The sequence below is a fragment of the Synechococcus sp. Nb3U1 genome (assembly GCF_021533835.1).
Lineage (GTDB): Bacteria > Cyanobacteriota > Cyanobacteriia > Thermostichales > Thermostichaceae > Thermostichus.
The window spans coordinates 292630-348710 of sequence record NZ_JAKFYQ010000001.1 but is presented as its reverse complement, the minus strand read 5'-3'; the positions used below and the strand labels follow the sequence as shown (position 1 = coordinate 348710).

Here is a 56081-nt window from a genome sequence, read left to right as displayed (position 1 = left end):
TTGGTGGAAGAGAACGGCCTTATAGCGGGTCGTGCTCCCAGCCCGAAAGCTTTACCCAGCGGACACGTTGCTGCCCAAAGAACACTAAAGAACACTAAAGAACACTAGAGAGGAGCAGACATGGGCCTCTGGATGCAACCGCTGTGGACTTACCTGAGCCATTCCCTGGCATCTTTCAGCTTGAGAGTCCCGTTTGCCATTGGGTTGGGGGCTATCGGTGGATCCCTGAGCCGCTACTATCTATCCCTTTGGTTTGCCGAGCGTTTTGGCCCCAGCTTTCCCTATGGAACCTTGATCATCAACCTATCGGGCTGTGGGGCAATGGGTTGGTTTATGACCCTGGCTATGGAACGCGCCAGCCTCTCACCGGAGGTGCGCCTCTTGGTAGGAGTTGGATTTCTGGGGTCTTACACCACCTTTTCCACCTATGAGCTGGATAGCTTTAGCCTCTGGCAACAACATCGCTTTGGCATTGGGCTTTTCTATTGGCTCGGCTCCTCCCTATTTGGGGCTTTGGCTATGGAGTTCGGCATTCTCTTGGCACGATTCTGGAAATAGCTGGAGATACAACCCTTTCACGGGTTCCCTAGGATGATGCCTGTGCTTATGTCCTGTGATGAGCAACTGATTGGCAAGATTTGCTGTGCTGGCTGACTGGAGAAAAGGCTACATCTTATGTTCGACAACGAAGCGACCGTTTACCAGCTGGACATCTACATCGGCGAATCCAATCGTTGGCAGGGTAAGCCCCTCTACTTGGCTCTCTTGGAATTGGCCCGTCAGCAAGGCTTGGCCGGGGGCACTGTGATGAGAGCAATCGCGGGCTTTGGTCGCAACAGCCGGATTCGTAGTAGCAGCCTTCTGGAGCTTTCGACCGACCTGCCGATTTTGGTTACGTTCATTGACGAAGCAGCAAAAATAGAAGCCTTCCTACCCGAGGTCAAAACCATGATTTCCGATGGTTTGGTCACTGTTCATAGGGTAGAAATTTTGCACCATGTCCCCCAACCCAGACCTTGACCCAAAATCCACTTCAAGATTCCCCAGGAGCCGTTCATGCCCCCTTCACCCAGTGCCCTGCACTTTATTCTGCTGCTGGGGATCGTCAGCTTGTGCGCGGATGCCACCTATGAAGGGGCGCGCAGTATTTCTGGTGCTTTTTTGGGATCCCTGGGAGCAAGCGGAACCGTTGTCGGGTTGGTGGCAGGTGGCGGAGAGTTGTTGGCCTATGGGCTGCGCTTGGGGGTGGGCTTTTTGAGCGATCGCAGCGGGCGTTACTGGCAGCTCACCACCTTGGGCTACCTGATCAACACGGCTGTGATCCCTGCTTTGGCCTGGGTGGGCAGTTGGCCTGTGGCGGCCCTTCTCTTGCTGACAGAACGCACGGGCAAAGGGATCCGCACCCCCCCGCGGGATGTGTTGCTCTCTCATGCGGCGATGCAGGTGGGGCGGGGCTTTGGGTTCGGGCTGCACGAAGCAATGGATCAGATTGGGGCTGTGGGTGGGCCGCTGATGGTGGCAGCGATGATCTGGGCTGGGTACGGGTTTCGCGGCGGGTTTTGGGTGCTCGGGATCCCCGCTTTGATCGGGCTGGGGGTGCTGGGTCTTGGGCAATGGCTCTATCCTAACCCGAGGGAGTTTGAACCCCATTCTCCGGCACCAGAAACGAAAGGCTTGCCGAAGGTGTTTTGGCTGTATTTGCTGGCTGCCGCTGCTGTGGCGATGGGGTTTGCAGATTTTCCTTTGATCGCGTTGCATCTACAGCAGGTCAATGCGGAGGGGAGTGACGGCGTGAGGATCCCGTTGCTCTATGCCTTGGCCATGGGGGTGGATGCGGTGGCAGCGCTGCTATGTGGGAGGCTGTTTGATCGGGTCGGGCTGTGGAGCTTGGTGGGGGCGGTAGGGGTGGCCTGTGGCTTTGCGCCTCTGGCTTTTTCCGGTCGCTACGATCTGGCGTTGCTGGGCATGACCCTCTGGGGGGTTGGCATGGGGGCACAGGAGTCGATCATGAAGGCAGCCGTGGCCGGGATGGTGGCTCCTGAGCGGCGGGGCTTGGCGTTTGGGCTGTTCACCAGTGCCTATGGATTGGCTTGGTTTTTGGGCAGCGCCCTGATGGGGGTTCTTTACGATTGGTCTTTGCGGGGCTTGGTAATCTTCTCAGTGTCGGCACAAGGGTTGGGGGTGGTCATTCTGGTAGCTCTGCTGTAGTCTTCTAGAGGCTCCCAGCTCAGAGGATAAAGCTAGGAGTGCGCGTGGGCTGTGGTGCAAGGGATCCCGGTTGGGGTCAGACGAATGGGAACCGGAGCGGGTTTGCCCATCAAAAAACCCTGCACCAAATCCACTCCCCGCTCTTGCACCCACTGCAACTCACCAGGAGTTTCCACTCCTTCTGCAACAGTGGTGATCTCCAGGCTTTGGGCCAGTTCTAGGATCTTTCGGGCGATGGCAGCCTTGTAGGGATCCCGATCTACCCCCCGGATCAACTGCATATCCAGCTTGATCAAGTCAGGGTGTAATTGATGGATTAAGTTCAACGAGGCATAGCCAGAGCCGAGGTCATCGAGGGCAACGCGAAAGCCCGCCTCCCGATAAAACCGTAAAATCTCCTGTAAATGTCGAATATCCTGGCTGCGATCCGATTCACTCACCTCAAAAACAATCCGCTCGGGTGGGATCCCGGATCGAGTAATGGCCCAAACGGTGGAGCGCAGACAAAAGGCCGGATCGTAAATGGCGGTGGGGTTGAAATTGATGAACAGATCCCCTGCTAGGTTGTGTTGAATTGCCGCTTGAATGGCGGTGCGGCGGGCAGCCAAATCCAACTGGTACAGCAAATGAGCCGCACGAGCCATCTCAAACAACGAGCCAGGGCTAATCAAATCCCCATGGCTAGTGATCCCCCGCATCAGGGCTTCGTGGGCCACCACCTGGTTGGGATCCCGTGCACAGACGATGGGCTGAAAATGGCTGGTTAGTCGATTCTCCGCCAAAACCTGCAATAGAAGCTCCGCATGGGCGCGGTGTAACAATTGTGGCAACAGCTCCACCCGCCCACAATCCTGCCATCGTGGCTCCCTATCCCCCGGCAAAAACAAGGCGCGACTGGAGTGCATTTCTTCGATAGCCAGGATCCCGGCAATGTGTTCCAAAGTGGATTTAAGACTGCCCTCGGCAATGGAGATGGCCAATCCCAGATCCTCCAGCGCTTGGACATCTAGCTGTACAGGCGTTTGGGGGCCTGTAGGCTTTGCAGTTAGAGCGTTCAGCAATTTACTGTGGCTATGGGGAATCGGCACCCAAAGAAACAACCGTCCCCGTCCTTGCGGCAGGGTTGGCAGAGTTTCACAGGCGGAACAAGACATAGGGAGATTGCTGAGAGACTCACATTCACATCATGTATCCCATTTTACCAGAATATCTTGATATTCCAAGGGAAATTTCGGAGAGGTTAAGATTAAGAGCGGATTAAAGCTCATCGGCAAAGTTTGCGAGTAAAACGTGTAGTCCTACTACCTGTAGTCCTACTAAGAGATCCCTAACAGGATATTACCGGCCCGGACGAATGGCATTCCGAAGCAGTTGATGGGGGGATCCCGGCTGCGGACGCACATAGCCATCCCCAATGTGCCAGGGGATCACCTCCGTTGCCGCGCCTCGTTTCTTCAGTTCGGTGAGGGTGGCCTCAATCAATTCTTGATCATGGATCCCTGGGGTACCCAAATCCGACCAGCTATCGGCATAGGGCAAACAGGCTTTCGCTTGGGTAATGCTAGACAGCTCCGCCACTCCCGCTGGCCCTAAAGTGGCAATGTAGCCGCCCTCCTGCTCGTTGGTGACGGAAAAAATGCGCGGGTTACTGAGCAGGTTGGCAACAATATCGATCCCCCAACTGGAGAGGTCGGTGCCAATGGAATTGTAGGAGAGGGCTTGGAAATTGCTGATCAGGTGATCCAAGGGGGCAAAGTGATCCCGTACATATTCCGCCACCTCCACCATCGAAGCCGCCGGCTCAAACCCCGCATCGATCAAAAACCAGGAGGTAAACTCCTCACCCCGCAATAGGTAAGTATTGCCCCAATTGCGCAGATCCGGGTGTTGTGGGCTGTCGAAGCGAGGCACCAAAGGCTGCTCCCCATAGAACGGCAGCACATGCACCTCAATATCCCCAATGCAAATGGGATCGGCGTACCAATCCACCGCGATCACCCGCTCAAACCCTAGGCTGCGCAAGCGTCCTTCCATGTCCTCGCACATTAAGCTGGGCCGAGGCACCTTAGGCACAATCACCGGAATATCCGCAGGAAACATCATCAGGGTGGGGTAATGCCAGTGGTCGTAATGGCTGTGGGAAATAAGAATGGCATCCACTTGGCCTTCCACCATGGCGCGGGTGATATCCCCCTTTAGACCTTCCCGCCCGTAGTTGGAGTGAAACTGCGGATCCACCAAAATACCCGTGCTGCCAGAGCGGTAAAGGAGCGCTGCATGTTGCAGGCGATAAACCCCAGCGGATCCCAGGGTGGCAGCAATCGGTGCCTGTGGTTGCCCCACCAAGACTTGCGAGGCCATCAGCTTTTCCAGCAGGGGATGAACCGCTTCTGGCACCTGCTCGAGAATCTGTTGACGGGTTTGGGTACCCCGACCACACTGCGCCAGCAACTGATGAATAGCAGGCAAGATCGCCTCATCCTGAATCACCTCTCGCCCCTCCCGGCGCAAAAAGGACGGGATCCGCGTGTTGCTAAAGAAAAGGCCGAGGAGCGGGTTCGTCTCCGGGAACAGAAACTGCGGCTTGAGAGAGAATGGCTCTGGCGAGCTTATATCAATATCGAACAAAGCCTCCGCCACCTCCGGCTGCACCTGCAACCCCCGCTGAATGGAAAGCCCCAAGTCATGGGTATCTACAAAATCCTGCAACAGTGCCTGTATCAATGGCTGCACAGTATAGCAAATCTGGTCGTTGCCATTCACAGCCAAGAACTGGGATCCCCGAGCAAAAGTAAGGATGTCACTCATTTCAAAGAAATTCTAAACTCCATCAGAACAACATTTTGGATACATTGGAAACAAGTTACCCGCAGGCCGACTCATGAAAACCTAGTGGAATAGCGCTTGATATTATCTTGATGTTATCATGCCAGCATCTCAGGAAATAAATAGCTGCATAAAGCCTTAATGAAGCTTCCCTTGTCAAAATCTTCCTCTTCTTCAATTCTTCATCGAAATCGGTTTCTAAACTAAACGAACCAGTCAGAATACTGCGGATTTGTAGGTTCTAGAGGCTAATTTTACCGAATATGTCTTGAGGCCGACAACACAAAAGTTTCTTAACCTTTCCTTTGACTGAAATTGGGTTGCCAGTGTTATAGTTCACTCGTAGGCTAGTTTGAGGTATTTGCCATGAGTGCAGAAGCTGTTAACGACTTTCTCAAGAAGGTTGCAGAGGATGAGGCTTTGATGGGTGAGTTAGCACAGGCAATGGAAGCTGAGGACGATCGCGCGGCTGTGGCTCAGCTAGCTATTAGCAAAGGCTATGACGTAACCCCCGATGAATTGTGGGCGGAAGTCCAAAAGCGCCAATCAGAAGCAGGTACCGAATTGAGTGATGAAGAATTGGAGTCTGTGGCTGGTGGATTCCTCTTCCCGATCCCAGGATTTCCAGGATTCCCTGGCGGTGGTGGTGGACTTCCTTTCCCCTTGCCCAAAATTCCTAAGCCCAAGTGGTAGAAATTCTCTAATTAGAAATTCTCTAATTTAGAATGAGACCTGAGTGAGATAAGTTGATGGGGTGACTTGGAGAAATATCTTCTCTGAGTTACCCTATAGGCATTTTCAGTTTTGCGATTTACTGTTGTGGGTTGTCGGCAGAGAACTACAAGAGAACTGCATATCTATTTAGGGAGTGAATGAAAATTATAAGTTTAGAAGTAGTTGGTGGTTTCCTAAAAAAAGTGGCCCAGGATGAGGACTTGATGAATAAACTGGCACGAACGATGGAAGCTGAGGATGATCGTGCAGCTGTGACTCAGCTAGCCATTCGCAAAGGCTATGAAGTGATCCCGGATGAATTGCGGGCGGAGGTGCAAAGGCGCCAAGCTGAGAGTCAGATCAAAGTGAGTTGTCTGATGAAGAGCTAAAGTCTGTTGCTAGAGAGGTTGCAATTACCCCATCGCTGGCATCTCCTTTAGGGTTACTTGGGCCTTACCCCGGCCCAAGTGATAATTTTCTTCTTTGTGTAGGAATGGCTGATAGAGCGCACAGCCTCTCACAAGCTGTCCGTTTTCTCAGACTTCAAGCAAATCTTAACAATCGATTCCGACTGTTTGATGGTAGATTATCTTTGTTCGTTTATTGGATCTTCAATATGAGCACTCAAGCTGCTGCTGAGTTCCTGGATAAGGTTGGTGAAGATGCTTCTCTGCTAGAAGAGTTAGCCAAGGCTCTGGAAGCTGAGGATGATCGGGGTGCTGCCGCCCAGCTAGCCATTAGCAAGGGCTATGAAGTGACTCCTGATGAGCTTTGGGAAGAAGTGCAAAAGCGCCAAGCTGATTTCTCCCAGCGTCAAGATGCGGGTGAACTCTCTGATGAAGAGCTGGAAGCTGTAGCGGGTGGTGAAGCTGTAATTGCTACCGCAATTATCAGTGCCATTAGTACTATTGCCTCAGCGGCGATTCCCTTGACTCCTCAAATCAAAATTCCTAAGCCGAAGTGGTAGTCTGTTTTTCTTCAAGAGACTGACTTGCTCTATTTTCTATGGATACATACTTAAGAGGTAGGCTAGAGATTCTCTGGCCTGCCTGTTTCTTTATTGTGGTAGTCTACATCCACCTCGATTGACGTAGGAGTTTGCCCTCTCTATTATCTTATATCTTAGATCTCAGACAATTCTTAACAATCGATTCCGACTGTTTGATGGTAGATTATCTTTGTTCGTTTATTGGATCTTCAATATGAGCACTCAAGCTGCTGCTGAGTTCCTGGATAAGGTTGGTGAAGATGCTTCTCTGCTAGAAGAGTTAGCCAAGGCTCTGGAAGCTGAGGATGATCGGGGTGCTGCCGCCCAGCTAGCCATTAGCAAGGGCTATGAAGTGACTCCTGATGAGCTTTGGGAAGAAGTGCAAAAGCGCCAAGCTGATTTCTCCCAGCGTCAAGATGCGGGTGAACTCTCTGATGAAGAGCTGGAAGCTGTAGCGGGTGGTGAAGCTGTAATTGCTACTGCGGTAATTGCTACAATTAGTACAATCGCATCAGCGGTGATTCCCTTGACTCCTCAAATCAAAATTCCTAAGCCGAAGTGGTAGTTTCCTTTCACTGCTATTAGGGTCTTCAGGTTCACTTCTGGAGTTCGTCTTTGGGATCCATTTGTTCATTGCTACATTTATTCATTACTAAACTAGTAAAGGCAGGTCAGCGTAGAGTTAACCTGCCTTCTGCTGGTATAGCTTTGTGGCTTAGAGGTTGTTCTTGTCAGGGTTAGGTTTGACTTCCGTGACTCGCCAACTCAGTTTGAAATTCAGGTAAAAGTTCCAAAACACGACGATACCGATGGCGATCAGGTTGGCTAACAGGTAATGGATGCCGAGACGCTCACTCAGCAAAATCAACAACAAAGAGTTGAGCGACAGGCCAATCAGGCAGATGATATTGAACTTGACCAGTCGCTTCAGCCGATTCAATGCACCGGGTTGCAGCTTGGTTACACTGCGAAACGTCCATAGATCATTCCAAAGGAAGTTATTTAGGATAGCGACTTCTGAAGAGATCAGTTTGCTGGCCATGAGACCCCAGCCCAAATTGGTTGGGTCATGCAGCAAATAGAGCAAAGCCATATCCACAAAGGTACCGGAAAGCCCCACCGTGCTAAAGCGCAAAAAGGATCCTAATGGCCCTAACGAGAAGCGCAGGTAAATGAGATGGTGCAGGTACTGAATACAAGTTTGCAGTTGGATCTTGCTCTGGCCGTTTTGGCGCTCCTGAAAGATATAACCAACTTCTTCGATAGTTCCCACTTTGCCCCGAGCCAGCACCTCGATCAGCAGCTTGTAGCCTTTGGGGTTGAGCGGGATCCCGGCAATGGATTTGCGCCGAACCAGAAATAACCCACTCAAGGGATCCGAAACACGCCCTAGGATCCCTGGCAGGACGGCCAACCCAATCAGTTGTGCTCCACGAGAAATAATGCGTCGGCCCAAACTCCAGTAGCTTACCCCGCCTGACTCCGCGTAGCGGCTGCCCACTGCCAAGTCTGCTCCCCTTTGCATCTGCTGCCACAACTTGAGGATCATCTCCGGTGGATGCTGCAAGTCCCCGTCAATCACCCCCAACACTTCCCCTTGAGCGGCCTGCCACCCTCGCAGCACGGCTGTAGCTAAGCCCCGTTCCTGATGGCGACAAATCACTTTTAATTGCGGGAACTCCTGTTGCAGCTCCTGAGCCAGCTTGGCTGTGTAATCGGGGCTATCGTCGTCCACCACGATCAGCTCATAGGCCCCAAACAGGTTGGCATCCAGGTGGGCGCACAACTGGCTGACTAGGTCGCGAATGCTAGAGGCCTCGTTGTAGGTGGGAATGACCAGCGAAAGTTGGATGGGGCCGAGCTGGGGTAGGAACGGAATCCGGATGGGGACGAGAGGGGATTCGGGATGCGTGGATGAAGCGGGAGTGGCATGAGGCATTCAGCGAGCATCCGAGAAAGAGCAACAAGGTCAGTAAAAATTGCAACATGAGAGCGTGAACACAGGCCGAACTCAAGCCAGGCGGCTGACCCGATCCGCAATTGATCCCATATCCTACCGATGGATGACCTTCAGAGCTAGGCTTTTCTCCACCTACCAAGATTCATTGCAGTGCTCCAACCCTAAAATCTCGGTACTACGACTGCGGGATAGAGCGCGGGGCTAGGAACGCCCTCTGGTCTACCCGCCCAACAGCTAAGGATGGACTTATTTTCTCGGCAACAATCGAGGTTTTTTACTTCAAGATTTTAACTTCAAGAGTTATAAACCCATTTCCTCTCTGAGCATCTCTGCGATGGCCTCCGCCACACGTTCTTGTTGTTGGGTGGTCAGTTCAGGGAAGCAGGGCAAAGATAAGACCTGGGCCGCACAGGTTTCGGCGTGGGGCAGATCCCCAAGTTTATACCCCAGTTTTTGGTACACCGGTTGTCGATGTAAGGGGATGGGGTAGTAAATACGGCTGCTAATGCCCCGATCCTTCAGGTGCTGTTGTAAAGAATCCCGGCGATGGGGATCCGTCGGGTCAGCCCCGGCAACCCGCACCGTATATTGATGCCAAACGGAGTTCCCTCCCACCGCCACCCTGGGCAGGATCAAGCCAGGGATCCCTTGCAATAGGCGATGGTAAACCTCCGCAATCCCCTGCCGGCGCCAGTTCCATTCCCGCAAATGGGGCAACTTAACCGACAAAATCACCGCTTGCAGCGCATCGAGGCGGCTGTTGATACCGATTTGATCATGTTGGTATTGCCGAGCTTGGCCGTGTTCCTTGAGGATGCGTACTTGGCGGGCCAATTCCGGGTTGCGGGTGACCACTGCCCCCCCATCCCCAGCCGCCCCCAGATTTTTGGTGGGGAAGAAGCTGAAACAGCCCACATCCCCCCAGGCACCCACGGGTTTGCCCCCCCAGCAGGCCCCAACCGCTTGGGCACAATCTTCAATGACCGCCAATCCATACCGCTGTGCAATCGCCAGAATCTCGGTCATGTTGGCTGCTTGACCAAACAGATGCACCGGGATGATTGCCTTGGTGTGCGGAGAAATTTTGGCTTCCAGGAGAGCCGGATCGAGGTTAAAGGTATGGGGATCCACATCCACAAAAACGGGGCGTGCCCCCACCAGATCGATCGCTTCGGCAGAGGCAAAAAAACTGAAGGCCGTGGTGATCACCTCATCCCCCGGCTGGATCCCGAGGGCCCGTAAGGCCAGCACTAACGCATCCGTTCCAGAATTGCAGCCAATGGTCTCCAGATCCCCGCCCCCCAAAAACTGGGAAAACAGCTCCTCAAAATGCCGGACAGCAGCCCCACCAATGTATTGCCCAGAGGCCAGCAGCGCTTGCACCTGAGGCTGAAGCTCACTAGCCAGAGCACGATATTGCAGGGTCAAATCCAAAAGTGGGATAGGTTCATCCGTCATGGCTCTCCCTCTCGGGGAGGTTGCTGCCCCATCCAATCATCAAGGATGTGATTCTGCCTACGATGAGAAGCTCTTAACTTTTCAACTGCCTCGGGAATCACCTGGCCAAATTCCAGTAGAGCTTTGTGCCTATCCTCAACAGCAGGGATAACTCCTGCCACGCTCTCATCCAAGAGTGCTTGTTGGGTTCGCAAATCGGACATGAGCTTTTGTTCTTCAGCCCGATTCTGTTCCCGAATGTGGCAAATCCGCTGACTCTCTTGCTCTTGAGCTAAACGTATCCATTCACTCTCTTCGGCTTGGGTTTGACGAAGTTGCCGGATTGCTTCAGCCTCTTGCCCAAGCAGTTGCTCTATTCGATCAAGCCGACTTTCTGGACTGGCACTGGCCATGCGGGGTTTGACTTTAGATCGTTCTTTCGTAGCTTATCTTCTTGGTGTGTCGATTGGATCCCATCCCGATCCGAATCTGAGATAGAGTTAACGCGGTATGTCCCTGGTCAGGGATCCCATCGGCTGGATATGGCCATCTATCAGGATGCTCTATGCAGGTTGCTTCTCCACAAGTTCGCGGCAGTGCCCCCTTGGCACCCAGAATTCTTGCCCTTGTCCCTGGAGGGATCGGCGACCAAATTCTCTTTTTCCCCACTTTGGCAGGCCTGCGGCAACGGTTTCCGGAGGCTGAGATTGAGGTGATGGTGGAGCCTCGGGCGGTTTCCGCCTACGAGATCTGCCCTTCGGTGAACAAGGTGTTGACCTTCCCCTTCAAGGAACAAGTCTCCCTGGGAGATCTCAGCGATTTGCTAGGGCGGATTCGGGAGCGTCAGTACGATGCGGTGCTGAGCTTGGGAAAAGGCATGGGCGCAAAGCTACTGCTCTGGTTGACCGGGATCCCGAAGCGGGTGGGATATGCCCCCCCAGGAAAGCCCTGGCTCACCGATCCGGTGCCCTTGAAACCCGCCGAGTATGCAGCGGAAATGTACCACGATCTGTTGCAGGGGTTTGGCATTTTCTCCAAGGCTGGGATCCCGCAAATTCGCCTGAAAAAGAGCCACTTGGAATGGGCAGAACAAGAACGCAAGCGCCTCCTTGGGGATCCGGCCAAAGACTACGTGCTGCTGCACCCCGGAGCCAGCCAACTGTCGCTACAAAAAGGGATCCTGAAGGTTTACCCCCCCGCCAACTGGGTGAAGGTGATCAAGGGGTTCCGGGAAAAACGGCCCGAATTGCCCCTGGTGTTGGTGTTGGGGCCAGAGGATGAAAAGCTGGCGGATGGCTTCCTATCGCAGCTGCCGGATTTGTGGGTCAGTCGGCCTGCCCAATTGGGACAACTGGCGGCTCTGATTGCAGGAGCAACGCTGCTGCTGTGTACGGATAGTGCCCCGATGCACTTGGCAGTTGCCACTCAAACCCCTCTGGTGGCTCTGTTTGGTCCCACCGATCCGACGCGGTTATTGCCATCAGAAGGGCCTTTTCGGGCGGTCACTGCCGCTGATGGGGTAATCGATTCGATTCCGGCTGAACAGATTCTGCAGGTGATCTTCCCTGCCTAGGTCATGCTTAGCCTGGAGGATGTTTGTTTGGCTCAGAGCCGGATTGGCCAGCGAGTCCACCGTACCCCCATTCACACCAGCCGCTACCTAGATCGTCGGATGGGTGCTCAGGTGTTTTGCAAAGCGGAGTCCTTTCAGCGGGGCGGCTCGTTCAAGGTGCGCGGGGCACTCAACTTTCTCGCCAGCCTAGAAGAGGGATCCCTTCAGCAGGGAGTGGTGGCGTTTTCTTCTGGAAACCACGCTCAGGGGGTAGCAATTGCGGCAGCAGAATTCAAGCTCCCGGCCACGATTGTCATGCCGGAGGATGCCCCGCAGGCCAAGATACAAGCCACTCAAAGCTATGGAGCGCAAATTCGCTTCTACGACCGGCAAACGGAAGACCGAGAGGTTTTAGCCCAGCAAATCGCGACCGAACAGGGATCCCTTCTCATTCCACCCTATGATGAGCCTCGCATTATGGCCGGGCAGGGGACTTGTGCGCTGGAGTTTTTGCAGCAGGTGCCGGAATTGGATGCGTTGGTAGTGCCCCTCGGTGGCGGCGGGTTGCTCAGCGGCTGTGCGCTGGTGGCTAAGGCTCTCAACCCCACAATGCGCCTCTATGGGGTAGAACCGGAGACCGGCAACGATTATTTTCTGTCTTTGCAAAAAGGGGAACGAGTGCGGATCCCGGTGCCCAACACCATTGCGGATGGCATTCGTACCTCTTATCCGGGGCAACACACTTTCCCCGTCATTCAGCGCTATGTGGATGAGGTGGTGCTGGTAAGCGATGCCGACATTCTACGTGCGATGCAGCTGTTGCTGACGCGCCTGAAGCTGGTGATTGAACCGACGGGTGCAGTCGGAATTGCCGCTCTTCTGGCCCAAAAAATAGTTTTGCCCAGACGACGGATCGGGGTGATTCTCTCCGGAGGCAATGTGGATACTGAGATCCTGACCCTAGCCCTAAACAGGCCTAATCCCTATGCGGACGAAGGGACTTGAACCCTTACGCCTTGCGGCACTAGATCCTAAGTCTAGCGCGTCTGCCATTCCGCCACGTCCGCAAAAACCAGATCCAACCGGGATCCCACTCACTGATATTAACTCAGGCACTGCTAACCCGGTAACTGAGCCACGGCGATCTTCAGGTCATCTGTGGCATCCAACACCACCCAGTCTTGAGCGGTGGCCCGCTTCCACAGCTCAAAATGCAAATGCGGCCCGGTCACCTCCCCAGATGCACCCACATAGCCAATCACGGATCCCTGTTCCACCCGTTCTCCAGTAGCCACTGCCACCTCAGACATGTGGCCATAGCGAGTGCGCTGATGACCCGCGTGTTCCAGTACCACGGCAATCCCCAATCCCCCCAACGATCCAGAAGCCACCACCTTGCCGCTGAAGGAGGCCAGGATCGGTGTGCCCATGCTGGCCCCCAAATCTACACCAGCATGAAACTCCGGCTGTCCGCGAATCGGGTGCATGCGCATGCCGAACCCGGAAGTAATCGGCACAGGGCGCGGTAAGGGATACAACAACCGCTCATCCCCTGCTGCTAGCTCTGGTCGGGTCGGAGGTTCGGGGTCTGCCTCTTGGACTTGGCTGGGATCCTCAATGCGAATCTCTTGTCCGGGAGAAATGATGATGCGCCGACCGGAGGTTCGTTCCATCAGCACAATCGGCACCCCAGTTGGGTCGCCGGAATCCGGGGGAGCAGCCAAGTGGCGGGTTTCCTCCGGCTCGATGACAATTTCCCGACCCACCACCGTCTCGGTACGGGTTTCGGCTTCCAGGGTCAGGGGCTCATCGGCTGCTGCGGGGGATGTTGCAGCTTCTAGAGAAGTCTCTGGCATCGGAATGGCTCCGTCTAGAAGCAGGGCCGCCGCTCCAGGGGTATCTAAAGCCGGCTCAACCACAGGCGGTGGAGGTAGGCTCTCCGGCTGAGTTTGCGCCAAAAGGGCACTGGGATAAAACCAGAGCAGACATAGCCCCAGCCCCAGCCCAAAGCTTAGCCGTCGCAACTGTCGAGATCGCGCAAAAGAGAGCCGCAAGGCCGCGAATAGGGGATCCATCACCAGTTTCAACACAGGCCACACGAGAAAAACTACAGGCTGCCGCGAACGGGAATGTGATAGCTCAAACGCACTTGGTCGGGCGAAAGCGTCAGAATGGACTGCCGCTGTTGGGAATGTAGCTCCCCTTGTGGTTGTACCCGGATCCTCCCGTCCTCGGCAAGGCCCAAAACCGTGGCGACAGCCTCTGCTTCTGGCCAATCGACTTGCGTGGGGATCATCCAGCTCTCATACTCCCAGCGAATGGGCTGGAACCCCGACTGCTGCCAGGTGCGGAAGCCGCGCTCCATACCCCGCAAAACCAGGGATCCCACCCAAGTGCGATCCTGCCGGGATCCCAGCAGTTGTGACAACGAGATCGCCCCCTGTGGCACTCCGTTATTCAGGTTCAGCCCGCAGCCAGCCACCAAACCCAGCAGCTGTCCTGCCCCACCAAAGCGACTCTGGAGTAGTATCCCCCCCAGCTTTAGCAAGCGCTCAGAATGCTCCTCATCCACCACAACCAAATCATTCGGCCACTTCAACCCCAGCGGGATCCCCAGGGTTTGCCGCAATTGCCTGACAACTCCCCAAGCCAAAGCCAAAGTCAGCTCCAGCAACGAGGGATCCGATTCTGGGGATTCCCACTTGCCGGGTCCTGGCGGGCCCAGCCATACCGACAAATACAGCCCCCCCGGCTCAGACTGCCAAACCCGTCCATGTTGTCCCCGCCCAGCCCGTTGACGGGTACTGACCAAAACGGTGCCCAGTGGGAGCGGCTGGGGAAAATGACGGCCCCAGTCCAGAAGCAGCCGGTTGGTGGAATCGGTCGTGGCCACCTGCAACAGATGTTGTCCCCAGGCCCCTCGCCCCACCAGGGATCCCAGTCGTGACGGCGATAACATCTGCCCCAAATCAGCTCAGCACGATATCTTCCGCCGGACGTTGGGCCAACCGCTTCAGATTTTGGTAGCGCAACATATCCAGCAGCTCATTGCCTGAGCGCCCCTCCAAGCGCGCCTCCACGTGCAGAGCCTGTCCCAGGGCTTCCACCGCCTGTAGTCGAGGGATCCCCCGCAGCACCATGCGATCGACCGCATAGGCATCGGCAGCCAACAAGCGTCGGTCATTGGTTTGATCGCGGCGCAACTGCCAGAGGGCCAAGCCACTCAAGCCCCCCGAAACCGTCGCCCCCACGGGATCTTGTTGGACAGCCTCGAAGATCAAGCTCAACCCCCCTAGCGCCGCCACGGCCAGGTAAAAGTCGATCTGGCGCGACACTGCCCGACTGTAGTAGCCCACCTTGTGTAGGAACAACCCCGCCCGCTGTACTGGCGTAAATTGTCGCCACTCATAGGGCTTAATGAACAGCTGCATCTGCCGATCCCAAGGCATTTGCCGACGACCTTTGATCACCAAGGTTTGCCGCTCTGAGGCAGGCAAGATTTTCACGCTCTCCCGCATGCTAGCAGGGAGCAGATCCAACAGACGATCAATCTCAGCCTGCTCGAGAATGTGGTTTTCGTAGCCGTAGTAATCCGAGTTCATGTCGGGCCTACCCCAAAGCCTAATCCCATTGCTTGACGCATCTCTCGTACCGCCCGGTCCAACCCCACCAGTACCGCCCGACTGACAATGCTATGGCCGATATTCAACTCCTCCATGCCCGGGATCCGTGCCACGGGGCCGACATTCCAGTAGGTAAGCCCATGCCCCGCATTCACCCGTAGGCCCAGGTCGATAGCCTGATGACTGGCGTCTTCCAGGTGATTGAGCTCCACCTCCCGCTCGGTTGCTGAGGAGGCTTCAGCATAGCGCCCCGTATGCAGTTCAATCCACTGGGATCCCACCTGGGCGGCTGCCGCAATTTGGGTCGGATCCGGGTCGACAAACAGGCTAACGGGAATGCCGGATCCCTGTAACTGGCCCACCACATCGCTGAGGCGCGACACCTGCCCGGCCACATTCAGGCCCCCCTCGGTGGTCACTTCTTCCCGCCGCTCCGGCACCAACGTGACATAGTCGGGTTTGACCTCAAGGGCAATTGCCACCATCTCATCTGTAGCCGCCATTTCCAGGTTGAGGTGGGTACGCACGGTTTGCCGCAGCAGGCGTACATCCCGATCTTGAATGTGCCGGCGATCTTCGCGCAAATGCACCGTGATGCCATCCGCGCCTGCCAACTCCGCAATCACCGCTGCTGCCACCGGATCGGGCTCTACCGTGCGGCGCGCCTGTCGAACAGTGGCGATGTGATCAATGTTGACTCCAAGACTTAACAAGGCCTTCGCTTCTTTTGTAGTGAGAGGATTAAGAGTCGTCCTAATATTACACTTTAGTCAATTTGAGCCGGTTGGACGAGTCTTGAGGGCGATGGGGATCACACATCGCTCCATAGACTACAGTGATTAGGAACGATGTCTCGCCTACGCGGGATCCGGGCTTGCCATGACTGATCCAGATGCCTCTCTGGCGGTAGGACGACACACCAAAATCGACCGGACGCGGATACCGGCCTTGATTGCTCAGTATCTGCCCGTCGAGATCTGCATCTACTATCAGGTGGTGCCGGTTGCCCTGGATACCGACAGCTTGATTTTGGGCATGGTGGATCCCCAGGATTTGGCGGCGCTGGACTATGTGGGCAAAATGCTGGCCTACTCGCAAATTTCGGTCGAGCCGATCCCCCTCACCTTTGAACAGCAGCAAGATCTGATCGCCTACTACTTCAGCCATCCCCCTGATCCGGCAGAGGTGGCTCAATTGCGGTTGCAAGCTCAAGCCAACCGGGTTACCCGAGAGGTGCCCACTCCCAAAGGTGGGCCAGAAACTCAGATGGCTCCGGCTGTACCGTCTCCTGCTAGCCAAACCTCTCCCCCTGCCCCCCCAAGCGAATCGGAAGAAACAGTTCAGCAGTTGCTCAACTCGATGCTGCGACGGGCTCTAGACGAGAAGGCCGATCAAATTTTTGTGGAGCCCCAAGAGGGGGTGTTGTGTCGAGTGCGCTATCGTCAGCAGGGCATTTTGCGGGATCTGTTCAGAGAACTTTCCGAATCGGTGCGCTCCAAATTGTTGGCCTCCATGAAGCGGATGATGGCCTTGGATCCTGACTTGATTGGAGAACCCCAGCAGGCGGAAGTGGAGCGGATGTATAAAGGTGAACCTTTGGTGTTGCAGTTGCGGGTGATCCTACAGCGCTCTAAGGAAGGGGCAATCCTGAATATTTTGCGGGGGGAGGCCCTACAGAAATATCAGCAGAACCAGAACAATGGCCGTGTCACAGAAACTCTGGCGCTGGCACAACAAGCCCATCAAATGCTGCAACAACTGCAAATGACCCTGAGCAGCACGGTTGATAAGTTAAAGCAGTATCCCAGCCCCCCCAATACCGACTGGCCCCTGATGACGGAAACCCTGACAGCAATTCAAGTCCAAGCTCAGATGATCGCCGCCTATCAACAGGATTGGGAAAAACTGAATTCTAGCAAGTGAACTTTTCCACCCAAACTAGGCGCTCTTCTGTTGAAATCTTAAGGTCAAATTCTCAGGGGGGTTGGCCATTAGGACAATGTATCAGAAGATACTGATTCTGCACAACTCATTGCCACTTGGCCCTCCAGTGTAGGTTGAATGGGACGGGATCCCATCCTGCTGATCTAAGTTGGGTGCGATAATCTTGGGATCGTGAAGTCTTGTGCGTTGAGTATCCATGCCGCCAGAAGATCCTGCTTCTCTGCCCCAGCCCAAGCTGCCGGAATCGAAGCCTCCTACCCATTCGGGATCCCGCAGCTGGTGGCAGAGCCAACGGGAGAACCTGCTAACCATTTTGTTGGCGCTATTGCTGGCCTTTGGCATTCGTACCTTTGTGGCCGAAGCACGCTGGATCCCGTCGGATTCGATGTTGCCGACGCTGGAGGAAGGAGATCGGCTGGTGGTGGAAAAGGTGAGCTACCGCTTTGGTTCCCCCCAACGGGGCGATATCATTGTTTTCAACCCGCCCGCTAAGTTGAACTTCGATGGTGCCTACATCAAGCGGGTGATCGGTCTGCCAGGGGATCGCATTCGCATTGACGATGGCGAGGTCTTCATCAATGGGATCCCCCTCCAGGAAGACTATATCTATGCCCCGCCCAACTACTCTTGTCCCGGCGATCGCTGCCCAGGGGTGAGGGCTCAGGGATCCGACTTTGTAGTGCCGCCTGCTTCCTATTTTGTGATGGGGGATAACCGCAACGACAGCCAAGACTCCCATGTGTGGGGCTTTTTGCCAGAAGAAAACATTATCGGCAATACCATCTTCCGCTTTTGGCCCCCGAATCGCCTGCATTTCTTCGCCACACAAGAGTATCCGGAGTTGCCTTCAGAAGCCCAAGTGAGGAATCTTCCCCCTCAAGATGGGGGCAGCTGAGCGCTAACGCTCTGGCCTGAGATCATGGAATGGGATCCCGACAGGAACTCCTTAGCGTAGCCGCTCCAGCACGTAGTCCACCATCTGAAACAGGGCACGCCGGGCTAGGGAGTCGGGCAAACTGTGCAGAGCATCGGCAGCCCGATGAGCATAGTCGCGGGCCAACTGACGGGAGCGCGGGATCCCTTGGCTTTGATACACCCACTCTAGGGCTTGCTTCAGGGCTTGTGGATCGACTAGCTCAGTCAGAATCAGCTCCCGCATTTGGGGAAACTCCTGTAGAGCAAACAGGACAGGCGCGGTCAGGTTGCCCTGGCTGAGATCGGATCCCACCGGTTTGCCTAGTGCCTCCGTCGAGGCGGTGAAATCCAGCAAATCATCGACGATTTGAAAGGCAATCCCCAGGTCACGGCCAAAATCGAACAATCGCTCCGCCACCTCAGGATCTACGCCGCTCAGGATCCCTGAAGCTTTGGAACTGCCGGACATGAGCGAAGCGGTTTTGTAAAAGCTCTTGGCCAGGTAGTCTTCCATCGACAAATCTGGATCAAAGCGAGTCAGGCTCTGGCGCACCTCTCCCTCCGGCAGATCCATGATTACCTTGGAGAGCAGCTTCACCACCTCTAAATCGTCTAAATTGGCCAAGTACCAAGCGGCCTGCCCAAACAGATAATCTCCTGCCAGCACCGCCACCCGATTGTCAAAGAGGGTATTGACCGTATCGATGCCGCGCCGCACATCGGCTGTGTCGATCACATCGTCGTGCACCAAGCTGGCCGTATGGATCATCTCGGTAATTTCCGCCAAGCGCCAATGCCGTGGGGTAATTTCCCCATCCGGGGTGGTGGCACGGGCGATCAACAGGACGATCGCCGGTCGGATCCCTTTCCCCCCCGCCGAAAAGAGGTGCTCGGCAGCTGTGGCCAGAATTGGGTGTTTGGCACTTACCAACCGGGTTAGGTTCTGGCGTAAACGCTCCAGATCCGCTTCTACAGGGCCAAAAGGGGAAAGCACAGAGGTCATGGAGCCGCAGTATGAGAGGTTTTACAAAATTTCATATCTCTTCTTATTGTAGAGCACCCCATCGTTCTCAGGGGAAACCGAGCAGTATCATGCAAACAGCATCTCGCCTGTTCTATGCCGGATCCCATTCCCCCCTTCCACTCCCATTCTGCCCCCCCGATCCCTACGCAGCCGGAACCCGATTGGCAGGAAGATTGGGAACTGGCTTTGGAACAGCCACCTTTGTCTGGGCGGGCTCACCCCCACCAGCATGACCCGCAGTCACGCCGCAAATTGGTGAATCGCCTAGCGCGTATCGAAGGGCATGTACACGGGATCCGCTCCATGATCGAGCAGGATCAGCCCTGTCCGGATGTACTGCTACAAATTGCCGCCGTCAAGGGGGCACTGGATCGGGTGGCACGGCTGATTTTGGATGACCACATTAGCCATTGCATCCGCCATGCCATCGAAACCGGCAATATCGAAGTGGAACTCGAAGAACTGCAACGGGCCTTGGATCGCTTTATTGGATGAGCTGGTCAAGTCTACTTAGGCGTAACGTTCCAGCAAAGCCGTACTTTTCAGTTGCCACTGCAGCCCCATAAAGGCCCAATCGAGAAACTCGTTCACTTCCTCAACGCTGAACTGCATTGCTTTGCCGATCTCAAAGATTAGCGCCTCTTCTTTCTCCACCAATTCGCTATTCACCACCGCCATCGCCGCCAGATCCCGCAAAATGAGTGCCCCCACCGGGTTACGCATGGCCGGGATCCCGCTGATATCCAAAGCTGTCCCCGCTTCATCGGTCAAATAGGCTTGAGCCAGTTGGGCATCTAACCCTACTCCTTCCGCCACTTGGGTAAAAAAGCTGGTTTCCTCTTCGTCTAATTGGCCATCCACTCGGGCTACTGCGATCAGAGCCTTGAGGTAGAGCTGGCGCTGCGCGTCTGTGAGATCGGCGTAGTTGACCATGATGGCTACCGGCTGAATGTGTGTTTCCTCATTTACTCTGCCACGAAGCTTGCTCTCTGAAACTGGTATGGGTGTTTTTCAACCATGAAAAAATCGCTTAGAATAGAAAGCCTGTGTTTATTCGCCGAACCGCCAAGACCTGGGAGCTTTGGCAGACTTGGCGAGTCGAATACTTCTTCGTTTATTTTCCTCCCTTTCTTTGATTCTCTACAGCTTGCGGAGCACCCCTAAGGAGCAGATCACCCCATGGTAAAATTGCGGCTCAAGCGCTACGGAAAGAAGCAACAACCCAGCTATCGCATCATCGCCATCGAGAGTAAAACTCGCCGTGAAGCCCGTCCACTGGAGGAGCTGGGCTACTACAACCCCCGCACCAAGGAAACCGTTTTGGAAACGGGTAGCCTGCTGAAATGGTTGCGCTGCGGCGCTCAGCCCACCGATACCTTGCAAGGAATCCTCAAAAAAGCGGGCATTTACAACATGTTGGAAGCGGGCGAAGGTGGGGTCGTCGCATCGATTCGGATCCCGGCCATGGCTAAGCCCGAAGTTGGGATCCCTGAGGTAGCTGAAGAGCCTGCCGTTGCAACTGCTGAAGCTGAGGCTGCTGAGCTTGTTGCTGAAGTGGCTGCTGTCGCTGAGCCTGAAACAGCCCAACCAGAAGAAGGAGAGCCCGTTGTGGCGGAAGTGGAAACCCCGGCAGAGCCTAAAGTTGAGGAAGCGGCTGAGGCTTAGCGCCACATTCGGCTACGCTTTCGGTTAAACCTGGCCTTAACCGGTTTTTCTCCCATGCCAGACTACAAAGCTCTTGCCTATCTTCTGATCGAGCCGTTGATTAGCCCCGCTCAGTTGCAGATGGACTTAGAAACCACCTGTGCTGGGCAAAAAGTGTGGCTGCGGCTGGCCTTTGACCCGAAAGATCGCGGACGAGTGTTCGGTCGGGGAGGACGCACTATGCAGGCGATTCGGCAGGTGATGATGGCGGCGGCTCAGTTGGCCGGGCAATCTCTGCACATTGAAGTCTATGGAGATGGTGGGGAACGGAGTCGGGAGGGGCGGGAATGAGCCAGATTCTCACGTTCTTGGGCAAGGGGGGGACGGGTCGCAGCACCTTGGCGGTGGCGGCGGCACGCGCTGCTGCCCAACAGGGGCGGCGGGTACTCCTGGTAGGACACCAGGCGGGGCCAGGGCTGGAAATGCTCTTGGGTGGGATCCCGCTGTCGGGGGAACCTCTGACGATTGCGGCCAATTTGAGTGTGGTACAGCTCCGTACTACCCAGCTCTTGGAGCAGAACTGGACGGCGGCCAAAGAGCTGGAAGCCCAGTACGTGCGTACCCCCTTTTTCCGGGAAATCTACGGGCAGGAGCTGGGGGTATTGCCGGGAATGGATCAGGCCCTGGCCCTGGAGGCACTACGCCGTTACGATGCCAGCGGCCAATACGACTGCATTCTCTACGATGGGCCGGGGGATCTGACCACATTGCGGGCGTTCGGGATCCCTGAGGTGGCCAGTTGGTACTGGCGGCGGGCTTCCAAAGCCTTTCTGGGATCCGATTTGGCCAAAACCCTGCGACCGTTTGCCGAGCCGCTGTTGCGTTCGGTCAGCAATGTCGAGTTTTCTTCTCTAGAAGACCTGCCGGATCGCATGGGGGGCATGACCAACATTTTGGAGCAGGGGCGACAGGCGATTGCGGATCCGCGCCGAGTCTTGGCGCATTTGGTCACCACTCTTGATCCGATGGCGATCCAAACCGCCCGTTACCTCTGGGGGAGTGCCCAAATGGTGGGGCTGACGGTGGGTGGCCTTTGGGTAACACCGATTGGTTCGGGGCCGGTGCCGACAGCGGAGTTTGCTCCCCTGACGGTGCGTTCTCTACCTGTGCGCCAGGAATCCGATTGGTCTGCTTTGGAGGCTGCGGTGGGCGGTGTGTTCACTGTGCCGGATGTGCCCCCGCCCTTGGCAATTGACGAGGGATCCCGTACGGTGAAGCTGTTTATCCCGGGCTTTAATAAAACGCAAATCGAGCTGAGCCAGTCGGGGCCGGAGCTGACAATCACTGCCGGCGATCAACGGCGCAATTTGTTTTTGCCGCCCAGTTTGGCAGGCCGACAAGTGGCTGGAGCCAAGTTTCAAGAACCCTTTTTGATCATCAGTTTTGGCTAAGCTGGTTTATTCAGCCGAGGAGCTGCAAGCTCAGGGGCATTTTTGGTTTGCCTTTTGTGGATTGGATTCTAATTTACCGCCTTGGGATCAATTGGGTGCCTGGAACCCTAGGCTCAGCTAGAGCAGCAGGCTCCCATGGGGGGTATTTCTTTCTCGGTGAGCTGGAACAGGTTCCCGAGGCTTGGATACAGCCTTTTCCGACTTCACGCGGGCCCTTGAGCTAGGCAAAAAACCTTACTTAATAGAGATCTGCTAGAGATCTGCTGTATCAGATAACGCTGGAAAAGGCTGTAAATGATGATTTGGATCAACAGGAATAAGTTATGGGCGGACAATAACCACAAGAGGATGAAAACAACATGCTGGCCAAGCGGATCATTCCCTGTCTGGATGTGGCAGCAGGGCGTGTGGTGAAAGGGATTCAATTTGTGCAATTGCGGGATGCCGGGGATCCAGTAGAGCTGGCCCAAGCTTACGACCAAGCAGGGGCAGACGAGCTGGTGTTTTTGGATATCACCGCCACCCACGAAGAACGGGCTATTCTGCTGGAGGTAGTGCAGCGGACAGCAGAGCAGGTGTTCATTCCCCTCACGGTCGGGGGCGGGATCCGCGATCTCGAGGGTGTGCGACAACTGTTGCGGGCGGGGGCGGATAAAGTCAGTCTCAACTCTGCGGCGGTGAAGGATCCAGATTTGGTCAGTCAGGCCAGCCGTTGGTTCGGATCCCAGTGTATTGTCGTGGCCATCGATGCCCGGGCCAAAGCAGGAGGAGAGGGCTGGGAAGTGTATGTGCGCGGGGGGCGGCAGCCGACGGGGTTGGATGCGATCGAATGGGCCAAAACCATGGCAGAGCGGGGGGCCGGAGAGATCTTGCTCACCAGTATGGATGCGGATGGCACGCAGGCGGGCTACGACCTAGCCTTGACCCGTCAGGTGGCGGATGCGGTATCGGTGCCGGTGATTGCCTCGGGGGGAGCAGGGGAATGTACCCATATTCGGCAAGCCCTGCAGGAAGGGGGAGCAGAAGCGGCGCTTTTGGCTTCTTTGTTGCACTATGGTCAATTGACGATCCCCCAGATCAAGGCAGACTTGGCGGCGCATGGACTGTTGGTGCGCACCTGAACCTGGCAGCGATATTTGAGAGGACTTCGCCGATGTTCAACAATCTCCAAGGCAGCGAGTTAGCCGATTGGTTACCTCATATCGCTCGTTTGTCGAAAGCCGCAGGGCAGGCCATTTTGCAGGTCTACCGGCAAGAGCAGATACATGTGAGTGCCAAGGCGGATCATTCGCCCCTCACCGAGGCGGATTTGGCCTCTCACCACCTGATTGTGCACGGGCTGAAGGAACTCACCCCAGCAATCCCGGTGCTATCAGAAGAATCCGGTGGGATCCCCTACGCTGAGCGGCAGGCTTGGAGGCAGTTCTGGCTGGTGGATCCCTTGGATGGCACCAAGGAGTTCATTCAGCGCAACGGCCAGTTCACGGTGAATATCGCCCTTGTGGAGGAAGGGATCCCGATTTTGGGGGTGGTTCATGCGCCGGTTTTGGATCTCACCTATACGGCTGCTCAAAAGGTGGGCGCCTACAAAGGAGAGACACGGCTTTGCACCCGCCCTTACCCGGAAGGATCCCTCAAGGTGGTGGCCAGCCGTTCCCACGCCAATCCCGAAACCGAGCAATTCTTAAACCGGCTGCAAACCCATTACGGCCCACTGGAGGTCAGCTCCCTCGGTAGCTCTCTCAAATTTTGTCTGGTAGCAGAGGGATCTGCCCATCTCTATCCCCGCTTTGGTCCCACTATGGAATGGGATACTGCCGCCGCTCAATGTGTCGTCGAGCAGGCTGGGGGGAAAGTTACCAACTTGAAAGGGGATCCCTTGCGCTACAACAAACCTGATCTGCACAACCCACCCTTTGTGGTGGCAGCTCAGGATGCAGCTCAGTTGTGGCAAGATCTGCTCGGGTAAATGGATTCTGCCCAGATTGTGATTTCGACGGCCGTTGCAAGGCCAGGCCCTACATGCCCATCTCAGCTGGGTTAAAGCCATCCGGGAACTTGGTGTACTCGTCGTAAAGGGCACCCCGAAAATGGGTGTTGGTAATGATGGCTTCGCGTAGATCCGCCCCAATGCGCAAATCGGCCCGGTTCAGTTCTGCCTCGGTCAAATCAGATCTGAGCAACTTGGCCCGATAGAGATTGGCCCCGCGAAAGTCTGCTTTGACCAACTTGGCCCCGATCAGGTTGACCCGCCGCAACTTGGCCCCGCGCAGATCAGCACCCGTGAGATCCGCCCCTGACAAATCCGACTCGCGCAAATCTGCCCCACTCAGGTTGGCGTCCCGCAGGATAATGCCCTTCAAATTTACCCCGCTCAATTGGGCCCCACTCAGATTGGATCCCGAAAAATCCCGCTGGCCAGAGGCATAAGCCTGCAACAGTTGCTTGGCATTAAGGAGGGGCTTGATACTCGCTGTCGTCATCGCTGTATGTTCTCTCGCAAAACCGCAGGTGGGCTACCTCAAACTAGGCCTCAACCCTGTCAGAGGCAGGCCGGAGTCCTTGTTGGTTAGCTTACCACGTTGGTTAGCTTACCACCCCCTGTCGCAGCCAAGACCAACCCATGCCCAGATTCAATTCAACACAAGGGAATCCTCAGGGGCTAGGAAATACATAGCACCCTATTGGTTCAGAGCTGGTCGATCTCTTTGCGGAGATTTTCCAATTCCAGATCCACTTCATCACCGCTGGATTCCTGGTTCGGGGTTTTTAGCTCTCCAGGGGGCAACTGGCCCTGTACCGAGGCTTTGAGCATCAACAATTCATGATCCACGTCGGATCCGCCTGCCTCCAAGGCAGCAAATTGGTTCTCAAGGGTATCTACCGCTAGCTCTGCCACCGCCGCAGACTGAGCTTCTAGAGTGTTCACCTTCTCTTCCATCCGCTCAAAAGCAGAGAAGGCATTGGTGGTGTTCACCCGCCCGATCACCTCGTTGATTTGCTGAGAAGCTTTGGCCGAGCGTGCCCGGGCGATCAACATGTCCTTCTTGGTCTTGGCTTCGGAGATCTTGCTCTCCAGCTTGGTCATGTTGGTTTTCAGGATTTCCACTTGCTTGGTCTGCTCATCCAACTGCCGCTTCATGCTCTGGGCGGTCTCGCTGAAAGTTTTTTTGCGCACCAAGGCTTCGCGGGCTAGGGCTTCGTTGCTGTTGCGCAGGGCTAACTCAGCGCGGTTTTGCCATTCGTTGACGCTTTGCACGGCCTGCTCGTACTGTCGCTCCATCCGCTTTTGGCTGGCAATGGCCTGGGCGACGGCCTGCCGCATCTGGAAGTGATCCTCAGACATATCCTGGATGGTTTGGTTCAGGATTTTCTCTGGATCTTCGGCGCTACTGACCAGCGCATTGATATTGGATCTGATGATTCGGCTGACCCGATCGAACAATCCCATCTGATCTCTCCCTAGCAGTCTGACCTAATGCTACCCTCGCCGTCTCGACGCTTTCCAGTGTCTCTACTCCAGTATAGGGATCCCCAGCCGAGATCCAAGGAGATTTATCAAGAACCTGAAAGCGGGTCTCTCTGGGAGTGCAGGTTAGTATTGGCTGGCTCCTAAGCTCAAGAGGGCGGATCCCTGGGCTAGAGATGTCGAAGTTCGGGGGCTTGTGCGATCCTGTAGCTGGGCTTAGGCCTGTTGCCTCTCTTTTTTAATTCTTCATGACTGCTATCGACTCTCCCCGTCTGCTTCAGCCAAGAATTGCCTCCGTTCATCGTCGCACCGGCGAAACCGACGTTCAGATCCAGCTCAATTTAGATGGCAATGGCCACCACGACATCGCTACCGGGATCCCTTTTTTGGATCACATGCTGGCGCAACTGAGTACCCATGGCCTCATCGATCTGTCTGTCAAAGCGATCGGGGATCTGCACATCGACGATCACCATACCAATGAAGATGTGGGCATTACCCTCGGGCAAGCCCTGGCACAAGCCTTGCAAGATCGGCGGGGCATTCAGCGCTTCGGCCATTTTTGGGCCCCTTTGGATGAAGCCTTGGTGCAGGTGGTGATGGATTTTTCCGGTCGCCCCCACCTCAGCTACGGCCTAGAGTTGACCAGTGAACGGATTGGTCGCTACGAAACCCAGTTGGTACGGGAGTTTTATCAGGCGGTGGTGAACCACGCTCAGCTCACCCTCCACATCCGTCAGGCTGCTGGGATCAATGCCCATCATATTGTTGAGGCCAGTTTTAAGGCCTTTGCCCGTGCCCTGCGCATGGCCATAGAACGGGATCCCCGCCGACAAGAAGGGATCCCCAGCTCGAAGGGGGTGCTGTAGCGATGGGTTGGTCGCGAGGGCTGTTGGCCTTGGGCCTGGGATTGGGGACGGTTTTGGCCAGCCTGGGTCAGGTGTGGGGCGCCGAGCGCTTGGCAGTGTTTTTGCCCCCCTTGATCGAGGTCTCCTTGCCTGTGGAGGATTTGGCTCAATTTGCTCGCAATGGCACCGTCAGTCGGCGATTGGGTTTTTATCTGCGGCGGCTCACCCCCGAGCAACAGGCCGCTTTGGCGGATTTGCTGACGCGAGACTTCAACCTCAACCAGGTGACGGTGAGCCAGTTCACCTACTCTGCGATTGGGGAAGATCTGCTGCGGCGGTTGACCTTGGTGTTGCATTCTTCTAGCGAGGGAGAGGCGGAGTTCTATGCTTTGCGGGCGGCCCTGATTTTGGCGGCAGGGGATCCCGAGGGGCTGACGTTGGCCAACATCCTGCGCTACTACCCGCTGGAGAAGCTGCAGATTGATCTGGATATGAGCATTCGCATTGTGCGAGAGGCCAGCCAACTGTTTCGCCAGCGGGATCTAGCGATCGCAGGGCTGCGACAGGAAGCCACGCAAGCAGATCAGTCGGCTTCCTTGGCCTATTTGGACTCTTCCAACTTGGTATCCCAAAACTCGGCCCAGTCCAGCCTTAACCCCGAGCAACCCGGAGCGTTTGAGTGGCAGGTGGAGAGTTTCCGCTTTGCCAACCCTGAGCGAGACACCCCTGTGCCGGTGGATGTGTATTTGCCGGAGAGGATAGGGCGGATCCCGTTGGTGGTGATCTCTCACGGCATTGCCTCGGATCGCAATACCTTTGCCTATTTGGCTCGCCATTTGGCCTCCCAGGGTTTGGGGGTGACGGTGTTGGAGCATCCTGGCACCAGTGTGGAGCGAGTGCGCAGCTTTTTGTCGGGGTTTGGCTCTTTGCCGGGGCCCTATGAGTGGGTGGCACGACCCAAAGATATCTCTCTGCTGTTAGATGAGCTGGAGCAGAAAGCCCAACAGAACCCAAGCCGTTGGGGCCAACTGGATCTAGAATCGGTGGGGCTGTTTGGCCAATCCTTTGGAGGATACACAGTGTTGGCGACAGCGGGGGCTGGCCTCAGTTCGGCCCAATTGCAGGAAAACTGCCAAACTTCCAATTCTTCTTTGGGCCTGACCCTGAATGCTTCTTTGTTGCTGCAATGCCGGGCGCTGGATCTGTTTCAGGATCCCCTCCTGACGGAACAGGTGGAGCAACTGGTAGATAAACGAATCCAGGCGGTGTTTGCCCTGAACCCCCTCACTAGCACGGTGTTCGGCCCGGAAGGATTAGGCCAAGTGGGGATTCCAGTGATGATTATGGCCGGCAGCGAAGATTATTTTGCCCCTTCTTTGCCTGAGCAGATTGAACCTTTTACCTGGTTGGGATCCCAGCAGCGGTATCTGGTGATGGTGGAGGGATCCACTCATTTCACCTTTTTGGGCGGGGGTGGTCAGGGGGCGTTTCCGGTGCCCCAGGAGTTGATCGGGCCGGATCCCCAGGCTGCTCGACCTTTGCTCAAGGGCTTGACGACAGCCTTTTTCAAAACATATTTGCAGGCAGAGACAGACTCAGAAGCCTATGCAGCTTATCTGAACTCCTCCTACGCCGAGGCGCTCACCCCTGCTCCGCTGCGTACCACCTTGATTCGAGAGCTGACGCCCGAACAGATCCAACTGGCCCCGAACCCATGATCAGACAAGGAACTAGACCCCATAAGCTGTAGTAGGTACCGATGGATCTGTATGCTGCTGTTGCTGGCCAATCTGATTGCTGTTTCACTGTTTTTGTCCTGCCCTTGGTGGGTTCTCAAACGGGAGTTTGGTGGGGCAGGGGTGCTGGCGGGCACTTTTGGGGTGATCGACCCGCAGGAACTGGGGATCCCAGACAGCTTGGCTATTGGTTGGATCCCTTGGTTGAGTGGGGCTTGGGTGCTGTTGGCTCTATGCTCCAGTTGGGCTCTGTTAATCCGGGAGCGGCAGTTGCGGGCCCGCTGGCTGTACAGCTTGGGAATAGGAGGGCTGCTGCTATTTGGGCTAGGTTTGCTGCGGTTTTATGGAGCGATTGGGGCGGTGAATGGGGTGGCCTTGGCGGAAGGGATCCTACCGGCTCGCTTGCCGTTACGACGGTTTAGCCCTTCTCTAGCCTGCTACGCCAGTTTTGCCTATGCTTTGCTGCTGTTGCTGTTGGGGCGGCTGCAATTGCCGGGAGGCAAGGCCTTTTTGGTGCGGTGGCGGCAGATCGTAGTACCCCTGAGTGCGTTGGGCTTGGCAGTGGCCGTAGGGGCGGTGGTGGTATGGATTTTGCGGCCTGGGTTGGGGGCTTCGCCAGATCTGACGCTCTTTGAGAACCTGACCACTAAGTTGGATTTGATCACCTACACGTTTCAGTTGTTGTTTAGCCCCCTCACCCATTTGTCCGGGTTGTTTCAAAGTTTGCTCTTGGCTACTCCTTTGGTTTTTACGGGGTTGGCGGTGGCTTTTGGTTTCCAGGCGGGCTTGTTCAATATCGGTGCCCCTGGGCAACTGACGATGGGGGCAATTGCCACGATGCTGGTGGGGGTATACCTGTCGGGGCCGGGTTGGTTGACTTTGCCGCTATCGATTTTGGCGGCGGCAGCGGGGGGGGCCCTGTGGGGCGGGATCCCTGGCTGGCTGAAGGCTCGCTTTGGCACCCACGAGGTGATCAACACAATCATGATGAATTACATCGCCGCCTCGATTTTTTTGTTTTTGATCTCCGCCAACCAATACCGGTTCTTTGGTTATCCCGTCACGTTGCCCTTCAAAGCCCCCGGCCCAGAAGCCCGCAGCTATGAAATTCGCCCCGAATCGCGGCTCCCAACGGTGCTGGAGTTACTGGGATTGCAGGGATCCGGTGCGGGAGAACTCTCCTGGGCTTGGCCCTTGGCTCTGTTGGCGGGGGTGAGCTTTTATCTGTTCTGGAGACGCTGGCCGATTCAACGGCGGTTGATCGGATCCCTGGCGGTTGGGTTGCTGGGGTATCTGCTGGGGGGGATCCTGCCCGGTTGGCCCGTAGAAGTCCCGGCGGGATTGGCGGTGATCCGTTTCAACGGGGCGTTTTTAATCGCCCTCTTGGCGGTGGCGGTGGTGAATTTTTACCTGTGGCGGACGATCGAGGGCTATGAGCTGCGGGCCATGGGCCTTTCCCCGAAGGCGGCGGAATATGCTGGGGTGAACCTGGGCCAAAAGCAGATCTTGGCCATGGCCGTTTCTGGAGCGCTGGCGGGGTTGGCGGCGACCCACTATGTTTTGGGAGCGGGCATTGAGGAATATCGCCTCAAACAGTCTCTGCCTGCCAATGTCGGTTTTGATGGCATTGCTGTGGCTCTGATGGGGCAAAACTCCCCCCTAGGCATTACCCTCACTGCCCTTTTGTTTGGGGTGCTGCTCACGGGCGGCTTACAACTGAATTTGGAACTGGGCATCAGCCGAGAATTGGTCACGACATTACAAGCCTTGATTGTCCTGTTCATCGCGGCCGGCGGATTGTTGCCCACCTATTTCACGGATCCCTTGCAGGCGGCTCAGGTGGAAATGGATGCGCAAAGAGCCCTTGCCCCCTCTGGCGAAAAAGAAGAGATCCCTTTAGGGCCGAGCTCTGGCCCACCTTCCACCCCACAACCGCAATCTTGAACCTCCTCTGAGTAGAAACCCCCCATGGCTACCCTTTTTTTGGCCCTGATCCCGGCCACCCTTCGCTCCACAACCCCGCTTTTGCTCACCGCCCTGGGGGGGATGTACTCGGAGCGCAGCGGTGTGGTCAATATCGCCCTAGAAGGGATCATCTTGTTTGGGGCCTTGGCGGCGGCTGTTACCACCCAACAACTGGAGGCCCCCATCCTGGCGCAAACTCCAGCAGCACGAGTAGTGTGGATCCCTTGGGTGGGGCTGCTAGCAGGGGCCTTGGGCGGAGTAGCCATTGCTTTTGTTCATGCGCTGGTGTGTCTTCACTACAAAGCCGATCAGATTGTCAGCGGCACCGCTATTAACCTGTTGGCCTTGAGCGTCCCTTCACTGGTGCTGCAATATTTCTACGGCAACACCACCAACTCTCAAGAAATTGTCAATCGGCTGCCTCTGTGGAATGGCTTCAGCCCATTGGTGTATCTGGCCTTTCTGTTGGTACCGGTTTCTTGGTGGTTGCTGTTCAAAACCCCCTGGGGCCTGCGGCTACGGGCGGTGGGGGAACATCCGCAGGCTGCCGATACGGTGGGGGTGGATATCCTGCGCATGCGCTATGGGGCGGTAATGTTATCCGGTCTGTTGGGGGGCTTGGCGGGGGCTTATCTCTCGATTGGCTTTTTGAACCAGTTTGTCCGCAATATGTCGGCGGGGAAGGGCTTTATCTCTTTGGCCGCAATGATCTTTGGCAAATGGCATCCCCTTGGGATCCTGGGCTCAACGCTGCTGTTTGGAGCCACCGATGCTCTGGCGATTCAACTGCAGGGGGGGGATGTAATGCCGCCGGTTTTGATCCAGGCTTTGCCCTTTGTGTTGACGATGTTGGTTCTATCCGGAATGTTGAGTCGGATTCGTCAGGCCCGTCCGCCGGCAGCCCTGGGCAAGGTCTACCACAACTAAAATCCCTGATTTTGGTCAATGGGCTGTGCTGGAATTGAACCAGCGACTCCCACCGTGTCAAGGTGGTACTCTACCTCTGAGTTAACAGCCCCTGTTCCGCCCGAATTCATGTCACCGAATCGGAAATCGATGATATCACATCTGTTCCCTAGTGAGTTTGGCGGTAGGGGAGGCAAGATGGCGGTCGTTTGAGCTGACTCAAGGGGATCTCGTCAGCAACTGATAATGCAGTACCTGCGGGGGCTGGGCAAAATAGGGGCCAATCAGGGCACGCCATTGGACGAAGTTTTCCGATTGGCGGAAATTCACCAGATGGGCCTCCAGGGATCCCCACTGAATCAGCAGCAAGTAGTGCTGAGGGTGCTCTAAACAGCGTTGCAGCTGGTGCTGTCGGTAGCCATCGGTTTGCTGCAGATACACAAAGGCCTGGACAATCGCGGCTTCGAAAACAGCTTCCGAGCCTGGGGTAATTTCAAGCCAAGCCACCTCAAGAACGGGGGAAGTGCTCATGGGTCAGGTGTGCAGACCGCACTCGGTTTTGGCCTTGCCCTGCCAGCGGCCTGAACGGGGATCTGCACCCGGAGCAACAGGAGCGGTGCAGTGAATACAGCCGATGCTGGGGTAGTTGCGGTCGTGCAAGGGGTTGTAGGGGATCCCGTGGGCACGAATGTAGTCCCACACTTGGGTTTCCGTCCAGTCGGCGAGAGGGTTGAGCTTAAGGCGGTTCCGTTTGCCATCCCATTGCACCTTGCCAATATCGGCGCGGGTAGGGGATTGTTCCCGACGCATACCCGTGATCCAGGTGGTACAACTGACCAAAGCACGATTCAAAGGTTCCACTTTGCGAATGCCGCAGCAGAGGTCGGGGTTAGAGCGGTACAGCTCTGGCTTATATTGAGCTACCTGCTGTTCGGGGGTGAGCAAGGGTTTCAGGCTCTCCAGTTGCAGTTGCGGGTAGCGGGCCAAAATTTGTTCCCGCAGTTGCAGCGTTTCCGGGAAATGAAAATCTGTATCCAGGAAAAAGGCGCGGGCCCGAGGGCGAATAGCGGTGAGCAGATCGATCAGCACCACATCTTCCGGGCCAAAGCTACAGGCCAGCAACAACCCATCCCCAAACTCCCGCTCCGCCCAGCTCAGTAGGGCGGTTGCATCCAGAGGCTCGAACTGTTCGCTTAAAGACACAACTTGGGGTTGATACTGTTCTTGCAGCGCTTGGGCCGCCATTTCCCAGCGGCTTGAGGAAGAAAGGGTTGCTGTCATGGGGTAAAAACACAAAGTTATGGATATCTTTTTAATCTACATTAATTCGGTCAGATTTTAGGGGTTTTTGAGTTAGCGGATAGCAACAGGTAGGGGTAGCGATTGGGATCCTTTAAGCGGAATTTGCCCCCAGCGATCCCGCCGGATCCCCATCACTAAGCCATGCCAAAGGGGGCTGGGATCCAGCTCCAGCAAGTTGACCCACTGGTAGCGCAACACCCCTCGTCGCGGATTCACCTCCAACTCGAACACCCGCAAAGCCGAGATAGGCCCGACCAAAGGGGGGGCAGTCATGTAGGGGATCCCGTCTCGTACGTACACCTTCGGCACATGCAGATGCCCACTCAACACCGCAACCACGCGGCCATGGCTGGCCAGGATCTCGTGTAGGGCTAGGGCTTGCTCGGTTAAGACTCGATACTTGCGGAACAATACCGAGTCCATCTGTCTAGCGGAGGTAAAGGGGGGCTGATGAATGAGCAGGATCAGCCATTCCTCCGGCACGGATTGCAAATGTTCTGATAGCCAGTGCAGTTGGGCTGGGCGCAACATCCCTTGAGGCAACGGGAAGCGCCCCAAGCTGGCATCGAGAGCGATCAACCGGATCCCAGGCAGAGGGGAAAGGCTGTAATCCACGTAGCCGGTTGGGGCCGGTGACAGCGGAAATTGGTCTTGGCACCAACGGATGAACTGCTCTCGGTTGAAGCGCCCCTTTCGCCCTAGCGTGTCAATATCGTGGTTGCCAAGGCTGAGGTAGTAGGGCATCCGCAGCTCGGAGAGGATCTCTTGAAAGCACTGAAAACTGACGGGATCCGCTTGATCCACCAAGTCCCCAGTCAAAACCACAAAGCGCAGATCCGGCACTTGGTTGAGGTGGGCGATGGCTGCTTCCAACTGGCGACGGGGGGAGTCCGACATCCACCAACAGCGGCACCCCGTCTCCGGCATCAGATGAATGTCCGAGACCTGTGCAAAGCGAATCCGTTCGGTTGCCATCGGCTGAGTACTTATTCACACCTCACGCCCGGATCATAGTCAATAAGCGACCTGAGGGCTATGAGCTTCTCTTAACCTTAGCCCGAGTCTACTTAGGCGCAGGGATAGAGATCCTGAAAGGTGAAACCCCTAATTCTGATCAATCCAATCAATAGGCTCAATAGGCCAGGTGAGATAAGGTCTGCTCAAGATAGCGATGCACCAACTGATCCAGCTCAGAATCTTGGCTGGGCAACTCGCGTCCCTGTAACCATCCTTGAAAACCAGAGCTTTCCACAATCGCCTGACGCAATGGCTTCCAAACCGCTTGCGCACGCAGTGCCGTATCAGAGCTGGGAGCAGGACTTGTCATGGCAAGGAAGAGTAGAAACTAACCACCCTCAGAATACCGTGGATCGCAGTTGGGTTTGGCTGCCCAGGATACAAACCCCAGTCATTCCGCCCCGCTGCAATGACCATAGTCACCACCAATAACCTACCCACTGAGCGACGACCCAAGCTTTGTCTGGGAACCAAAACCGGGATCCCTAGAAGGAGACGAACCATTGGCTGCGCTGCTCAACCCGTAAGCTTGGCCCCAGAGCATTTAAGAGGGAAGCACCATAGCTACGGGCAATGATGCGGCTATCCAAAATGGCCACCAAATTCGATTCAGAGCCTTGACGCAAGGGAGCAACGGCGCGTTGCAGTCGGGCAGCAGCCACCGGCAAAAGATACTGACGAAACCAATCCTGCTGAGTACGCTGCATGTGCTGAACTCGCCCTGCCACCCGCGGATCTTCCACAGACGGGAACGGTAAGGTGGCAATGGCCAACAGCACCGGGCAAGGAAGGCTTGCTTTGTGTTGAAGCCAGTGGTGCCAATCACACACCAAAATGCCTTGGTCAGCAGGCAAGGCACTGTTGACCCGTACCCGCGAGCCAAACTCTGCGGCCAAAGCAGTACCCACCTGGGCTTGTAGAGGCTGATCTGATACCAACACCACAACAAACCCATTCACTTGGGAGACCAAGTGCTTGAGCTCTTGCAGCAGGTGACGTTGAAAGAGCGGGCTATTGGGCAAAGGCAGCCGCGGCAAATAGAGGGAAAGGCCTTGTAAAGGTTCCAACTCCACCAAAGGAGCGGTCACAGTAGCAGTAGAACGAGGCCATCCCTCTCCAGAAGGCAGGAACCGCAGCGGGGTGAGATCCGGCAAACCCAGGCGTTGCCGATAGGTTTGGGCCTGACGATCCAAATCCAGGGCTTCTCCAATGATCACCACCGGCTGAGTTGCCCAGATGGAAGTCAGCCACTCTTGAGGAGCAGATGGGCTGCTGTGGAGAGTAAAGCTACCGGTTTCACGATCCGTTTCGGCCCACCATACCCAGGGGCGCTCCCGTGCGCTAGGGATCCGTTGGCGGAGGTGTTCCCAGGGATCCGGTAGCCAACCCGAGTGATGTCCGACCAAAGACAGCACCTGTTCTAAATGGATAAGTTCATCTGCTTGCAACAAGCAGCGGGGAAGCGGTCGCCGCAACAGTTGCAGAGCCAATCTCACCTGTACCTGAGAGATCTGTTCAGCCTGAGCAGGGAAAATTTGTCGGAGTTGTTGCCAATCGGTTGCTTGAAGGGTGACCGTCAAAGCTTGGTAGGCCCAATCTTCTAGATCTTCCGCCCCATCAATGATTAAAGGGATCCCAGTCGGCACCAAGAACTCTGTCTGGCCAACGCGACCGGAAGAAGTTGAGTAGAGGCGCGCTTGCAGCCAATCCAAGGGATCCACCAGCAGCAACCCCTGAAAATCGGGGGCTGGCCAACGGTCCTTTTGTAAAACTGGTTTGTGCAGTTGCAGAGTGTGTTGTAACCAAGGAATTTCTTCTCCAAGGATTTGAGCCTGTACAGAGGCAGTGGCACAGAGGAGGGTGGCATTCGGCCACATCAAAGCAGGGAGCAAGTAGCTAAGACGGTGTTGGCCGCCGCTGGGCACCTGGATCAAAGCACTACGACCTAGCCGCAACCCCCGCGCCACCATACGAGCCATCGTCAATTGATGAGGCCATAGGGCTTCAGGGGATTGCCGCAAAAGCTGCCGCAACTGTTGATGAACTTCGACCTCGATCACGGTAAGTGCGCCAGAAATCCGTCACAGACAACGGAGTGAACTAGCCTATTCTAGGTTAAGCAGTGGCTACAAGGCTTTCGGGACTGGGACTTGACTGATCGCCTGCTAGACCCCAAAGGGAGTCTGCTGACCCGATCCATACCCTGTGGGAATGGATGAGGATGATACTGGATAACGATGCGGATCCATGTGAATTTGGGGTGAGTCATGTCTTTTCTTTCGGCCATACACATTGCACAGCAAAGAGAGGATGGGGTCGGATCCCTGTTGTTTGACCGTTCTGAGTGGGGTCGCCTGCACATGAAGGGATCCCCGGGGTTGGAATACCTGCACAACCAGAGCACGCAAGATCTCACAGCCCTCAGACCCGGACAGGGAGCAGAGACAGTCTTTGTCACCCCCACGGCAGGGATCCTGGATTTGACCGCGGTGTATGTGGGAGAAGAGGAATGCTGGGTCTGGACTTCCCCTCAGCGACGCGGCCCTCTGATGCAAAGCTTGGGGCGGATGTTACCGTTCGTTAGGGGAGCACAGCTATCGGATGAGACCGAACAGACCTTTGGGTTCGGGTTGCTGGGCAGCGCCAGTGAGGCAGTATTACAAAGCTTGATCGGTTCGGAGCAGATCCCGGCAGAACCACATGAACACCGACAGGTGGAGATCCAGGGGATCCGGATTCACCTTGCGCGCGGGACGGGCCTGACGTGGCCAGGCTTTACGCTTTGGGGCGAACTGAGCCAGAAAGTGCCACTTCAGGAGTATTTGCTGCAAGCTGGGGCCGAACTGGGCGGAGCTGAGCTGTGGGAAGAATTACGCCTTGAAGCTGGCCGCCCAGCCGCAGACCGAGAACTCACCACCGATTACAACCCCCTTGAAGCTGGACTTTGGCGAGCTATTTCTCTTTCGAAAGGCTGCTACATCGGCCAGGAAGTACTGGCCAAACAAGTTACTTACAAGCGGATTCGACAAACTCTTTGGGGCATCCATTTGAGTGGAGTGGCTGAACCTGGGTCGGAAATCTGGCATGAAGAGGATAAGATTGGCTCTTTGACCAGTGTGGGCTTAACCTCAAAAGGCTACTTGGGTTTGGGCTACATTCGCACAAAGTTTGAGCCGAAAGAGGGCTTAGAAGTTCAGGTCAGCTCTGTGCCAGGTCGATTAGCCCGACTGTCATTCCTGAGCTTTCCCCCAATATGAACCCGTTCAAGCTCACAAGATCATTCGCAACCGCTCAGCGATCTCACCTTTGCGGCCAAACTGACGGCAACGACACCCCGGCCCGGTGAGCCACGATCGCACCAATGGCCTCCAGATAGGAACTGACCTCCACATAAGGGATCCCTAGCTGGCCTGGATGGACTCGCATCACGGTGGTATTGTCCCGCACGGCAATTAACAAGGGGGGCTTGGAGCGGCTGGCCAAATGCAACATCCCCGGCCCCCCAAACGCAGTCGCTGGTGCTATGACGCTATCCACCTGCTTGGCCTGAATATCTCCGGGTTGGGCAGGATGGGGAACGAACTGCGGCGCATAACTCAACCCCGCCAAAACCGACGGCAAAAAAGTAAACCCCACCTCTTCAGCCGCCGCACGGGGATGGACAGGTTTTGGGTCGGTTTCGGCATAAAAAGCCGGGGCATGAGCACAAGGGATCCGCAACTGCCGCACCACCAAATGACTCAAGATCGCCTCCACACCCGCTAGTGGATCGACCCCCACTCCCTGTTCGTATTGGCTGAAGTCGAGATTGTCCGGGAAGCGCGCCACCACCGCAATTGCCTCTGCCCCGGAGTTCAACAGATCTTGGGCGGCTTCTAAAAGCGCATCCGGATGAGCCAGGGATCCTTGACTAGCTCCAGAGGGGGAATGGCTGAGGGAAATGCCCAAAGGTTGAGAGGTTATGCGCCAGGGGCCAACATCTAACCCCAGGGTGGCTTGGGCTGCCTGGATGACATGAAGTTGTCGTTGTTGCAAATCGGCTGGGATCCCCGCATCCAACACCACCCCGACACGGTTTTGGCGCACAGGCCGCAAATGCCACCTGCCGGCACAAAACTGATCCAGGCCATACCCTTCCACATAGAGCACATTGCCCATCGGCCAAAACAAGCTAGCCCCGTTCAACACATTCGGATGGGTAATCAGCCGCTCCACAGCCGCCGCCAAAGTACGGGCGATGGGTAGGGCATCTCCGGCAAAACCGCCAATACACGCCCCAATACCGGTGGGAATCAACAGCAGGGTGGTGTAGGGTTTCACACGCGATTGAGCTTGCGACGAGGTTGCAGGCGCAGTTGGGCACGGTTATCCGGTGGACAGCGAAACGAATGGCTGATGCGCTCTAAAAAACGGCCCACAGGCTGCGGAAACTGAGGAAAATGCAGCTCCGGATCCCCTGCCGCCACTCCAGCCCAGAAATACCGCAATTGGGGAGCCAAGGCTTCTGCTTGCTCAAGCGGCAAATGCAAAGGGGAAGAAGTGAGAAATTTCACCATCACGGGTTGGCTACGCTGACCCATCCACTCCCGCGAGAACTCCTGGAGATGGGGCCAATCGGGAAGGGATCCCACTTGATAACTTTCGATATTGACCTGGATCCCTGCTTCAGGATCAGACTGGATATGGATGACTCGGTAGGGATGGGGAAAACTGACCAAAGAGCCGGTAGTGATGTCGTATACGTCGCCCCGACGGGCAATGTGCTGAATGTGCAAATGCCCTGTAAATACCAACTGTAGCCCATAGGTCTGCAACAGCCGCCGCAACCGGGAGGCATTCCGGAGCATGTAGCGGCGCCCCCAACTGTGTAAGGATTGCCCCCGCAAATGCTCCACCACATTGTGATGCACCATCAGCAGCACCAGTGCTTCCTCCGCTGCCGCCAATTCCTGTTCCAACCAAGTCAGTTGCTCCGCTTGCAAGCCGCCGACCAAGTCACCTTGGGCATCAAAATGATTGGAATTGAGTCCAATCAAACGCACCCCTGGCAGCAACACGCGACTGTAGTCCAACACTTGCCCATCTTCATAGCCAAAGGCTCGGTAATAGCGTGGAAAATCCGCCAGACCAATGGAACGGCCATCTGCCTGGAGTTGGGGTACATCATGGTTGCCTGGCACCACATAAGCAGGAAAAGGGAGCTGGGCCAAGCGCTCTGCTAGCCACGCATGGTTTTCAGGCTCCCCGTGCTGGGTGAGATCCCCAGGTAACAGAAGAAAATCCAGATCCAACTGCGCGAAGTGCTGCAATACCTGCTCCAAGGCCGGGATACTCACTTCCACCAGATGAAAGCGGCTGGGATGATCCCAAATGGTGGAGGGGAGGGCAATGTGGGGGTCACTCACCACCCCAAAGCGCATTTGCACAGGGTTCATCGCGTCTCTCGTTGTCCCCAGCTATGATAGCCCCACATTTGGGCGGCCTTTCACGTCCTCTTCACAATGTCCCTTTTAGGATGTGACCAACCCCAAGAGTTCAGCAAACCTTGATCACCCATCGGCTTGGTGCCGCAGATGTCCCCTGACAGTCTGCTTTTGCATGGGTTGTTCTTCATTTCCTCAAAGGAGGTGCTCATGAATCGAGCAATGTCCTTACTGGCTTTTCTCACCTTGACTCCCGCTTTGTTGGTAGCTTGTCAACCAGCTCCTGACCCGTCTGCTGGGATCGACAGCAATGTTGATGATCCCCTGACCAGCCCTGCGGATCCTGAGTTAAGCGCGCCTGTGGCTCCCTTGGGATCCCCGTTGGATCAACCTCAAGCTCAAGAGCCCATGAATCCTGCCCCTGAAACCTGGATCGGTCAGGAAGAGCTAGATCCCACCTATCAGGCGGAGGGCCTAGATAATGTCACGTTGCAAGTGGCAGCTTTGGAGGCCAATGGGGAGCAAATCGAGCTAGATTTGATCGTCACCAATGAGGGCGAAACTCCGGTGGCCCTCAATGCTACCGAATCTGGCATGATTCTAGTGGATGATTTGGGCAATACCTATGCCCTCACCACCCCTGAAGAGAATCCCGAGCTGGAAATCGACCCAGCTAGCGACTGGACGACACGGTTAGTTTTTGAGGGAGATCTGCCGGAAGAGGCCCAGTTTCTCACTTTGATTACCAACTTTGGCCCCGAACCCGATCTGCCGGAGCAGCCCAAACTGACTCTGCCCGGGATCCCTGCCCGCAGCTAGGGCTGCAGTCAATCTCCAATTCTATCCCCTGGGCTCTCCCCCGAGTTGGGATCCGGGGGGCATTTGGGTTTTCACCCTGCTTCCAAGGCTGAGGATATAGAGGATACAGTGGAAGAGTTCCCCTAGTCCGGATCCCTTCTATTCCATGACCACGACCATCGAAGTGCCCAAACGGGGCCTGCCTGTCACCATCATCACCGGCTTTTTGGGCAGTGGTAAAACCACCCTGCTCAACCATATCCTCAACAACCAAAAAGGGATGCGCACAGCGGTGCTGGTGAACGAGTTTGGTGAGATCAGCATTGATTCGGAACTGATTGTCTCCAGCGAAGAAGACTTAGTGGAACTGAATAACGGCTGTATTTGCTGTACGGTGCGCGGGGATATCGCTGAGAGTGTAGTGCGGTTAATGGAGCGCTCCGACAAGATCGACTACTTGGTGGTGGAAACAACAGGGCTGGCGGATCCCTTGCCGGTTGCCCTCACCTTCTTGGGGCCGGAACTGCGGGATCTAACCCGGCTGGACTCGATTGTCACCTTAGTGGATGCCACCAACTTTGCCCCCGATCTGTTTAACAGCGATGTTGCCTATAGCCAAATTGCCTACGGAGATGTGATCCTGCTCAACAAGACTGACTTGGTACAGGAGCCGGAATTACAGCGCCTAGAAGAACGGATCCGCGAGATCAAAGAGGATGCTCGCATTTTGCGCTCCACCAATAGTGCGGTGCCCTTGGAGTTGATTTTGGATACGGATCTGTTCCAGGCCAGTTCTCTGCCCCAGCAAGAAGATGCTCATGACCATCACGACCATGCTCATGAGCATGAGCATTGTGACCATCCTGACCACGATCACAGCCGTGACCACAGCCACGCTCATCATCACCACAACCACATCGAAGCTGAAGGCTTTAATTCCCTAGCCTTTGAGAGCGACCAGCCTTTTTCTCTGGATGCGTTCCAAAACTTCCTGAATGAGTTGCCGGATGCGGTGTTTCGGGCCAAGGGGGTGTTGTGGTTCAGCGAAAGTCCCGAGCGGCATATTTTTCACCTCAGCGGTCGGCGCTATACCTTGAGCAGCGATGAATGGCCACGTCAGCCCAAAAACCAGTTGGTACTGATCGGCCAGCACCTTGATACAGCCCAGTTGCGGGAGAAGTTGCAAGCTTGTATCGCTCGTCTGGTCACGAAGGGCAAGGGATTTGGTCGCTAAGGTTGTTTAGAGTTCCAGAATCGCCGGGATCCGTCCTAATCACTTGGATAGTAGGACTGTGAGGTGATGGCACTCCATTCATGTCCGATTATGTCCGACATCTTCGTGATGATCCGCAATCAGGCCAACAATGCCTTAACCTCCATCGACGGGATCCCTTTCCTCAGTTTTTTGGAGCGCCAAGGGCAGCTAATCGCTGAAGAAACCATCGAGTTGATCTACGCCGATGCTGGGTTTGATGACCTGCCGATTGGGGAATACACTGTGGGGGTATGGCATGAGCGGGTGGAACCCCAAAAAGCCACTTGCCCGGTGGAAATTAAGGCTGCCGACGAAATTGTGTTGGTAACGTTTGCTTACTTGGAGCCTGAACGGGTTCTTCTTAATACTCAGCGCTTAGTGGAAAAGAGGTTGTAGCCATGACCGTCAAAGTGATCCCCTCGCGCTCGATCAAAGCTTTTCGCTATCGGGTGTTTTGTTTGGGGCAGGATCTCTGGAACGCCCGGGATCCGATCAGCCGTGCCAACTTGGCATTACAACTGGCGGATGCAGCCACAACCTTAGCCCGAATGGAGGTGCAAGCGGCTCAGCCGCTCCATTCAGTTACGTCTTATTCCATACCGGATGTGGGCCATCTGTGAATCCAGCATGGGAGTTCGTAGGGGATCCCTATGGCTCACTCCCACTCGATCGTGCCAGGGGGCTTGGAGGTGATGTCGTAAACGACGCGGTTAACGCCGGGCACCTCGTTGACAATCCGGTTAGAAATGGTAGCCAATAGGTCGTGGGGCACTCGGGCCCAATCCGCTGTCATACCATCCTCGCTGGTGACCAACCGCAACACCACCGGGTAGGCATAGGTGCGCTTATCCCCCATCACCCCGACAGAGCGCACATCCGGCAGCAATACAGCGAAAGCTTGCCACAGCTGGGGATAGTAGCCCGAACGGTTGATCTCCTGGCGAACGATCATATCGGCGTCCCGTAGGATCTCTAGCCGCTCTTTGGTTACTTCCCCAATGATGCGAATGGCTAACCCCGGCCCAGGGAACGGATGTCGGCACACAATCTCTTCCGGCAACCCCAAGGATTGGCCCAACTGCCGTACCTCATCCTTAAAGAGCTTGCGCAGGGGCTCCACCAGCTTAAAGCGCAGATTTTTGGGCAGCCCACCGACATTGTGATGGCTTTTAATTTTGACAGCAATGCGTTCCCCCGTAGCCGGATCCACATTGGTGTTGGCAGACTCGATCACATCCGGGTAGAGGGTGCCTTGGGCCAGGTACTCGAAGGGGCCCAGCCGCTGCGACTCCTCCTCAAACACCCGAATAAACTCCGCCCCAATTCGTTTGCGCTTTTCTTCCGGATCAGTGATGCCCTCTAGCTGCTTTAGAAAACGCTCTTGGCCATCCACATAGTTGACAGGGATGTGAAATTGCTCCTGGAACAGCCGCAACAGCCGCTGCGGTTCTTCCTTACGCATAAATCCCTGGTCAATAAACATGCAGGTGAGCCGGTCACCAATGGCTCGGTGCAGTAAAAAGGCCAAAGTGGAGCTGTCCACTCCTCCCGAGAGGGCCAGTAACACTTTTTTGTCTCCAACACGGGCGCGTACTTCCCGAATCGCCTCTTCGATAAAGGCCTCGGTGGTCCAGGTGGGTTCACAGCCGCAAATGTGATAGACAAAGTTGCGAATCAGAAAGGCTCCCGCTTCGGAATGCGCCACTTCCGGGTGAAACTGAACCCCATAGAGATGACGAGTTGGATCCGCAATAGCAGCACAGGGGGTATTGTCGGTGTGAGCCAACGGATGAAACCCTGCGGGCAACTCAGTTACCGAGTCCCCATGGCTCATCCACATAATGCTGTTTTCCGGCAGGTTGGTGAGCAAATCAGTGGGATCCGAAATGTGCAGGGCGGCGCGGCCATATTCCCCTTTTTCGGCAGCCTCGACCTTACCCCCCAACTGCTGCACCATCAACTGCATGCCGTAGCACACTCCCAAAACCGGGATCCCCAAGTTCCAAATCTCGGGGTCGCAAACAGGAGCGCCAGCATCGTAGACCGAGTTGGGGCCGCCGGAGAGGATGATCCCTTGCGGTTGCAATTGCCGCAACTGTTCGGCAGTGGTGCGGTAGGAGAGAACCTCCGAATAAACGTGGGTTTCCCGAATGCGGCGGGCGATCAATTCAGAATACTGGGATCCGAAATCGAGAATCACGATCATCTGACGCTGCACCTGCATCGGGGTAGGAGGAAGACTGGGATCTAGAGTGTGTGCTGGGGTGATCACAGGGCCTCTCAGGGTGCAGAATCAATCCATCAGAAGCTAGGTTTCAGATAAAAAACTTAACTTCTTCTGATTTTCCCATCCTAGCAGGGATACCGCTTTTTCCAGCTTGTGGCTGTTAGTCATGTGTCCTCCATGAGGCCGGAAAAACCTGTAGGGATATTCCTTGTTGCATAGGCCGCACTCCCTTGCCCAGAGCTGTTCTGGTGGGCGCTCCCCTGTACCCAAGGGCGCACTATCCTATGATTAGGGGTAAGACCTATGTCAGCAGGGATCCCATCAAGGCCGCCCTTCCATGCTCATTGCTGCCGAGTCCTTCCAAACCTACTTGCGTCGCCGCCGTCGTATGCTGACCCGCCGCCTCAAACGACAACAGGGGTGGGGGTTGGTTCTGGCCTTGCTGGCTTTGTATTTGCTGAGTTGGGAAGGACTGCTCCCGCGGCAATGGTCTGGGCAACCCTTGTGGTTGGTTTTGATCCCTTTGTTGGGGGGAGGGCTATACAGCCTAGGCACAGGAGTGATCTGGATGCTGCGCCAGCGTTGGTTTGCCCAGGGATCTGGGGGTTCTGCACAGCTTTTGGCTCAGATGGTTAGCTTGCCCCACTTGGCCTTGGCCGCTTTGATCTGGCTGGGGTTGGCGGTTTGGGGGGAGCATCTCTTGCCTTTGCTGGCGCGACAAAAACCCCAATTGTTAGCGGGCCTGCTGATCAGCTGGCTTTTGGCGCAGGGGTGGAGTTTTCTTCGGCCCGGTTGGATGGTGGAAGCGGGCCAGTTATGGACCGATTACCTACAAGAACTGCGAGGTTCTGTGTTACAGCCTTGCTACCAACGTCTGGAAACCTGTCGCCATTCGCTGCGCTTTTATCACGCTATTTGGCAAGATCTGCAACTGGAGGAGATAGAAGCTCAGCACTTGCTGCAGTTGTTTTCGGAGTCTTTGCCTCCTCCCACTTGGCCCCTGCAGGTTTATGCTCAGCAGGTACGCTACTGTTGCCAGCAGCTATCGGATCTGTTGGCTCGAATGCAAGAGCGAGTTGAACGGCTAGAGCAGGTCTTATTGGATGTGGAACTGGAGTTGGAGGCCCATCAACCGTTACAGACTCAGCCCCAACCAATCAATTTGCTGGCGGAAGATTGGGCAGGCTGGCAAGAGCTGGATCTGCAAGAGTTGGTTTGGTTAAACCAAGAGCTGCTAGGCACGGATCGCTCTTTACAAGGTCTGACCCAGGAGCTGAAAGGCTGGGCCGATCAAGCCATTCCGGTGGGGGTGAAATCGGGGCGATGGCTGGGATCCCTGGGATGACGGAGACAGAACCATCCCCGTCGGATTCCCCGCAAGTTCTGTGGGAACGTTGGCCTCTTTATCTGGGCTGGCAGCCTACCCCTCTACAGCAGCAGCAACTGCAGCAGCTTTATCCGCTGGTAATGGCCGGGAACCAAACCCAAAACCTAACCCGCATTACCAGCCTCGTGGACTTTTGGGAGAAGCATCTGTGGGATTCTTTGCGGGGCTTAACCCTGTTGGGGGACTGGGATACCTTGCAAGCTCAACTTTGGCGGGGCATTGATATCGGCACTGGTGCGGGTTTTCCAGGGATCCCGGCACAAATTGCTTTACCCCAAAGTACCTTTACTCTGCTCGATAGCACCCAACGCAAAATTGCCTTTGTCCGAGAAACCTTGCAAAAGCTCTCTCTCAGTCAGGCTAGGGCGGTGGCACAGCGAGCAGAAACTTGGGGGCAAACCCGGCAGGAACGGGGTAGCTACGATGTGGCTTTGGCCAGAGCATTGGCCGCCGCTGAAATTTGCGCTGAATATTGCCTGCCGCTTTTGAAGCTGGGTGGACGGGCCATCCTCTACCGAGGCTACTGGACGGAGGCAGAAGCCCAAACCCTGCAACAAGCCCTTAAACCTTTAGGGGGAAAGTTGATCCAGGTGGAAGCATTTACCACGCCCCTCAGCCAGGGGGTACGCCACTGCCTGCTTCTGGAAAAAATTGCCCCTACCCCGGAGCTCTATCCGCGCGCTCCCGGCATTCCCAAACGCCAACCTCTCGGACAAAGCAAGCCTTCAAGTTAAAGGCTGGGATTCCTGGCTTCCATACCTGGTTGTGTCCTTTATAAATGGGTTCTTAAACCCTTGAAAAAGACCTTGAATGGGTGGGTTTGCAAACGCCATTGGGGCGACTAAGATGTGGTTGGCATCAAGTTCGGGTCTAACGGGTGTCTTGACCAGGTGAGCTTCCGAACTGAACGCTAAAGGGTAAGGTTCGGAGATTCGCTACATCATGACCATTTTTGTGGGTAATCTGTCCTTTAAGGCTAGTGAAGAAGACCTGCGACTTGTGTTCGCTGAGTATGGTGCTGTCAAGCAGATTAAGCTGCCTGTCGATCGTGAAACCGGTCGTAAGCGGGGATTTGCCTTTGTGGAACTTGAAGACGAAGCCGATGAGCAAAAGGCCATCGATGAGTTGGATGGAGCCACTTGGATGGGACGGGATCTGCGGGTCAACAAAGCATTGCCTCGTCAAGCGGGTGCCGGAGGCGGTGGCGGCGGTCGGGATGGTCGTCCCCCCCGCATGTAAGCTGGCCTAGCTGTAACTTAATCCCCACCTTCCCAGTAAAGCCTCAGACCAGGGATCCCGACCTTCGATCCCTGGTCTTCAGCGTGGGTGCAGGAGCACCTTGCCCAGAAAGGCCAACCCGAACCAAAAGGAGGCCACCAACACGATGGCGGGGCCGGAGGCAATATTCAGGTAGTAACTGGCATACATCCCAATTAAGCTGGCGCTCACCCCGAATAGGGATCCCAGCAGCATTATCTGTTGCAGTTGCGGTACGAGCAGATAGGCCGTCGCCGCTGGGGTGATCAACATGGCCAGCACCAACAGCACCCCGACAGCTTTCATGCTGGCCACCAAAGTTAGGGAGGTCAGCACCATCAATCCCCACCCCAACCTGGCCGTGGGCAAGCCTGCCGCCTTGGCCCCCAGGGGATCAAAACTGTAGAAGGTGAGTTCCTTAAAAAAGAGAGTCACCAAAGCCAGCACCAACAGGGCAATGCCCACCACCGTCAGCACATCGGCAGCGTTCACTCCGAGGATGTTGCCAAACAGAAAATGGTTGAGATCGATGCGGGCCCGCCGTTGGATCAGCGTGATCAACACAATCCCCAGAGCAAAAAAGGCGGAAAAGACGATCCCCATGGCAGCATCGGCTTTGATCGGGCTGGCGGAACGAATCCACTGGATCAACATGGCGCTGAGCACCCCCGCCACAAATGCTCCGACAAACAGGTTGAGGCCAAGCATATAGGCCAGGGCCAACCCTGGCAGCAGCGAGTGGCTGATGGCATCCCCTAGCAGGGCCATGCTCTGCACCAGTAGGTAACTGCCCACCACCGCACAGAGGATCCCGACGGCCACCGCCACCAGCAAAGAGCGCTGCATGAAAGCGAAACTGAGGGGATCCAACAGGCTGTGCCAAAGGAATTCCATAAAGGCTTTGGGAGGGGTGCGAGTGGGGAACAAGTTAAGCCTTAAGCCGCTAGGTCTAAGCGGATCGAAGAACCATAAGCCTGCTGTAACAGCTGCGGCTGTAAAACCTGCGCCGGGGATCCCTGAGCGATCAACACCTGGTTCAATAGCAGCACTTCATCGAAATACGTCAGGGCCTGCCCCAGATCATGATGCACCACCATGACGATGTGCCCGGTATCCGCCAGCTGCCGCAGCACTTGGAATAAAATCTCTCCGCTGGGCTGATCGATCCCGGCGAAGGGCTCATCTAGGGCATAGATCTCCGCCCCCTGCGCCAAGGCCCGCGCCAAAAACACCCGTTGCTGTTGCCCGCCCGACAACTGGCCAATCGGTCGCTCCCGATAGGCCGACATCCCTACTCGTTCTAGGGCCTGGGCTGCCCGCTGCCGACCCTGCCGACCGATGCGGCGCAGCCAGCCGGTGGGCTTGACCCGCCCCATCAACACCACATCCCACACGGTGGCAGGAAACGTCCAGTCAATTACGGACCGCTGCGGCAAATAGGCGACTTGCTCAGACCCGAGATTTTGCCCCTTGTAGCGCACTTCTCCCCGTTCCAGAGGCACCAACCCCAAAATCCCCTTCAGAAAGGTACTCTTGCCGGCCCCATTTGGCCCAAGGATGCCGGTGATCCGTCCCGGTTGAATCTCGGTGTTAATGTCCCGCAGCACCCGTGAGCTGCTGTAGCGCACCGACAGATCCTGCACCGACAAGGATCCCCCGGGCGGATGAAGACGGATTAGAGTGGGTTGCTCTTTCATTTTGATTTCATTTTTCAGTAAATCTAGTGTAGCCTAGTTGAGTACCCACATAATGAAACAATTATGAAAAGCAATGCATGGCTCCTTGGGTTGCGGCGCTGGGGTAGCGGTTGCTGCTTGGTGATAGGCGGGATCCTGGCTTTTTCTGGCTCTGCTTCGGCTCGTCCGCGCGTGGTCACCACCACCACCCTGATCGCCGATTGGGTGGAGCAAGTAGGCCAGGATCGCATCCAGCTCACCAGCCTGTTACAGCCGGGGGTGGATCCGCACATCTACGAGCCGGTACCTACCAATGGGGTAGCCCTAGAGCAGGCGGAACTGGTGTTTTACAACGGCTATAACCTGGAGCCGAGTTTGATTCGATTGATATATGCGACAGCCCAGCAGGCGCGCCGGATCCCTTTGGCGGAGGAGATCGACCCGATTCTGAGCGATGAAGACGGGATCCCGACCCCTGATCCGCATGTGTGGGGCAATGTAGAACATGTAATCATCATGGTGGAGCGGATCCGCCAAGAGCTGACGGAATTGGCCCCGACGGAGGCGGCTTTTTTCCAGGCCAACGCCGCTGCCTATCAAGCAGCACTGAAGGAATTACACACCTGGATTGCTGAGCAAATTCAAACCATCCCGCCCCCCAACCGGGCTTTGGTCACCACCCACGATGCCTTTGCCTACTACACCCAAACCTATGGCCTGACTATGGGCGGATCCCTGATTGGCCTCAGTACCGAAGAGCAGCCCAGCGCCCAAACGGTAGCCCAACTGGTGCGGGAGATTCGTGCCCTGCAGGTACCGGCCATTTTCGCCGAGACCACCCTCAACCCGGCCTTGATTCAAACCGTTGCTGCCGAGGCAGGGGTACAGGTAGCCGAACAAGAGCTGTACTCAGATTCTTTGGGTGAAGCGGGTAGCGGAGCAGAAACCTATCTAGAGATGATGCGCCTCAACACCCTGGCGATTGTGAATGCTTTGGGCGGATCCCCAAATTGAGCATTTAACCTTCCAGGCAAGGGGGTTGAGTTTTGTATGATGGGTACTCAGCCTTTACTCCCCCCTTTTCATCCATGTCCGCTGCTATCCATCGCCCGGCTCGCTCTCTATACTGCGGCGAAGTGCGCTCTGCCCATATTGGCAAAACCGTCACCCTCTATGGCTGGATCGACCGCCGCCGCGATCATGGGGGGGTGATCTTTTTGGATTTGCGGGATCGCTCGGGTCTGGTGCAACTGGTGGCGGATCCCCAAAAAACTCCCGAGTCTTATCCCTTGGCGGGAGAAGTGCGCAACGAGTATGTAGTCCAAGTAACGGGAGTGGTACAAAAACGGCCTGCCGATTCCCTGAATCCACGTCTGGCGACCGGCGAAATTGAGATCTACGCCGAACATCTGGAAATCCTTAGTCGGGTGAGCAAACAAATCCCCTTTGCCGTGTCAGGAGAAGAAGCGGAGGATGTGCGAGAAGAAATCCGCCTGCGTTATCGCTACCTGGATTTGCGTCGGGAGCGCATGTCCCGCAACTTGCAACTGCGCCATCAGGTGATTAAAGCCATTCGTCGCTTTTTGGAGGATGAAGCAGGGTTTGTGGAGGTGGAAACCCCGATCCTGACCCGTTCTACCCCAGAAGGCGCGAGAGACTACTTGGTGCCCAGCCGCGTTAACCCGGGTGAATGGTTTGCTCTGCCGCAGTCCCCACAACTTTTCAAGCAACTGTTGATGGTGGCCGGGCTGGATCGCTACTACCAAATTGCTCGCTGTTTTCGAGATGAGGATCTGCGAGCAGATCGGCAGCCGGAGTTCACCCAGCTGGACATGGAGATGAGCTTTCTCGATCAAGAAGGTATCCTTGACCTCAACGAACAGTTAATCTGCTACGTTTTCAAAACCATAAAAGGTGTTGATTTACCTCGTCCCTTTCCACGTCTGACCTATGCAGAAGCCATGGCCCGCTATGGATCCGATAAGCCGGATACCCGTTTTGGCATGGAATTGGTAGAGGTTTCTGATTTGTTTCAAGGATCGAGCTTTAAGGTTTTTTCCAAGGTTCTAGCAGAGGGTGGCTCGATCAAGATCTTGCCCGTGCCAAGTGGGGACGAAAAAATCTCCAATACCCGCATCAAACCCGGTGGAGATTTGTTCAAGTTAGTTACCCAATATGGGGCAGGAGGCTTGGCCTTCATCCGGGTACGGCCTGACAACCTAGATACTATTGGTGCTCTAAAAGATAGCCTGAGCCGAGAACAAGAGCAGAAGCTACTAGCTTTAACAAATGCAAAACCTGGTGATTTACTGCTATTTGGGGCAGGATCTACACCTGTTGTCAATGAATCTTTGAGCCGGCTGCGCCTGCATCTAGGCCATGAGTTGAGTTTGATCCCAGAGCATGCCCTAAATCTACTTTGGGTTACGGATTTTCCCATGTTTGAGTTCAATGCTGATGAAAATCGTCTCGAAGCCCTACATCACCCTTTCACCGCACCCAATTCAGAGGATCTTGCCGATCTAAAAACCGCCCGCGCTCAAGCCTATGATTTGGTTTGGAATGGCATTGAAGTGGGAGGAGGATCCCTGCGCATCTACCAGCGAGACATTCAGGAGCAGGTGTTCCAGGCGATTGGCCTTACACCTGAGCAAGCCCGAGACAAATTTGGCTTTTTGCTAGAGGCTTTTGAGTATGGAACGCCTCCGCATGGGGGTATTGCTTATGGCATTGATCGGTTGGTGATGCTTCTAGCCGGTGAGGATTCAATTCGAGATGTGATTGCTTTCCCGAAAACACAGCAGGCGAAATGCTTGCTGACAGGGGCACCCTCAGAAGTTGAGAATAAGCAACTGAAGGAGTTGCACGTCGCTTCTACTTATCAATCTGATTAAAAACGGTTTTGAAACATGCTGGGCTGAATAGATGGTGTGTTGACTTCAGATAAGGGGTAGAAGGATGTGAAAGATGCTGCCTTTCTCCGGTTCACTCTCGGCCCAAATACGGCCACCATGCTGCTGAACGATAAGTCGGCAAATGGCTAGGCCCAGTCCAGATCCTCCTTTTTGTCGGGAATCGGAAGCATCCACTTGCTGGAAGCGCTCAAAGATGTATTCCAATTTATCGCTAGGGATCCCTCGCCCTTGATCTTGAACGCAGATATGAAGCTGTTGATTTGTGGATTCAGCAGTAACCCAAATTTGCCCGAATGAAGGAGAGAACTTAATGGCATTGCTGAGCAAATTCGTCAACACTTGGATTAAGAGATCGGGATCTCCTTTTGCCTGTAAATTGGGTTGCACCTCTGAGTGAATCTGGATATGATCTCGCTCAGCCACCATTTGAACTGTTTCGATAGCTCGGGATAGAACTACCTCGATAGAGCAAATCTGAAGGTTGAGGCTGACTTTTCCAGATTCCAAGCGCTCTAAGTCGAGAATATCATTGATCAGTTTGATCAATCGAGTTGTACTTTGCTCAGCAATTTGGAGCAGTCGTTCTCCAGGGGAAGAAAGGGATCCCAATTTTCCGGTGTTGAGAGCTGTTAGGGATCCATGAATCGCGGTTAAAGGAGTTCTCAGTTCGTGGCTCACCATCGAGACAAACTCGCGTCTCATGCGCTCTAATTCCCGCTTCTCTCGGATATCTCGAGCAATCCAAGAGAGACCGATCCAATCTCCTTGAGAGTTATAGATCGGAGAAACTGAGAGAAACACTTCCACCAGCTCTCCCTGCTTGTTGCGATGTAATGTCTCACGGACATCTTCAAGTTGTGATGGATCCAACACAAAAGTTTCATCCGACACCAAGCTGACGATGGGTTGCCCAATCGCCTCGGCAGCACTGTATCCATACAGGTTCTCAGCCCCTCGGTTCCAACTGGTTACATAGCCCTGCAGATCCGTACTCACAATGGCATCGACCGAAAATTCCACAATTGCAGCTAGGTGAGCCAATTCTTCTTCTGCCAGTTTGTGCTCAGTGATATTTTCACTAAAAGACACCACAAATGCAGGATCTCCTTGTTCAGTTCGCACTGTGAACACATGGAGCTGTACCCAAATTAAGGAGCCATCCTTCCGACGAATCTGCCGCTCGTAGGTGTAGGTATCTCGTTCTTCTCTGATCAGAGATTGCCAAAGTGCCCGTGACCTCTGCAAATCCGCTTCTAAAGTATGGTCTTCTGTTCGGAGCTGCTGAATTTCTTCTAGGGTATAGCCGCTTTCTTGGCAGATTGTTGGATTGGCAAACAAATAGCGCGGAATTTCTGCAAAATCCATTATCACAATGCCTAGGGGTGCATTCTCAAAAATGCCTCGAAACCGTTGTTCACTCTCCTGCAAAGAAGCCTCAATTCGTTTGCGTTCACTAATATCTTCAATAAACGAGACGATCAATATCAGAGATCCCTGTTCATCACGAAGGGCAAAGTTGCGGATTTGAACATTAATTAGTGAGCCATCCCGACGGCGACAGATTTTCTCATAATTCACAATTTGACTGGATCCCTCAATGAGTTTCTGCCAATTTTGCCGAGTCATCTCTAGGTATTCTGACAAGTTGTAGTCTTCCCAGCGCAGGTGTTTGAGATCCTCTTTAGTAATTCCTAGCAAATCCAGGGCAGCAGTATTTGCTTGTAAAAATTGCGGAGGTGACTCAGGTGACATCAATATTAAGCCAAAGAGGGCATGCTCAAAAATATTCCGAAATTTTTCCTCACTCTGACGCAATGCTTCAGTACGTTCTTGCACTTGTTTTTCAATGCATTCATTGGTTTGCCGCAATTCCTGAAGGGATCCCATCACTACCAAACTCATTTGGTTAAAGACGTGACTCAGTACATCCAGCTCCTGAATCCAACTAGGAGGGATGTGTTGCCCCAATTGTTCTTGCATCAGAAGTTTCGACCTTTCTGTTAAAGATTGAATGGGCTGACTAATCCAGTAATAAATGACAGTGCCCACTGCTATTGAGATGCCAAGAGTCATTAAGCTCGCGAGTAGAATTGGGCGGGTACTGGCCTGAATCTCTTGGGTGAATTCTGCTTTCGGAATCGCCACCACCAATAGCCAATCCAACCCTTGGGCACTGGTCAGTGGCGTTACCTGCACAAAAAAATGCTCTCCTTGGTCTGTTTTTACAAGTGATTTTTCTGGAGAAAAAATCTCTGAAAACCCATTCCACTGCTCGTTGATAATTCGGGTTGAGGCTCGAATCAGCGGATCGGAACTACTTGCCGCCGGCAGCCGTTCCTGCCCACCTGGGGTACGAATAAAGGGCACCTCTTTGGTAGAGGTTGCCACCAACTCTCCACTGCGTTCTACAATAAAACTCTGGCCAGAACTTCCTACTTGTAAGCTTTTGAGAAACTCAGATATTTGTACCAAAGTCAAATCCATTCCCAAAACCCCTTGCCAGTCACCTAACTCATCCCGAAGTGGCAAGGCTGCAGTAATGCCCAAAATTGGCTCTGCCGCATAGACATAAATGGGTGACCAAGTGATAGTTTCTGCCTGCAAAGCCGCTTGGTACCAAGGGCGTTGACGGGGATCAAAATCGTCGGTACGGATGAGTTGAATCGGGATCCCGTTGGCATCAACTTGCCAAATTTGTCGGCGATTATCGGTTGACGGATCGCGACGGTGCAAGATCGCTGTTGGAGGAGCCTGAACCAACAAAAAATCACCCATCCGAGAGCCAAAATACAGCGTGTTCAAAAATGGATCTGGTTGTACCTGCTGCCAGAAGAAAGCCTGCAGCCGCTCAATATCCTCGGGATCCAAAAGGCGCTGTTCAAATACTGCTTCATTGACTCGTAACATCAAAAAAGGTTTCTCGGCAAAGGCTTTGACGTGCTCCCCAACGCTATTGGTAATCTCCTGAGCCAGCTCTGATACCAGCTCTTCAGCATTCCGTTGCCCCTGTCGAATGCTAAACCAGGCCGAATAACCGACCGCCACCGTTAGTTGTACTACAAAAGGCAAAATTAGAACCCAACGAATGGGAAAGTGCGGCCAGGGTTTTGGCGATTCAGCCACCGGTACCATCCTCACAATTACAGGTCTCAGGGGGTATGTCCGTTAACACCCTTCTGCGCAGACCATCCTCGGCATCTTACAGACCAAAAGAGAAAGGGAGGGGGTAATGACGACGCAGGCGATTGCCAATTCGGGCTACCAATTCTACTTGAGTTACGGGCTTGCGGATAAAGTCGTCCACTCCATAGTCGAAGGCTTGTGCAATCAGCTCCGGGTCTTGATGAGAGGTGAGCATGAGGGTCGGCAAGTGTTGGTAGCGAGGTGAGCGGCGCAATTCCCGACATAAATCAAGGCCGGAATGTTGTGGCATATCCCAATCTAGAAGTACTAACTGAGGCGAATAGGTTTCTAGGTAGTGCCAAAATAGGGCCGGATCCGCCAACAGCTCCACTTGAAAATCGCTGAGAAGCCGAGCCAAAATCTGCAAGTAGTTGGGGTCATCATCTACCACCAGTAAGCACCCTTGCTCTATCCTTGGCTGACTTTGCTGCTCTTTTGGTTTGTCTAGCTGAGGGAGCAACCCTTTCACAGAGATCCGGAGCTGATGGGTATCCAGCTCTCTCTTGAGAGCTTGCCAAAGGGCTCTACCTTCTTGGGGATCAGGGTGGGGGCTGTCGATCCACTGCTCGAGGCGACGGGCCAGTTCTGTCCCCGTTGTCAGGCCAAAGGTGCCCAAGGAGCCCGCCAACATGTGGGCAGCTTTGCGAGTTTGGGTTTGTAGCTCTGTGGTTAGAGTACTTTGTTCAAGAGCGATGAGTCCAGCTTCAATTTGGTTGAGGCGGATCAAGAGCCTAGGGTGGAACTCTGGCCAGACGGTGCTGATCAGGGCTTGCGGCTGGGTTGCATCGAGAGTGTTTAGAGTGTTCACATCTGGGTTGGCGGCGGGATCCGGTGCTGGAGAGGGGCCATACTCGGTGTTGAGGCGAAATCCCATGCCATATACTGCTTGGATCAACTCGGCAGGCGCACCTGCTTTGCGTAGTCCTTGGCGTAGACCCTTGATGTGGGCCTTGACGGTTTCTTCTTGGGGAGTATCTTCCAACGACCAAAGATGCTCGATAATTTCGGCACGGGTGAACAGGCGCAGAGGGGAGCGCAAAAACAGCTCTAACAGGCGATATTCTTTTGGGCGCAGAGCCACAGGAGTGCCATCGTAGTAGACGGTTGCCTGTACCGGATCCAGGCAGAGCTTCCCCCACTGCAACAGTATTTGTGGGGGTTGAGTGCGCCGCCGCAACAGAACCCGCAAACGAGCCAGTAGCTCCATTGTGCTACAGGGCTTCACCAGGTAGTCATCGGCCCCCGCGTCTAGCCCCCGCACTTTGTCTTGCTCGCCAGCTAGGCCTGTTAGGATCAAAATTGGGGTAGAGAGCCCTTGAGCGCGGATTTTTTGACACAGTTGGATCCCGTCCAGTCTAGGCATGTCTACATCGATGATCATCAACTGCGGCTGCGTGGCCAAAGCCATTTCGTACCCCAGTTGGCCATCTTCCGCCAGCTCGAGTGTGTAGCGTTCTTGCCGCAGCACCGAGGCTATCCATCCAGCCAACACAGGATCATCTTCGATCAGAAGGATTTTCATCGCAGTTAGCAGATTTTCCAGTGAACGTGCCTTAGGTCGTGGCTCTTCTGGGGATTGGTGGAGCAGCAGCGCGGATCAACGGGATCCCTTAGCCTAGTTCCAGCCTCCACCTGTGGGAGGATGGAGAATAGCACACCCCTGTTCCTGTTTCTTATGCTAGACCTGACTGGAAAAAAAGCCTTGGTAACTGGCATCGCCAACGAGCGCTCCATTGCCTGGGGCATCGCCCAACAACTGCACAAAGCTGGGGCTAGCCTGGGGGTTACCTATTTGCCCGATGAGCGGGATCGCTTTAAAACCAAAGTCCAACAATTGACGGATCCCTTGCAGCCGGATTTTCTTTTCCCCTGCGATGTGCAGAGCGATCAGCAAATTACAGATTTGTTTACAGCAGTAGCCCAGAAATGGGATCAGATCGACATCTTGGTGCATTGCCTGGCCTTTGTGAAAAAAGAAGAATTGAGCGGTGAGTTCAGCAGCATCTCCCGAGATGGCTTTGCCCTGGCTATGGATGTGAGCACCTACTCCCTGATTGCCCTCTGTCGTGCCGCCAAGCCCCTGTTGAAATCCGGCAGCAGCATTTTGACGCTGACTTACCTGGGAGGGGTGCGGGTGGTACCCAACTACAACATGGCAGCGGTTACCAAAGCGGGTCTGGAAACCTGTGTGCGCTACTTAGCAGCCGAGTTTGGCCCCGCCGGAATCCGAATCAATGGCATTTCGGCTGGCCCGATTCGCACCTTGGCCTCTGCAGCCATTTCCGATTTTCATGCCATGCTACGGGCAGTAGAGGAGAAAGCCCCCCTGCGGCGTAACATCGATCAGGTGGAAGTAGGCAATACCGCTGTCTTCCTGGGTAGCGATCTGGCCAGTGGCATCACCGGACAGATTCTCTATGTGGACAGTGGC

At 55.1% G+C, this 56081-nt stretch carries 58 protein-coding genes and 2 tRNA genes (2 of these 60 only partly in view); 33 read left to right on the top strand and 27 right to left on the bottom strand.

The window, feature by feature from the left end:
• The 4 genes from L1047_RS01575 to L1047_RS01560 all read left to right on the top strand — a co-directional run.
• Positions 1 to 108 carry the final stretch of a cation:proton antiporter domain-containing protein gene (locus L1047_RS01575; protein ID WP_235276900.1) on the top strand. 1599 nt of this gene lie to the left of the window's left edge, so 108 of the gene's 1707 nt are visible here — the last part of the coding sequence; its start codon lies beyond the left edge, outside the window; it ends in the stop codon at positions 106 to 108.
• A 12-nt stretch (positions 109 to 120) separates the two neighbouring features.
• Positions 121 to 558, top strand: a complete 438-nt coding sequence (gene crcB, locus L1047_RS01570; protein ID WP_235276899.1) for a fluoride efflux transporter CrcB — start codon at positions 121 to 123, stop codon at positions 556 to 558.
• Positions 559 to 675: 117 nt separating this feature from the next.
• Positions 676 to 1020, top strand: coding sequence for a DUF190 domain-containing protein (locus L1047_RS01565; RefSeq protein ID WP_235276897.1), 345 nt, complete (start codon positions 676 to 678; stop codon positions 1018 to 1020).
• 36 nt (positions 1021 to 1056) lie between these two features.
• A complete protein-coding gene (locus L1047_RS01560) occupies positions 1057 to 2208 on the top strand; it encodes an MFS transporter (RefSeq protein WP_235276895.1) in 1152 nt (383 codons plus the stop codon).
• A gap of 32 nt (positions 2209 to 2240) precedes the next feature.
• On the opposite strand, the gene L1047_RS01555 is transcribed toward L1047_RS01560, so the two are convergent.
• Both L1047_RS01555 and L1047_RS01550 read right to left on the bottom strand, forming a co-directional pair.
• On the bottom strand, positions 2241 to 3362 hold the full coding sequence (locus tag L1047_RS01555) for an EAL domain-containing protein (RefSeq protein ID WP_235276893.1): 1122 nt from the start codon (positions 3360 to 3362) through the stop codon (positions 2241 to 2243).
• A gap of 184 nt (positions 3363 to 3546) precedes the next feature.
• Positions 3547 to 5016, bottom strand: coding sequence for an MBL fold metallo-hydrolase (locus L1047_RS01550; protein ID WP_235276891.1), 1470 nt, complete (start codon positions 5014 to 5016; stop codon positions 3547 to 3549).
• 384 nt (positions 5017 to 5400) lie between these two features.
• On the opposite strand from L1047_RS01550, the gene L1047_RS01545 reads away from it, so the two are divergent.
• The 4 genes from L1047_RS01545 to L1047_RS01530 all read left to right on the top strand — a co-directional run bounded on the left by L1047_RS01545 (position 5401) and on the right by L1047_RS01530 (position 7301).
• A complete protein-coding gene (locus L1047_RS01545; protein ID WP_235276889.1) occupies positions 5401 to 5727 on the top strand; it encodes a Nif11-like leader peptide family natural product precursor in 327 nt (108 codons plus the stop codon).
• Positions 5728 to 5906: 179 nt separating this feature from the next.
• Positions 5907 to 6137, top strand: a complete 231-nt coding sequence (locus tag L1047_RS01540; protein WP_235276887.1) for a Nif11-like leader peptide family natural product precursor — start codon at positions 5907 to 5909, stop codon at positions 6135 to 6137.
• Entirely contained in the window at positions 6119 to 6715 is a 597-nt protein-coding gene (locus L1047_RS01535; RefSeq protein ID WP_235276885.1) for a Nif11-like leader peptide family RiPP precursor, read from the top strand. The genes L1047_RS01540 and L1047_RS01535 overlap by 19 nt, the downstream gene beginning before the upstream one ends.
• 235 nt (positions 6716 to 6950) lie before the next feature.
• A complete protein-coding gene (locus tag L1047_RS01530; protein WP_235276883.1) occupies positions 6951 to 7301 on the top strand; it encodes a Nif11-like leader peptide family natural product precursor in 351 nt (116 codons plus the stop codon).
• A gap of 150 nt (positions 7302 to 7451) precedes the next feature.
• Here the strand turns inward: L1047_RS01530 and L1047_RS01525 are convergent, their stop codons facing one another.
• The 3 genes from L1047_RS01525 to L1047_RS01515 form a co-directional block, all read right to left on the bottom strand.
• Positions 7452 to 8675 carry a glycosyltransferase gene (locus tag L1047_RS01525; RefSeq protein ID WP_235276881.1) on the bottom strand — a complete coding sequence of 408 codons (1224 nt, stop codon included), beginning with the start codon at positions 8673 to 8675 and terminating at the stop codon, positions 7452 to 7454.
• Positions 8676 to 8996: 321 nt separating this feature from the next.
• Entirely contained in the window at positions 8997 to 10154 is a 1158-nt protein-coding gene (locus L1047_RS01520; protein WP_235276879.1) for a DegT/DnrJ/EryC1/StrS family aminotransferase, read from the bottom strand.
• Positions 10151 to 10546, bottom strand: coding sequence for a hypothetical protein (locus L1047_RS01515; RefSeq protein WP_235276877.1), 396 nt, complete (start codon positions 10544 to 10546; stop codon positions 10151 to 10153). The genes L1047_RS01520 and L1047_RS01515 overlap by 4 nt, the downstream gene beginning before the upstream one ends.
• A gap of 152 nt (positions 10547 to 10698) precedes the next feature.
• On the opposite strand from L1047_RS01515, the gene L1047_RS01510 reads away from it, so the two are divergent.
• On the top strand, positions 10699 to 11706 hold the full coding sequence (locus tag L1047_RS01510) for a glycosyltransferase family 9 protein (protein WP_235276875.1): 1008 nt from the start codon (positions 10699 to 10701) through the stop codon (positions 11704 to 11706).
• A gap of 27 nt (positions 11707 to 11733) precedes the next feature.
• Positions 11734 to 12690: a threonine ammonia-lyase gene (locus L1047_RS01505; RefSeq protein WP_235276873.1), complete on the top strand. Its 957-nt coding sequence runs from the start codon at positions 11734 to 11736 to the stop codon at positions 12688 to 12690.
• Here L1047_RS01505 and L1047_RS01500 read toward each other — a convergent pair.
• The 5 genes from L1047_RS01500 to L1047_RS01480 form a co-directional block, all read right to left on the bottom strand.
• Positions 12672 to 12752: transfer RNA gene (locus L1047_RS01500), tRNA-Leu, on the bottom strand. The genes L1047_RS01505 and L1047_RS01500 overlap by 19 nt on opposite strands.
• A 51-nt stretch (positions 12753 to 12803) precedes the next feature.
• Positions 12804 to 13775, bottom strand: coding sequence for a M23 family metallopeptidase (locus L1047_RS01495; RefSeq protein WP_235276871.1), 972 nt, complete (start codon positions 13773 to 13775; stop codon positions 12804 to 12806).
• 17 nt (positions 13776 to 13792) lie between these two features.
• A complete protein-coding gene (locus L1047_RS01490) occupies positions 13793 to 14644 on the bottom strand; it encodes a biotin--[acetyl-CoA-carboxylase] ligase (protein ID WP_235276869.1) in 852 nt (283 codons plus the stop codon).
• A 10-nt stretch (positions 14645 to 14654) separates the two neighbouring features.
• Positions 14655 to 15287 carry a DUF3318 domain-containing protein gene (locus L1047_RS01485; RefSeq protein ID WP_235276867.1) on the bottom strand — a complete coding sequence of 211 codons (633 nt, stop codon included), beginning with the start codon at positions 15285 to 15287 and terminating at the stop codon, positions 14655 to 14657.
• Positions 15284 to 16021: a pyridoxine 5'-phosphate synthase gene (locus L1047_RS01480; protein WP_235276865.1), complete on the bottom strand. Its 738-nt coding sequence runs from the start codon at positions 16019 to 16021 to the stop codon at positions 15284 to 15286. The genes L1047_RS01485 and L1047_RS01480 overlap by 4 nt, the downstream gene beginning before the upstream one ends.
• A 166-nt stretch (positions 16022 to 16187) precedes the next feature.
• Here L1047_RS01480 and L1047_RS01475 point away from each other — a divergent pair, with 166 nt between their 5' ends.
• Both L1047_RS01475 and lepB read left to right on the top strand, forming a co-directional pair.
• Positions 16188 to 17231, top strand: a complete 1044-nt coding sequence (locus tag L1047_RS01475; protein ID WP_235276864.1) for an ATPase, T2SS/T4P/T4SS family — start codon at positions 16188 to 16190, stop codon at positions 17229 to 17231.
• Between the two features lie 217 nt (positions 17232 to 17448).
• Positions 17449 to 18147, top strand: coding sequence for a signal peptidase I (gene lepB / locus L1047_RS01470; protein WP_235276863.1), 699 nt, complete (start codon positions 17449 to 17451; stop codon positions 18145 to 18147).
• A gap of 51 nt (positions 18148 to 18198) precedes the next feature.
• On the opposite strand, the gene sds is transcribed toward lepB, so the two are convergent.
• On the bottom strand, positions 18199 to 19170 hold the full coding sequence (gene sds / locus L1047_RS01465) for a solanesyl diphosphate synthase (RefSeq protein ID WP_235276862.1): 972 nt from the start codon (positions 19168 to 19170) through the stop codon (positions 18199 to 18201).
• A gap of 114 nt (positions 19171 to 19284) precedes the next feature.
• Here sds and L1047_RS01460 point away from each other — a divergent pair, with 114 nt between their 5' ends.
• On the top strand, positions 19285 to 19686 hold the full coding sequence (locus L1047_RS01460; protein ID WP_235276861.1) for a metal-sensing transcriptional repressor: 402 nt from the start codon (positions 19285 to 19287) through the stop codon (positions 19684 to 19686).
• 15 nt (positions 19687 to 19701) lie between these two features.
• Here the strand turns inward: L1047_RS01460 and L1047_RS01455 are convergent, their stop codons facing one another.
• Positions 19702 to 20124 carry a TerB family tellurite resistance protein gene (locus L1047_RS01455; protein WP_235276860.1) on the bottom strand — a complete coding sequence of 141 codons (423 nt, stop codon included), beginning with the start codon at positions 20122 to 20124 and terminating at the stop codon, positions 19702 to 19704.
• A gap of 246 nt (positions 20125 to 20370) precedes the next feature.
• Between L1047_RS01455 and rpsP the strand changes: the two genes are divergently transcribed.
• The 5 genes from rpsP to cysQ all read left to right on the top strand — a co-directional run bounded on the left by rpsP (position 20371) and on the right by cysQ (position 24255).
• The gene (rpsP, locus tag L1047_RS01450; RefSeq protein ID WP_235276858.1) at positions 20371 to 20856 is read left to right on the top strand and encodes a 30S ribosomal protein S16; all 486 of its coding nucleotides are present in this window, start codon (positions 20371 to 20373) and stop codon (positions 20854 to 20856) included.
• A 54-nt stretch (positions 20857 to 20910) separates the two neighbouring features.
• Positions 20911 to 21186 carry a KH domain-containing protein gene (locus L1047_RS01445; RefSeq protein ID WP_235276857.1) on the top strand — a complete coding sequence of 92 codons (276 nt, stop codon included), beginning with the start codon at positions 20911 to 20913 and terminating at the stop codon, positions 21184 to 21186.
• Positions 21183 to 22286, top strand: coding sequence for a Get3/ArsA fold putative tail anchor-mediating ATPase NosAFP (locus L1047_RS01440; protein WP_235276856.1), 1104 nt, complete (start codon positions 21183 to 21185; stop codon positions 22284 to 22286). The genes L1047_RS01445 and L1047_RS01440 overlap by 4 nt, the downstream gene beginning before the upstream one ends.
• A 359-nt stretch (positions 22287 to 22645) precedes the next feature.
• On the top strand, positions 22646 to 23407 hold the full coding sequence (gene hisF, locus L1047_RS01435; protein WP_235276855.1) for an imidazole glycerol phosphate synthase subunit HisF: 762 nt from the start codon (positions 22646 to 22648) through the stop codon (positions 23405 to 23407).
• A gap of 32 nt (positions 23408 to 23439) precedes the next feature.
• Positions 23440 to 24255, top strand: a complete 816-nt coding sequence (cysQ, locus tag L1047_RS01430) for a 3'(2'),5'-bisphosphate nucleotidase CysQ (RefSeq protein WP_235276854.1) — start codon at positions 23440 to 23442, stop codon at positions 24253 to 24255.
• Between the two features lie 49 nt (positions 24256 to 24304).
• Here cysQ and L1047_RS01425 read toward each other — a convergent pair whose 3' ends face one another.
• Entirely contained in the window at positions 24305 to 24769 is a 465-nt protein-coding gene (locus tag L1047_RS01425; RefSeq protein WP_235276853.1) for a pentapeptide repeat-containing protein, read from the bottom strand.
• 206 nt (positions 24770 to 24975) lie between these two features.
• Positions 24976 to 25737, bottom strand: coding sequence for a PspA/IM30 family protein (locus L1047_RS01420; protein ID WP_235276852.1), 762 nt, complete (start codon positions 25735 to 25737; stop codon positions 24976 to 24978).
• A 266-nt stretch (positions 25738 to 26003) separates the two neighbouring features.
• Between L1047_RS01420 and hisB the strand changes: the two genes are divergently transcribed.
• From hisB to L1047_RS01400, 4 genes are read left to right on the top strand one after another with little or no spacing between them, the layout of a single operon-like run.
• Positions 26004 to 26624 carry an imidazoleglycerol-phosphate dehydratase HisB gene (gene hisB / locus L1047_RS01415; protein ID WP_235276851.1) on the top strand — a complete coding sequence of 207 codons (621 nt, stop codon included), beginning with the start codon at positions 26004 to 26006 and terminating at the stop codon, positions 26622 to 26624.
• A gap of 2 nt (positions 26625 to 26626) precedes the next feature.
• The gene (locus L1047_RS01410) at positions 26627 to 28321 is read left to right on the top strand and encodes an alpha/beta hydrolase (protein ID WP_235276849.1); all 1695 of its coding nucleotides are present in this window, start codon (positions 26627 to 26629) and stop codon (positions 28319 to 28321) included.
• A 51-nt stretch (positions 28322 to 28372) separates the two neighbouring features.
• Complete coding sequence (locus L1047_RS01405) at positions 28373 to 30283, top strand: ABC transporter permease (RefSeq protein ID WP_235276847.1); 1911 nt, start codon at positions 28373 to 28375, stop codon at positions 30281 to 30283.
• Between the two features lie 24 nt (positions 30284 to 30307).
• Entirely contained in the window at positions 30308 to 31231 is a 924-nt protein-coding gene (locus L1047_RS01400; RefSeq protein WP_235276846.1) for an ABC transporter permease, read from the top strand.
• Between the two features lie 19 nt (positions 31232 to 31250).
• On the opposite strand, the gene L1047_RS01395 is transcribed toward L1047_RS01400, so the two are convergent.
• The 6 genes from L1047_RS01395 to L1047_RS01370 all read right to left on the bottom strand — a co-directional run bounded on the left by L1047_RS01395 (position 31251) and on the right by L1047_RS01370 (position 35589).
• A tRNA-Val gene (locus L1047_RS01395) sits at positions 31251 to 31322 on the bottom strand.
• A gap of 107 nt (positions 31323 to 31429) precedes the next feature.
• Positions 31430 to 31741, bottom strand: a complete 312-nt coding sequence (locus L1047_RS01390) for an antibiotic biosynthesis monooxygenase family protein (RefSeq protein ID WP_235276845.1) — start codon at positions 31739 to 31741, stop codon at positions 31430 to 31432.
• Positions 31742 to 31744: 3 nt separating this feature from the next.
• Positions 31745 to 32491, bottom strand: a complete 747-nt coding sequence (locus L1047_RS01385) for a phosphoadenylyl-sulfate reductase (protein ID WP_235276844.1) — start codon at positions 32489 to 32491, stop codon at positions 31745 to 31747.
• Positions 32492 to 32563: 72 nt separating this feature from the next.
• On the bottom strand, positions 32564 to 33487 hold the full coding sequence (locus L1047_RS01380; protein ID WP_235276843.1) for a metallophosphoesterase family protein: 924 nt from the start codon (positions 33485 to 33487) through the stop codon (positions 32564 to 32566).
• A gap of 157 nt (positions 33488 to 33644) precedes the next feature.
• The gene (locus tag L1047_RS01375) at positions 33645 to 33839 is read right to left on the bottom strand and encodes a hypothetical protein (RefSeq protein WP_235276842.1); all 195 of its coding nucleotides are present in this window, start codon (positions 33837 to 33839) and stop codon (positions 33645 to 33647) included.
• Between the two features lie 175 nt (positions 33840 to 34014).
• A complete protein-coding gene (locus tag L1047_RS01370) occupies positions 34015 to 35589 on the bottom strand; it encodes a helicase C-terminal domain-containing protein (protein WP_235276841.1) in 1575 nt (524 codons plus the stop codon).
• A 207-nt stretch (positions 35590 to 35796) separates the two neighbouring features.
• On the opposite strand from L1047_RS01370, the gene ygfZ reads away from it, so the two are divergent.
• Entirely contained in the window at positions 35797 to 36786 is a 990-nt protein-coding gene (ygfZ, locus tag L1047_RS01365) for a CAF17-like 4Fe-4S cluster assembly/insertion protein YgfZ (RefSeq protein ID WP_235276839.1), read from the top strand.
• 43 nt (positions 36787 to 36829) lie between these two features.
• Here the strand turns inward: ygfZ and L1047_RS01360 are convergent, their stop codons facing one another.
• Both L1047_RS01360 and L1047_RS01355 read right to left on the bottom strand, forming a co-directional pair.
• Entirely contained in the window at positions 36830 to 37849 is a 1020-nt protein-coding gene (locus L1047_RS01360) for a DUF3326 domain-containing protein (protein ID WP_235276837.1), read from the bottom strand.
• Positions 37846 to 38964, bottom strand: coding sequence for a metallophosphoesterase family protein (locus tag L1047_RS01355; RefSeq protein ID WP_235276836.1), 1119 nt, complete (start codon positions 38962 to 38964; stop codon positions 37846 to 37848). The genes L1047_RS01360 and L1047_RS01355 overlap by 4 nt, the downstream gene beginning before the upstream one ends.
• Positions 38965 to 39162: 198 nt before the next feature.
• On the opposite strand from L1047_RS01355, the gene L1047_RS01350 reads away from it, so the two are divergent.
• The 4 genes from L1047_RS01350 to L1047_RS01335 all read left to right on the top strand — a co-directional run bounded on the left by L1047_RS01350 (position 39163) and on the right by L1047_RS01335 (position 41625).
• Positions 39163 to 39771 carry a hypothetical protein gene (locus L1047_RS01350; RefSeq protein ID WP_235276835.1) on the top strand — a complete coding sequence of 203 codons (609 nt, stop codon included), beginning with the start codon at positions 39163 to 39165 and terminating at the stop codon, positions 39769 to 39771.
• A gap of 145 nt (positions 39772 to 39916) precedes the next feature.
• Positions 39917 to 40984, top strand: a complete 1068-nt coding sequence (locus L1047_RS01345; protein ID WP_235276834.1) for a CobW family GTP-binding protein — start codon at positions 39917 to 39919, stop codon at positions 40982 to 40984.
• A 90-nt stretch (positions 40985 to 41074) separates the two neighbouring features.
• Entirely contained in the window at positions 41075 to 41401 is a 327-nt protein-coding gene (locus tag L1047_RS01340) for a hypothetical protein (protein ID WP_235276833.1), read from the top strand.
• Between the two features lie 2 nt (positions 41402 to 41403).
• Positions 41404 to 41625 carry a hypothetical protein gene (locus L1047_RS01335; protein ID WP_235276831.1) on the top strand — a complete coding sequence of 74 codons (222 nt, stop codon included), beginning with the start codon at positions 41404 to 41406 and terminating at the stop codon, positions 41623 to 41625.
• Positions 41626 to 41660: 35 nt separating this feature from the next.
• On the opposite strand, the gene guaA is transcribed toward L1047_RS01335, so the two are convergent.
• Positions 41661 to 43229 carry a glutamine-hydrolyzing GMP synthase gene (guaA, locus tag L1047_RS01330; RefSeq protein ID WP_235278829.1) on the bottom strand — a complete coding sequence of 523 codons (1569 nt, stop codon included), beginning with the start codon at positions 43227 to 43229 and terminating at the stop codon, positions 41661 to 41663.
• A gap of 340 nt (positions 43230 to 43569) precedes the next feature.
• Here guaA and L1047_RS01325 point away from each other — a divergent pair, with 340 nt between their 5' ends.
• The 3 genes from L1047_RS01325 (at position 43570) to L1047_RS01315 (ending at position 45858) form a co-directional block, all read left to right on the top strand.
• Positions 43570 to 44577 carry a hypothetical protein gene (locus L1047_RS01325; protein WP_235276829.1) on the top strand — a complete coding sequence of 336 codons (1008 nt, stop codon included), beginning with the start codon at positions 43570 to 43572 and terminating at the stop codon, positions 44575 to 44577.
• Positions 44574 to 45353 carry a 16S rRNA (guanine(527)-N(7))-methyltransferase RsmG gene (rsmG, locus tag L1047_RS01320; RefSeq protein ID WP_235276827.1) on the top strand — a complete coding sequence of 260 codons (780 nt, stop codon included), beginning with the start codon at positions 44574 to 44576 and terminating at the stop codon, positions 45351 to 45353. The genes L1047_RS01325 and rsmG overlap by 4 nt, the downstream gene beginning before the upstream one ends.
• 208 nt (positions 45354 to 45561) lie before the next feature.
• Positions 45562 to 45858: an RNA recognition motif domain-containing protein gene (locus L1047_RS01315; protein ID WP_235276825.1), complete on the top strand. Its 297-nt coding sequence runs from the start codon at positions 45562 to 45564 to the stop codon at positions 45856 to 45858.
• Between the two features lie 78 nt (positions 45859 to 45936).
• Here the strand turns inward: L1047_RS01315 and L1047_RS01310 are convergent, their stop codons facing one another.
• Together L1047_RS01310 and L1047_RS01305 are read right to left on the bottom strand one after the other, a co-directional pair.
• Positions 45937 to 46803: a metal ABC transporter permease gene (locus L1047_RS01310; protein ID WP_235276824.1), complete on the bottom strand. Its 867-nt coding sequence runs from the start codon at positions 46801 to 46803 to the stop codon at positions 45937 to 45939.
• Between the two features lie 8 nt (positions 46804 to 46811).
• Positions 46812 to 47573: a metal ABC transporter ATP-binding protein gene (locus L1047_RS01305; protein WP_235276823.1), complete on the bottom strand. Its 762-nt coding sequence runs from the start codon at positions 47571 to 47573 to the stop codon at positions 46812 to 46814.
• A 63-nt stretch (positions 47574 to 47636) separates the two neighbouring features.
• Here L1047_RS01305 and L1047_RS01300 point away from each other — a divergent pair, with 63 nt between their 5' ends.
• Complete coding sequence (locus tag L1047_RS01300) at positions 47637 to 48566, top strand: metal ABC transporter solute-binding protein, Zn/Mn family (protein ID WP_235276822.1); 930 nt, start codon at positions 47637 to 47639, stop codon at positions 48564 to 48566.
• 74 nt (positions 48567 to 48640) lie between these two features.
• Positions 48641 to 50446 (top strand): aspartate--tRNA ligase, encoded by a 1806-nt coding sequence (aspS, locus tag L1047_RS01295; protein WP_235276821.1) that lies wholly within the window; start codon positions 48641 to 48643, stop codon positions 50444 to 50446.
• 45 nt (positions 50447 to 50491) lie between these two features.
• Here the strand turns inward: aspS and L1047_RS01290 are convergent, their stop codons facing one another.
• A complete protein-coding gene (locus tag L1047_RS01290) occupies positions 50492 to 53590 on the bottom strand; it encodes a PAS domain S-box protein (protein ID WP_235276820.1) in 3099 nt (1032 codons plus the stop codon).
• 76 nt (positions 53591 to 53666) lie between these two features.
• Complete coding sequence (locus L1047_RS01285) at positions 53667 to 55172, bottom strand: response regulator (RefSeq protein WP_235276819.1); 1506 nt, start codon at positions 55170 to 55172, stop codon at positions 53667 to 53669.
• A gap of 153 nt (positions 55173 to 55325) precedes the next feature.
• Between L1047_RS01285 and fabI the strand changes: the two genes are divergently transcribed.
• Positions 55326 to 56081: the 5' portion of an enoyl-ACP reductase FabI gene (fabI, locus tag L1047_RS01280; protein WP_235276817.1), read on the top strand. The gene runs 21 nt beyond the window's last position; only the first 756 of its 777 coding nucleotides appear in the window; it begins with the start codon at positions 55326 to 55328; the stop codon falls past the right edge of the window.

Coding starts and splice junctions, on each gene's coding strand:
- crcB (WP_235276899.1), top strand. CDS start 121: ATGGGCCTCTGGATGCAACCGCTGTGGACTTACCTGAGCCATTCCCTG.
- L1047_RS01565 (WP_235276897.1), top strand. CDS start 676: ATGTTCGACAACGAAGCGACCGTTTACCAGCTGGACATCTACATCGGC.
- L1047_RS01560 (WP_235276895.1), top strand. CDS start 1,057: ATGCCCCCTTCACCCAGTGCCCTGCACTTTATTCTGCTGCTGGGGATC.
- L1047_RS01555 (WP_235276893.1), bottom strand. CDS start 3,362: ATGTCTTGTTCCGCCTGTGAAACTCTGCCAACCCTGCCGCAAGGACGG.
- L1047_RS01550 (WP_235276891.1), bottom strand. CDS start 5,016: ATGAGTGACATCCTTACTTTTGCTCGGGGATCCCAGTTCTTGGCTGTG.
- L1047_RS01545 (WP_235276889.1), top strand. CDS start 5,401: ATGAGTGCAGAAGCTGTTAACGACTTTCTCAAGAAGGTTGCAGAGGAT.
- L1047_RS01540 (WP_235276887.1), top strand. CDS start 5,907: ATGAAAATTATAAGTTTAGAAGTAGTTGGTGGTTTCCTAAAAAAAGTG.
- L1047_RS01530 (WP_235276883.1), top strand. CDS start 6,951: ATGAGCACTCAAGCTGCTGCTGAGTTCCTGGATAAGGTTGGTGAAGAT.
- L1047_RS01525 (WP_235276881.1), bottom strand. CDS start 8,675: ATGCCTCATGCCACTCCCGCTTCATCCACGCATCCCGAATCCCCTCTC.
- L1047_RS01520 (WP_235276879.1), bottom strand. CDS start 10,154: ATGACGGATGAACCTATCCCACTTTTGGATTTGACCCTGCAATATCGT.
- L1047_RS01515 (WP_235276877.1), bottom strand. CDS start 10,546: ATGGCCAGTGCCAGTCCAGAAAGTCGGCTTGATCGAATAGAGCAACTG.
- L1047_RS01510 (WP_235276875.1), top strand. CDS start 10,699: ATGCAGGTTGCTTCTCCACAAGTTCGCGGCAGTGCCCCCTTGGCACCC.
- L1047_RS01490 (WP_235276869.1), bottom strand. CDS start 14,644: ATGTTATCGCCGTCACGACTGGGATCCCTGGTGGGGCGAGGGGCCTGG.
- L1047_RS01485 (WP_235276867.1), bottom strand. CDS start 15,287: ATGAACTCGGATTACTACGGCTACGAAAACCACATTCTCGAGCAGGCT.
- L1047_RS01475 (WP_235276864.1), top strand. CDS start 16,188: ATGACTGATCCAGATGCCTCTCTGGCGGTAGGACGACACACCAAAATC.
- lepB (WP_235276863.1), top strand. CDS start 17,449: ATGCCGCCAGAAGATCCTGCTTCTCTGCCCCAGCCCAAGCTGCCGGAA.
- sds (WP_235276862.1), bottom strand. CDS start 19,170: ATGACCTCTGTGCTTTCCCCTTTTGGCCCTGTAGAAGCGGATCTGGAG.
- L1047_RS01460 (WP_235276861.1), top strand. CDS start 19,285: ATGCCGGATCCCATTCCCCCCTTCCACTCCCATTCTGCCCCCCCGATC.
- L1047_RS01455 (WP_235276860.1), bottom strand. CDS start 20,124: ATGGTCAACTACGCCGATCTCACAGACGCGCAGCGCCAGCTCTACCTC.
- rpsP (WP_235276858.1), top strand. CDS start 20,371: ATGGTAAAATTGCGGCTCAAGCGCTACGGAAAGAAGCAACAACCCAGC.
- L1047_RS01445 (WP_235276857.1), top strand. CDS start 20,911: ATGCCAGACTACAAAGCTCTTGCCTATCTTCTGATCGAGCCGTTGATT.
- L1047_RS01440 (WP_235276856.1), top strand. CDS start 21,183: ATGAGCCAGATTCTCACGTTCTTGGGCAAGGGGGGGACGGGTCGCAGC.
- hisF (WP_235276855.1), top strand. CDS start 22,646: ATGCTGGCCAAGCGGATCATTCCCTGTCTGGATGTGGCAGCAGGGCGT.
- cysQ (WP_235276854.1), top strand. CDS start 23,440: ATGTTCAACAATCTCCAAGGCAGCGAGTTAGCCGATTGGTTACCTCAT.
- L1047_RS01425 (WP_235276853.1), bottom strand. CDS start 24,769: ATGACGACAGCGAGTATCAAGCCCCTCCTTAATGCCAAGCAACTGTTG.
- L1047_RS01420 (WP_235276852.1), bottom strand. CDS start 25,737: ATGGGATTGTTCGATCGGGTCAGCCGAATCATCAGATCCAATATCAAT.
- hisB (WP_235276851.1), top strand. CDS start 26,004: ATGACTGCTATCGACTCTCCCCGTCTGCTTCAGCCAAGAATTGCCTCC.
- L1047_RS01410 (WP_235276849.1), top strand. CDS start 26,627: ATGGGTTGGTCGCGAGGGCTGTTGGCCTTGGGCCTGGGATTGGGGACG.
- L1047_RS01405 (WP_235276847.1), top strand. CDS start 28,373: ATGCTGCTGTTGCTGGCCAATCTGATTGCTGTTTCACTGTTTTTGTCC.
- L1047_RS01400 (WP_235276846.1), top strand. CDS start 30,308: ATGGCTACCCTTTTTTTGGCCCTGATCCCGGCCACCCTTCGCTCCACA.
- L1047_RS01390 (WP_235276845.1), bottom strand. CDS start 31,741: ATGAGCACTTCCCCCGTTCTTGAGGTGGCTTGGCTTGAAATTACCCCA.
- L1047_RS01385 (WP_235276844.1), bottom strand. CDS start 32,491: ATGACAGCAACCCTTTCTTCCTCAAGCCGCTGGGAAATGGCGGCCCAA.
- L1047_RS01380 (WP_235276843.1), bottom strand. CDS start 33,487: ATGGCAACCGAACGGATTCGCTTTGCACAGGTCTCGGACATTCATCTG.
- L1047_RS01375 (WP_235276842.1), bottom strand. CDS start 33,839: ATGACAAGTCCTGCTCCCAGCTCTGATACGGCACTGCGTGCGCAAGCG.
- ygfZ (WP_235276839.1), top strand. CDS start 35,797: ATGTCTTTTCTTTCGGCCATACACATTGCACAGCAAAGAGAGGATGGG.
- L1047_RS01355 (WP_235276836.1), bottom strand. CDS start 38,964: ATGAACCCTGTGCAAATGCGCTTTGGGGTGGTGAGTGACCCCCACATT.
- L1047_RS01350 (WP_235276835.1), top strand. CDS start 39,163: ATGAATCGAGCAATGTCCTTACTGGCTTTTCTCACCTTGACTCCCGCT.
- L1047_RS01345 (WP_235276834.1), top strand. CDS start 39,917: ATGACCACGACCATCGAAGTGCCCAAACGGGGCCTGCCTGTCACCATC.
- L1047_RS01340 (WP_235276833.1), top strand. CDS start 41,075: ATGTCCGACATCTTCGTGATGATCCGCAATCAGGCCAACAATGCCTTA.
- L1047_RS01335 (WP_235276831.1), top strand. CDS start 41,404: ATGACCGTCAAAGTGATCCCCTCGCGCTCGATCAAAGCTTTTCGCTAT.
- guaA (WP_235278829.1), bottom strand. CDS start 43,229: ATGCAGGTGCAGCGTCAGATGATCGTGATTCTCGATTTCGGATCCCAG.
- L1047_RS01325 (WP_235276829.1), top strand. CDS start 43,570: ATGCTCATTGCTGCCGAGTCCTTCCAAACCTACTTGCGTCGCCGCCGT.
- rsmG (WP_235276827.1), top strand. CDS start 44,574: ATGACGGAGACAGAACCATCCCCGTCGGATTCCCCGCAAGTTCTGTGG.
- L1047_RS01315 (WP_235276825.1), top strand. CDS start 45,562: ATGACCATTTTTGTGGGTAATCTGTCCTTTAAGGCTAGTGAAGAAGAC.
- L1047_RS01305 (WP_235276823.1), bottom strand. CDS start 47,573: ATGAAAGAGCAACCCACTCTAATCCGTCTTCATCCGCCCGGGGGATCC.
- L1047_RS01300 (WP_235276822.1), top strand. CDS start 47,637: ATGAAAAGCAATGCATGGCTCCTTGGGTTGCGGCGCTGGGGTAGCGGT.
- aspS (WP_235276821.1), top strand. CDS start 48,641: ATGTCCGCTGCTATCCATCGCCCGGCTCGCTCTCTATACTGCGGCGAA.
- L1047_RS01285 (WP_235276819.1), bottom strand. CDS start 55,172: ATGAAAATCCTTCTGATCGAAGATGATCCTGTGTTGGCTGGATGGATA.